At 54.9% G+C, this 46,798-nt stretch carries 47 protein-coding genes, 3 tRNA genes and 1 pseudogene (1 of these 51 running past the window's edge); 20 read left to right on the forward strand and 31 right to left on the reverse strand.

Annotation, left to right across the window (positions count from 1 at the left end):
* A protein-coding gene (locus tag E8E68_RS22515; RefSeq protein ID WP_280344919.1) for a hypothetical protein crosses the window boundary here: on the forward strand, positions 1-60 show its 3' end. 150 nt of this gene lie to the left of the window's left edge; the window shows 60 of its 210 coding nt (coding positions 151-210); the start codon falls outside the window, past its left edge; the stop codon is at positions 58-60.
* A gap of 48 nt (positions 61-108) precedes the next feature.
* Here the strand turns inward: E8E68_RS22515 and E8E68_RS22520 are convergent, their stop codons facing one another.
* Together E8E68_RS22520 and E8E68_RS22525 are read right to left on the reverse strand one after the other, a co-directional pair.
* Positions 109-2,706, reverse strand: a complete 2,598-nt coding sequence (locus E8E68_RS22520) for a hypothetical protein (RefSeq protein WP_280344922.1) — start codon at positions 2,704-2,706, stop codon at positions 109-111.
* Positions 2,707-2,847: 141 nt separating this feature from the next.
* On the reverse strand, positions 2,848-3,288 hold the full coding sequence (locus E8E68_RS22525; RefSeq protein WP_280344925.1) for a 3'-5' exoribonuclease: 441 nt from the start codon (positions 3,286-3,288) through the stop codon (positions 2,848-2,850).
* Positions 3,289-3,794: 506 nt separating this feature from the next.
* Between E8E68_RS22525 and E8E68_RS22530 the strand changes: the two genes are divergently transcribed.
* Complete coding sequence (locus tag E8E68_RS22530) at positions 3,795-4,100, forward strand: hypothetical protein (RefSeq protein WP_280344928.1); 306 nt, start codon at positions 3,795-3,797, stop codon at positions 4,098-4,100.
* A complete protein-coding gene (locus E8E68_RS22535) occupies positions 4,097-4,306 on the forward strand; it encodes a hypothetical protein (protein ID WP_280344931.1) in 210 nt (69 codons plus the stop codon). The genes E8E68_RS22530 and E8E68_RS22535 overlap by 4 nt, the downstream gene beginning before the upstream one ends.
* 266 nt (positions 4,307-4,572) lie before the next feature.
* Here E8E68_RS22535 and E8E68_RS22540 read toward each other — a convergent pair whose 3' ends face one another.
* The 6 genes from E8E68_RS22540 to E8E68_RS22565 form a co-directional block, all read right to left on the reverse strand.
* Entirely contained in the window at positions 4,573-4,707 is a 135-nt protein-coding gene (locus E8E68_RS22540; RefSeq protein ID WP_280344934.1) for a type II toxin-antitoxin system Phd/YefM family antitoxin, read from the reverse strand.
* A 678-nt stretch (positions 4,708-5,385) separates the two neighbouring features.
* Positions 5,386-5,958 carry a hypothetical protein gene (locus E8E68_RS22545; RefSeq protein WP_280344937.1) on the reverse strand — a complete coding sequence of 191 codons (573 nt, stop codon included), beginning with the start codon at positions 5,956-5,958 and terminating at the stop codon, positions 5,386-5,388.
* 85 nt (positions 5,959-6,043) lie between these two features.
* Positions 6,044-7,108: a hypothetical protein gene (locus tag E8E68_RS22550; RefSeq protein WP_280344940.1), complete on the reverse strand. Its 1,065-nt coding sequence runs from the start codon at positions 7,106-7,108 to the stop codon at positions 6,044-6,046.
* A gap of 84 nt (positions 7,109-7,192) precedes the next feature.
* Positions 7,193-9,175, reverse strand: a complete 1,983-nt coding sequence (locus E8E68_RS22555) for a DUF3732 domain-containing protein (protein ID WP_280344942.1) — start codon at positions 9,173-9,175, stop codon at positions 7,193-7,195.
* Positions 9,159-9,665, reverse strand: coding sequence for a three component ABC system middle component (locus tag E8E68_RS22560; protein ID WP_280344945.1), 507 nt, complete (start codon positions 9,663-9,665; stop codon positions 9,159-9,161). The genes E8E68_RS22555 and E8E68_RS22560 overlap by 17 nt, the downstream gene beginning before the upstream one ends.
* On the reverse strand, positions 9,662-10,855 hold the full coding sequence (locus E8E68_RS22565) for an ABC-three component system protein (RefSeq protein ID WP_280344948.1): 1,194 nt from the start codon (positions 10,853-10,855) through the stop codon (positions 9,662-9,664). The genes E8E68_RS22560 and E8E68_RS22565 overlap by 4 nt, the downstream gene beginning before the upstream one ends.
* Positions 10,856-11,252: 397 nt before the next feature.
* Between E8E68_RS22565 and E8E68_RS22570 the strand changes: the two genes are divergently transcribed.
* The gene (locus tag E8E68_RS22570; protein ID WP_348530108.1) at positions 11,253-11,993 is read left to right on the forward strand and encodes an MFS transporter; all 741 of its coding nucleotides are present in this window, start codon (positions 11,253-11,255) and stop codon (positions 11,991-11,993) included.
* 892 nt (positions 11,994-12,885) lie between these two features.
* Complete coding sequence (locus tag E8E68_RS22575; protein WP_280344952.1) at positions 12,886-14,178, forward strand: hypothetical protein; 1,293 nt, start codon at positions 12,886-12,888, stop codon at positions 14,176-14,178.
* Between the two features lie 80 nt (positions 14,179-14,258).
* On the opposite strand, the gene E8E68_RS22580 is transcribed toward E8E68_RS22575, so the two are convergent.
* Together E8E68_RS22580 and drt4 are read right to left on the reverse strand one after the other, a co-directional pair.
* Positions 14,259-14,633, reverse strand: a complete 375-nt coding sequence (locus E8E68_RS22580) for a substrate-binding domain-containing protein (RefSeq protein ID WP_280344956.1) — start codon at positions 14,631-14,633, stop codon at positions 14,259-14,261.
* Positions 14,634-14,837: 204 nt separating this feature from the next.
* Entirely contained in the window at positions 14,838-16,484 is a 1,647-nt protein-coding gene (drt4, locus tag E8E68_RS22585) for an antiviral reverse transcriptase Drt4 (protein WP_280344959.1), read from the reverse strand.
* Positions 16,485-16,842: 358 nt separating this feature from the next.
* Here drt4 and E8E68_RS22590 point away from each other — a divergent pair, with 358 nt between their 5' ends.
* The 3 genes from E8E68_RS22590 to E8E68_RS22600 all read left to right on the forward strand — a co-directional run bounded on the left by E8E68_RS22590 (position 16,843) and on the right by E8E68_RS22600 (position 19,361).
* Positions 16,843-17,724, forward strand: coding sequence for a restriction endonuclease (locus E8E68_RS22590; protein WP_280344962.1), 882 nt, complete (start codon positions 16,843-16,845; stop codon positions 17,722-17,724).
* A gap of 76 nt (positions 17,725-17,800) precedes the next feature.
* Positions 17,801-18,169, forward strand: a complete 369-nt coding sequence (locus E8E68_RS22595) for a histone-like nucleoid-structuring protein, MvaT/MvaU family (RefSeq protein ID WP_280344965.1) — start codon at positions 17,801-17,803, stop codon at positions 18,167-18,169.
* Positions 18,170-18,245: 76 nt separating this feature from the next.
* Positions 18,246-19,361 (forward strand): hypothetical protein, encoded by a 1,116-nt coding sequence (locus E8E68_RS22600; RefSeq protein ID WP_280344968.1) that lies wholly within the window; start codon positions 18,246-18,248, stop codon positions 19,359-19,361.
* Positions 19,362-19,390: 29 nt separating this feature from the next.
* On the opposite strand, the gene E8E68_RS22605 is transcribed toward E8E68_RS22600, so the two are convergent.
* The gene (locus E8E68_RS22605) at positions 19,391-19,828 is read right to left on the reverse strand and encodes a hypothetical protein (protein ID WP_280344971.1); all 438 of its coding nucleotides are present in this window, start codon (positions 19,826-19,828) and stop codon (positions 19,391-19,393) included.
* 18 nt (positions 19,829-19,846) lie between these two features.
* On the opposite strand from E8E68_RS22605, the gene E8E68_RS22610 reads away from it, so the two are divergent.
* Positions 19,847-20,212, forward strand: a complete 366-nt coding sequence (locus tag E8E68_RS22610) for a hypothetical protein (protein ID WP_280344974.1) — start codon at positions 19,847-19,849, stop codon at positions 20,210-20,212.
* Positions 20,213-20,384: 172 nt separating this feature from the next.
* On the opposite strand, the gene E8E68_RS22615 is transcribed toward E8E68_RS22610, so the two are convergent.
* The 3 genes from E8E68_RS22615 to E8E68_RS22625 all read right to left on the reverse strand — a co-directional run bounded on the left by E8E68_RS22615 (position 20,385) and on the right by E8E68_RS22625 (position 22,361).
* Entirely contained in the window at positions 20,385-20,885 is a 501-nt protein-coding gene (locus E8E68_RS22615) for a restriction endonuclease (protein ID WP_280344977.1), read from the reverse strand.
* Between the two features lie 78 nt (positions 20,886-20,963).
* Positions 20,964-21,347 (reverse strand): hypothetical protein, encoded by a 384-nt coding sequence (locus tag E8E68_RS22620; RefSeq protein ID WP_280344980.1) that lies wholly within the window; start codon positions 21,345-21,347, stop codon positions 20,964-20,966.
* Positions 21,348-21,374: 27 nt separating this feature from the next.
* Positions 21,375-22,361, reverse strand: coding sequence for a tyrosine-type recombinase/integrase (locus E8E68_RS22625; RefSeq protein WP_280344983.1), 987 nt, complete (start codon positions 22,359-22,361; stop codon positions 21,375-21,377).
* Between the two features lie 400 nt (positions 22,362-22,761).
* On the opposite strand from E8E68_RS22625, the gene E8E68_RS22630 reads away from it, so the two are divergent.
* Positions 22,762-24,114: a HEPN domain-containing protein gene (locus tag E8E68_RS22630; protein ID WP_280344986.1), complete on the forward strand. Its 1,353-nt coding sequence runs from the start codon at positions 22,762-22,764 to the stop codon at positions 24,112-24,114.
* 364 nt (positions 24,115-24,478) lie between these two features.
* Here E8E68_RS22630 and E8E68_RS22635 read toward each other — a convergent pair whose 3' ends face one another.
* A complete protein-coding gene (locus E8E68_RS22635) occupies positions 24,479-24,715 on the reverse strand; it encodes a hypothetical protein (RefSeq protein ID WP_280344989.1) in 237 nt (78 codons plus the stop codon).
* 44 nt (positions 24,716-24,759) lie between these two features.
* Here E8E68_RS22635 and E8E68_RS22640 point away from each other — a divergent pair, with 44 nt between their 5' ends.
* Together E8E68_RS22640 and E8E68_RS22645 are read left to right on the forward strand one after the other, a co-directional pair.
* Positions 24,760-25,002, forward strand: a complete 243-nt coding sequence (locus E8E68_RS22640; RefSeq protein ID WP_280344992.1) for a hypothetical protein — start codon at positions 24,760-24,762, stop codon at positions 25,000-25,002.
* 2 nt (positions 25,003-25,004) lie between these two features.
* Positions 25,005-25,244, forward strand: a complete 240-nt coding sequence (locus E8E68_RS22645) for a hypothetical protein (protein WP_280344995.1) — start codon at positions 25,005-25,007, stop codon at positions 25,242-25,244.
* Positions 25,245-25,427: 183 nt separating this feature from the next.
* Here E8E68_RS22645 and E8E68_RS22650 read toward each other — a convergent pair whose 3' ends face one another.
* The 3 genes from E8E68_RS22650 to E8E68_RS22660 form a co-directional block, all read right to left on the reverse strand.
* Positions 25,428-25,967, reverse strand: a complete 540-nt coding sequence (locus E8E68_RS22650) for a histidine phosphatase family protein (protein ID WP_280344999.1) — start codon at positions 25,965-25,967, stop codon at positions 25,428-25,430.
* Between the two features lie 1,443 nt (positions 25,968-27,410).
* Complete coding sequence (locus tag E8E68_RS22655) at positions 27,411-28,421, reverse strand: metallophosphoesterase (RefSeq protein ID WP_280345002.1); 1,011 nt, start codon at positions 28,419-28,421, stop codon at positions 27,411-27,413.
* Positions 28,422-28,676: 255 nt separating this feature from the next.
* Positions 28,677-28,913: a hypothetical protein gene (locus E8E68_RS22660; RefSeq protein WP_280345156.1), complete on the reverse strand. Its 237-nt coding sequence runs from the start codon at positions 28,911-28,913 to the stop codon at positions 28,677-28,679.
* Between the two features lie 542 nt (positions 28,914-29,455).
* Here E8E68_RS22660 and E8E68_RS22665 point away from each other — a divergent pair.
* Positions 29,456-29,782, forward strand: a complete 327-nt coding sequence (locus tag E8E68_RS22665) for a hypothetical protein (RefSeq protein WP_280345005.1) — start codon at positions 29,456-29,458, stop codon at positions 29,780-29,782.
* A gap of 119 nt (positions 29,783-29,901) precedes the next feature.
* On the opposite strand, the pseudogene E8E68_RS22670 reads toward E8E68_RS22665, so the two are convergent.
* Positions 29,902-30,661, reverse strand: a pseudogene (locus E8E68_RS22670) (NAD-dependent deacylase).
* A gap of 274 nt (positions 30,662-30,935) precedes the next feature.
* Positions 30,936-31,406, reverse strand: a complete 471-nt coding sequence (locus E8E68_RS22675; protein WP_280345008.1) for an XRE family transcriptional regulator — start codon at positions 31,404-31,406, stop codon at positions 30,936-30,938.
* A gap of 158 nt (positions 31,407-31,564) precedes the next feature.
* Here E8E68_RS22675 and E8E68_RS22680 point away from each other — a divergent pair, with 158 nt between their 5' ends.
* Both E8E68_RS22680 and E8E68_RS22685 read left to right on the forward strand, forming a co-directional pair.
* Complete coding sequence (locus E8E68_RS22680) at positions 31,565-32,119, forward strand: hypothetical protein (protein WP_054881395.1); 555 nt, start codon at positions 31,565-31,567, stop codon at positions 32,117-32,119.
* A gap of 195 nt (positions 32,120-32,314) precedes the next feature.
* Positions 32,315-32,533: a hypothetical protein gene (locus tag E8E68_RS22685; RefSeq protein WP_280345015.1), complete on the forward strand. Its 219-nt coding sequence runs from the start codon at positions 32,315-32,317 to the stop codon at positions 32,531-32,533.
* Positions 32,534-33,034: 501 nt separating this feature from the next.
* Here the strand turns inward: E8E68_RS22685 and E8E68_RS22690 are convergent.
* The 4 genes from E8E68_RS22690 to E8E68_RS22705 form a co-directional block, all read right to left on the reverse strand.
* On the reverse strand, positions 33,035-33,268 hold the full coding sequence (locus E8E68_RS22690; RefSeq protein ID WP_280345018.1) for a hypothetical protein: 234 nt from the start codon (positions 33,266-33,268) through the stop codon (positions 33,035-33,037).
* A gap of 201 nt (positions 33,269-33,469) precedes the next feature.
* Positions 33,470-34,033, reverse strand: coding sequence for a hypothetical protein (locus tag E8E68_RS22695; protein ID WP_280345020.1), 564 nt, complete (start codon positions 34,031-34,033; stop codon positions 33,470-33,472).
* 518 nt (positions 34,034-34,551) lie between these two features.
* Positions 34,552-35,217, reverse strand: a complete 666-nt coding sequence (locus E8E68_RS22700; RefSeq protein ID WP_280345023.1) for a hypothetical protein — start codon at positions 35,215-35,217, stop codon at positions 34,552-34,554.
* A 526-nt stretch (positions 35,218-35,743) separates the two neighbouring features.
* Positions 35,744-36,568, reverse strand: coding sequence for an inositol monophosphatase family protein (locus E8E68_RS22705; RefSeq protein ID WP_280345159.1), 825 nt, complete (start codon positions 36,566-36,568; stop codon positions 35,744-35,746).
* A gap of 19 nt (positions 36,569-36,587) precedes the next feature.
* Here E8E68_RS22705 and E8E68_RS22710 point away from each other — a divergent pair, with 19 nt between their 5' ends.
* Complete coding sequence (locus E8E68_RS22710) at positions 36,588-36,806, forward strand: hypothetical protein (RefSeq protein ID WP_280345026.1); 219 nt, start codon at positions 36,588-36,590, stop codon at positions 36,804-36,806.
* 638 nt (positions 36,807-37,444) lie between these two features.
* Here E8E68_RS22710 and mcpA read toward each other — a convergent pair.
* Positions 37,445-39,331, reverse strand: a complete 1,887-nt coding sequence (gene mcpA, locus E8E68_RS22715; RefSeq protein ID WP_110744975.1) for a methyl-accepting chemotaxis protein McpA — start codon at positions 39,329-39,331, stop codon at positions 37,445-37,447.
* A gap of 142 nt (positions 39,332-39,473) precedes the next feature.
* Positions 39,474-40,352 (reverse strand): LysR family transcriptional regulator, encoded by an 879-nt coding sequence (locus E8E68_RS22720; protein ID WP_266030383.1) that lies wholly within the window; start codon positions 40,350-40,352, stop codon positions 39,474-39,476.
* Positions 40,353-40,453: 101 nt separating this feature from the next.
* On the opposite strand from E8E68_RS22720, the gene E8E68_RS22725 reads away from it, so the two are divergent.
* Complete coding sequence (locus tag E8E68_RS22725; protein ID WP_266030382.1) at positions 40,454-40,882, forward strand: PACE efflux transporter; 429 nt, start codon at positions 40,454-40,456, stop codon at positions 40,880-40,882.
* A gap of 49 nt (positions 40,883-40,931) precedes the next feature.
* Here E8E68_RS22725 and E8E68_RS22730 read toward each other — a convergent pair whose 3' ends face one another.
* The 5 genes from E8E68_RS22730 to folD all read right to left on the reverse strand — a co-directional run bounded on the left by E8E68_RS22730 (position 40,932) and on the right by folD (position 46,098).
* Positions 40,932-41,993, reverse strand: coding sequence for a hypothetical protein (locus tag E8E68_RS22730; RefSeq protein ID WP_266030380.1), 1,062 nt, complete (start codon positions 41,991-41,993; stop codon positions 40,932-40,934).
* A 75-nt stretch (positions 41,994-42,068) separates the two neighbouring features.
* Entirely contained in the window at positions 42,069-42,737 is a 669-nt protein-coding gene (locus E8E68_RS22735) for a GntR family transcriptional regulator (protein WP_266030379.1), read from the reverse strand.
* Positions 42,738-42,753: 16 nt separating this feature from the next.
* A complete protein-coding gene (locus E8E68_RS22740) occupies positions 42,754-43,455 on the reverse strand; it encodes a FadR/GntR family transcriptional regulator (protein ID WP_280345034.1) in 702 nt (233 codons plus the stop codon).
* Positions 43,456-43,499: 44 nt separating this feature from the next.
* Positions 43,500-44,810, reverse strand: coding sequence for a C4-dicarboxylate transporter DctA (locus E8E68_RS22745; RefSeq protein ID WP_280345037.1), 1,311 nt, complete (start codon positions 44,808-44,810; stop codon positions 43,500-43,502).
* Between the two features lie 433 nt (positions 44,811-45,243).
* Complete coding sequence (gene folD / locus E8E68_RS22750; protein ID WP_266030376.1) at positions 45,244-46,098, reverse strand: bifunctional methylenetetrahydrofolate dehydrogenase/methenyltetrahydrofolate cyclohydrolase FolD; 855 nt, start codon at positions 46,096-46,098, stop codon at positions 45,244-45,246.
* A 270-nt stretch (positions 46,099-46,368) separates the two neighbouring features.
* Here folD and E8E68_RS22755 point away from each other — a divergent pair.
* The 3 genes from E8E68_RS22755 to E8E68_RS22765 all read left to right on the forward strand — a co-directional run bounded on the left by E8E68_RS22755 (position 46,369) and on the right by E8E68_RS22765 (position 46,699).
* Positions 46,369-46,445: transfer RNA gene (locus E8E68_RS22755), tRNA-Arg, on the forward strand.
* Positions 46,446-46,486: 41 nt separating this feature from the next.
* Positions 46,487-46,562: transfer RNA gene (locus E8E68_RS22760), tRNA-His, on the forward strand.
* 52 nt (positions 46,563-46,614) lie between these two features.
* A tRNA-Leu gene (locus E8E68_RS22765) sits at positions 46,615-46,699 on the forward strand.
* Positions 46,700-46,798: the final 99 nt, after the last annotated feature.

The following is a 46,798-nucleotide window of genomic DNA, read 5'->3' on the forward strand; positions in this document are numbered from 1 at the left end:
CAGGCGGTCACCGACTACCAGTTGCATGCCCTTGGCGGGCCGGTTGAGAAAGGTCATTAGCAGGAGAAAGCCCGGTGACGCGGGCACCTGAGCTTTCTCCTGATATCCTCAAGCAGCCCTAGCTAAAAATTCCTTTAGCCAGTCATTCAAAGCATTCACATCGGCCTCGAACTCATCGAGCTCCAATGCGTTGCTAGGCAGCTCATCCGATTGCGAGTGCTCAAAGACCGAGTACCTGGTCATCAGGTCATCGATGAATACACAATCCGCATTGGTGACCTTGGCAACCTTATGAAGCTTGTTCTGGGTATTGATCGCACGCCGGAACCGACCAATGACATCTGCAAGCAAGATGAACTCGACGGTACGCTCGACGATGATCCTAAAGTCGCTACAAGCGCTTTTGGCATGGATTTCATAGGCGTCCACGTCGGCTTCCGCCTGAAGTTTTTTCAACCGTATGATCGTATGGTCGATGAGCCCACGAACTGCTTTCTCTGGTTTCAAGTCTCTAGCACTCTGAGCCGCCACGATACCCGCGAACTTGTCCATTCGCCTAAGCGAGGTGATCGTCGGCTTTACGCTGGGCATTTCAGGCATCTTGCTCCATTTATCAGTCACCGCTTCTACCAAGGCCACGAGAGATAGCCGGTGCGTGAAGATAATGACCTGCCTGGAAGCGGCAAGCGTGACTAAGCGCTCGACAACCTTTTCCTCGAAGTCTTGATCGAGGGAGGAAATCGGGTCATCAAAGATAAATGGAGCTAGTTGGTTCGAGCCTGTGGTATCTGCCAGGAACGCGGCGAGCGATGCGATCCGGATTTCACCCTCGCTCAAGATGAATTCTGGCCCATGAGTGCCATGAGCGCCCACCAGGTTCAGGCCGAAGGTGATTTTACCTTTACCGCCTGATTTGCTTTGTGGCGCGACGGGGATGCGCTTGCCACCCAGTAGCCTCAGCTCGTCGATGAACCGAGCTTGGTAACCTGCATCTAGTTCGGTTTTACCGAGCTCGGTCTTTTTGATCGTGAGCTGAGACGTTGAAGCCGAACGACTGGATTTTTCCAGCTCAGCAACTGATGTCAGCCTTGCTTTCTCTGCGAGGATTGATGCTTTGTTTTGCGCGAGCCATTGCTTCATTTGAAGCTGCAGAACACGGTGCTGCATTTTTTGTCGGTGTTCATCCTTCTGGAGGGCTGACAGATTCTGTTCTTCCTCATTCAGCGCCTCGGATTTCGTCTTGATGGCAGCATTGATTTGAGTCCAGTCAAATTCTTGAACGTCAGCTATCTGCTGACCCAGGCCGATGTGCTCCGAGCGAGCTTTAAGTTGGCCATATGAGGCAATAGCTTCATCTTCCTCGAAGCCGAGCGTCGACAGCTGCACGACCCAACCCGCTTGGGCAGGCAAGACAGGAAGCCGGGCTTTCCGTTCGTTGAAGCCAGTCTCCGCTGTTTTGGCTGCTGTCTCGAGTCCATGCGTAACGAACCCTTCAAATTCGGTCATTCGCGTCTTCGCAGCTGCGTCGAGCTGCTGATGGCAGAGCACACAACGTGAGTCAGCCGATGTATTCGGAAACGCCTCATGTGGATAGGCCATGGTGGTGGAGTAGGCACGTGCCTGCTCCCACATCTGCTGCCATGTCGTGCTACCGACCCCATCCAGCTCAGCCTTTCCAAATACTGCAGTGGCAGCTTCCTCACTGGTTTTTCGCGCCTGGACAGCGTTTGTTTTCAACTGTGACAGCTCAAGGGCTGCCTCTTCGGAAAGGCCATCCAGTAGAGAATTCATCGTTTTTTCGATGCTTGAGAGCGCCGTTTTTTCTTTTCCAATGGCTAGCAGGCGACCAGCAATATCCTTCTCAGCGAGCAAGCCTTCGCTCTCGATTCGCTCGCGGTCGAGTGCCTCTGGGTAGAGGCATTCTTTATCAATGCTTGCAGCTGATGTCGTGCTCTTTAGGCCGGTGAGCCACTTGGCTTCGGCTGTTCCCTTCAGCGTTTCAGGGATCGCGGGAAGAGCTTTTTTAAGCGATTCCTTTTCTGCATCCAATTTCATACGAACGGCATCTGCCGTGGCGATCAGCGCCGAGACGAATTTCATTCGGCTGGGTTCGTAGCATGCCTCTGTCTGGCCCATGTATAGCTGGGCTGACTTGGTATCGAATACTTGGGCGTGGCGCAGGGCTACATGGGGCCCGCTCGGAACGTCCCAGTGGACAAGATCTTCTTTGCCATCGACCGAAATTTTGAACTGGGCACGACATTCGGTGGGAGTAGGGTCGAAAACGTTGCTGCGGATTTCGTCCTTGGAGCGTGATCCACAGATCTGTTTTAACAGCCGGGCATAGCCGCTTTTGCCCGTTCCGTTCTGCCCGTAAATCACAGTGAGATTGCTGCTGCCCATAGGAAGCTTTGCGCCGGCCTTGATGGCGTTCAGTCCGTGCACTTCCAGAATTTCATCGATTCGCAACATAGGCTTGTTGGCTGCTTCAGAGAGAGTGCCAGGAACAACCGTGAGGAAGCCTGGATCAGTTACTCCCTTCGCCTCGAGCTTGCAGAGCCGTACCAGTTCGTCGGTCTCTGCGTCGTTCGGACGCCGTTTGGAGTCGATCATTAAGCGGGCTGCTGTTTGCAGCCACTTAGGCCGAGCGCTCAGCCAGATTTCAAAATCGTCAGCCGCAACCGGCCCAGCTTCAATCGTAGACATAGCTCCTCCCCAATAGCCTAAAATCACTAAGCGTAGGCGGGGTGTGGCATATTGCTATTGATTGGCCAGCAAGCTGATTGCAAAAGATTTCCAAACTGTCCCAAACTGAGGCCGACCTTCTCACCAGTCAGGGGACGTTCTTTAACTGAACATACTGGTGATGATTCTGGCGTCCAGCAGGGCGTGGTGAGGCAGTTCCTCCCCATCATTCTTCGCGGTCAGGGTCGTGGCATCAGTAGGGAAGTTTCTGACGTTATTGGGCCATTTCCCATCTTTATAAGCGAGCTCGCAGAACAGCTCCCAGTCGTATGCAGGTGCGTCAGTGACAACCTCGAGCTCTTCGTCGTAGGTTGCCAGGAACCGCAGGAGCGCCGCTCTGGCCTCGAGAATCGGCATGGCGTACTCACCACCCCACAACTGCGGCAGTACGATCTCCTTCACGAACTCACTGCAGTCTTCTTCTCGCCACGCGTCGATCACTTCCACGTAGAATTCCCGGCGATCCTGGCCAACCAGAGCCAGGGAGATCAGCTTTGCCTGCGCGGTGAGCTGAGTGAACTCACAATCGAGAAAGAGCCTCATCTGTTGGAACCTCTGCAATGACTAGGGCCCGCCTGAGATTGTCCCAGGAAGGCTGCCTGTGGGAAATCGCCTTGGCGTATTTCGGCCCCGAAAAGCTGTTGGAAACGATTGTAGATCTGTGGGGCGGTGCGAGCGCTCCCACAAGGCCGACCGTCGAGCACCTCTCGACCGACACGCTACCCGCAGATATCGTGAATATACTGAAAATTGCCCAGGCACGAGTCGGGGCCCTCGTTCCTGATCGCCAGCCTGTACCTGGTGTTGTCACCTTGTACGCCCGGCACGCCAATGACCTCGCCGATGGGATCCTAGCAAGACTGCCGAGAGGCGAGCTCACCCGAACCTTGCGGGGATCGCAGTTAGAAGTCGAACTTGGCCTGTGACGCCTACCTGTGGCGGGGAGAAGTGATGTGACGTTTGATCATCGACTGCGGAGCCTGGAGATCGCGAGGCGCAGAGCGTTGTGGGCACTTGCCGACTTCCAGCCTGGAGACGCTCGCGCTGTAATGGCGCTGGCTGAGCTCGACGAGGTTGACCAAGCCCTGCAACACGTCGCGGCTGGTGATCAGCTCTCGGCCCAGGAGCTCGTTGATGTCGTCATCACCAAGCTCCACAACGGCGTCCAGCTGATCGCTGAGGACAGCATCCCTGAGCCGTGGCTGCAGCGCTTCCAAGCGGCAAGTGTTGGCTCTACCCGCCTGGCAGAGGGGCCCTATCTGCGCGATTTTGAGAAGTTCGTGGCCGTGTGGCAGCAGGAGCTTGAGCACCTGAAAGTCCATCGGGCCCACAGATCCAGCACGAGGTCGCAGTGAAAAGAACGATCGTGGGTATGACAGAAGCCGGCGAGCCGCTCTTACAGCAGGCTCTCCAAGCCATCCGGGCCCATCAGCAGGCGGTGGATGAAGGGAGGCCTGCCGAGGAGATCGAAAGGCTCCGTCACGAGGCTGATCATCTGTATCAAACCGTCATCGACTACCAGTTGTACAAGGCTGGCACGCTTGGGCAGTCAGTCCATTAGTGGATCGCAGTGGTCTTTGCGTTTGTTGGCAAATTTGCAAGCGGAGCGCGCCGGCCCGAAGGGCCAGAGGCGAGAGGATGGAAGCCCGTAGGGCCAAAACCGGGCGCAGCCAGCGTTTGGTGCACGACAGCTGTCCCCGGAGGGGCGAGCCAGCAAATTTGCGGATTCAAGAGATCCCTGGAGCCCTCCTCACGCCTGACTTACAGCGAAGAAGTCTCCCAGTTTTTCAGATTTCTTTGCGGATTTTTCCGCGCACCGTGCGCATGTCACGGCGCTTCAGGCGGCACAAGCCTGCAGGCCGGCTTAACGTTCTTAGTGATCACGAACGAGTGCCCCTGCTGCAGGAGCTTCATGATCCTTCGGAAACGCCGCCTCGCCTGCGTTACGCTGATCACCGACATCTCGACCTCCTCTTGGATGATGTGCTAACTCCAGACTCCAGAATGCCTACAAAGGTAACTGATGAACTCAAGAAGAGCGAGTATTACGAGCTTTAGGTAATAGTAAGTTTAAGGAATAAGGTTAAAAAGAGCTTTGTATATTCTGTTCAGCCTGCTACCGGTGCCGTCATAAAAGCGTCGAGCCTGCGATACCCTCACAACCTAACATCTGGGCCAACGCGGCGGTAACTTCCGCAGTGGCTTTTATTGTAGCTTGGGTTGCGTTCTTCTTTGGCCTGGGCTCGATTGTCGATGGTTATCATTAGAGCTCTGTGAATGGGTTTGCAGAATATGCTGGTGATGTAACGCGATGTGCATTTTCTCTTGCGTGCTTAATTCCGGCATTTTTTGTAGGGATGGGAATTAATCTTTTCTATAAAACTACCGTGCTTGAAACGTGGCAGTCGATTGCTCCAGCAAAGTTAGTAGAGCGCTTCAGCAAGCTGCACCGCGCAATTGGGGGGGCTCTGGGACGGCTGCCGTGAACCAAGCCCCATTGATCGGGGCTTGGCCCTGCGGGCTTCCATCCTCACCTCTACGGCCATCGTAGCCTGCGCGCTCGGCAATGTGAGGTTTCTGCCTAATGCACGTTTACGACGTTCTTGGGCTGCGTGTTGTGCTTGTTACTTTCCTGTAGGCTTAGTGTCTGACTAAATACAATGTTAATACGAGCCAGGCAGTTACTGCTATTGTAATGGCAGATGCGATTGCTAATACCTTTCTCTCAATGTCTCGTTCGGCTAAGCCTGTGCCTACTCTTGTATTCGACTCCTCATCAACTTTTTTGAAAAAACTGCGGCTGCCTTTGTTTTCGTTGAAGATGCTATGGTAAATATGGTTTCCAGTAAGCGTGTATAGAAATACTCCAGATACCAACAAGGTTACAGCGAGATACTGCTCATTGTATATGCCGTTTGCTGCAATGAATCCAGCAGCACCCATTGCTGTGTCCGAAAACAACCTGGATACTGAATAAAGAATTTTTAAAGGCTTTTCTTTGAGACTCGTATATCCAATAAGCATGCAACAAATTAGCATGATTAGGGTGCTGATTACTGCGCCGTATGTAATGTTAAGATAGGTTGAGTTTGCTTTGACAAACTCTATTGTTAGTTCGGAAGGAGATAGGAAAATGAATGTTATGCTTACAATGAGCCAGGCAAAAAATGGATGCGGGCTGACGCGGTCGAAGTGATCTTCTATGAATTTCATGGATGATTTTATAATTTTAAACATGTGGGTGCAGAGTGGCCTGATTTATTTTGGTTGCAGTTGTAATTTTTCGTTGTCTGTGCCGTTACTTGAATTGGCATAGCAATCGGTTCGGGCTCTCGATCCCATCTGAGATGTCTGACTGCTTTTGCCATGTAAGTCGCGCAGACTCTGGCTTGGGTATAAAATCTAGACGGAAGAAAATATTTCTTTTCTCCGCAGTAAATAGGTTTTCTACGACAGGCACATATTTGTCGTGCGTGAGTTTGTTGTCTTTGTAGTCATAGTCAGCAAATGTGCCAGCGAGCAAGTCCGGAATTCTGATGAGTGAGTCGTACCACATTTTGCCTTCGGCCTCTGGTACTCCGAACGTGATTTCGCCATGGTATTCATTTTGGGAGTTAAGAGTGATGGTGTAGTGGAGGTATTCAGTGCAAGTGAACAGGTAGTTGCCTATTTTGTCATGTTTGAAGCTTAGCATTGCGTCTCTATCCGAAAACCATCCAATTAATTTTGTGTTAATGCGGGAGGTTATCTTTGCCATGAAATAGGCGGCAAGTGTTGATACTACTTCGATGTCTCTGAATTGTTTATAGTTTGGCGCGGGGGAGTTAATTATTTTTTGTACGGCTTTGAGTTTTTTGATGGACTGTATGTAGTCGGATTGGCGCTCAGGCGTAGTTCTACACCAAATTTCAAGTTGTGCAATAATCGAATTAATTTTTGCATTGTGGTATGAGCGCTCGTCGCTGTGTAGCTTCCTGTTTTTGTTGAGCTTTATGCATATATTGAAGACGGGCCCGTTGGAGAGAAACTCTAAGAATTCACCACTGACTTCTCTTGTTTTTTTTATGTCGACAGGGGCCATTCTATCGATTGTTGAGAAGATTTTTTCTATATCGACATCGCCAGGGATTATGGAAAAAACCACGGTGTCATTCGGCTTTTTTTTATCGCCTATCACATAGTCGGAAACAATAATCCATTTTTTTACGTCAGAGTAGCTATCCAAGTAGTCAGCTAACAGCTTGTCGCTGCTTTTGGAAAATGTTTCGTCAAGGTGGAATAGCAAGTAATTAATGGGGATGCCCACCTGTTCATTTCGTTCGTCGAGATGATCGTATTGCTTTTTTATTTCGTTCAGGTTCATAAGTGGGTATTAGTTATTTGAAGAAATAATAGCTCATTTTAGAGAAGAAGGCCGGTTGCCTTCTTCAGGATCAATTTGATAGACCTATACCCAGGTGGAAGGGATCAACCCATCACCTTTCTTGCTCCAAGAAGCAGCAGAGTGGGTGTGTGGTATTCCGCTCCAGATGTCCTTGCCAGCGTGCTCCAGCACGATGATCTGGAGGTCGGCATTTGTTCGTTTGATCGCTTCTCCCAGCACTTCAAAGATTCGTCGAGTGGCGATCAGATCCTCAGTTCGGTGTTCTCGAAGCGTAGCGATGTCTGAGTCCAAGGCGTTGGCTCCTTGATCGCTGCTCGGGAAATAGACCTGGCTGGGCTGGTCTATTACTAGGAAGCTGAGAGGTGGCAGATGCTGATTTTCCTCTTCGAGAAGGTACTCGTGGATGCCTAGGAACGCGGCAATGTGGTAGCCCATCCAGTTCGCGCCGCTCCCGACTTCCCAAAGATAGTCGAATTGCCTGAATTCTTTGTCGAATCGAATGGTCAGTTCCTTCCGATCCAGCTTGAGGACAGAGTTCGCCGCTCCTTCAAGGTTGCCGAAGGTATCGGCGTAGTGCTCTATAAGTTCTCCGACTTTCTGATCGACGTAATTTTCTCGGGCTTGACGATTTGTCTTGCTCATGACCCTGTCGAGGTCATTGATCTTGCTGGTTACGACCTTCATGCGGTCAGTGATGGCTTCATCGGCAGAAGTCTGTCCGATCTTTTTCAGGACTTCAGAGATCGTCCCTGCCAGGTAATAGATTTCACCAACGGCATTTCGCAGCTTCTCGTCCTCTGCCAGGATCGCATTCTTATCTGCGCGGATGCCATGGAGCTTCTTTTCCTCTGCAGCAAGGTTTCTCTTAAGAGACGAGAGCTTGTTGTCGAAGGCTGGGTTCTGCTCAAGGATATCGGCTACTCGAGTGATCTGATTTACTTTCGTCTCCAGATTATTGATCACCAAACTCATGCTGTCAGAGGGAGAACCGCAGGCAACACACTGTCCTCCCGGTTCGAAGCTTTTTTTCAACCAATTCAAGCCGACCACGTGATTTTTTTCTAGGTTCACAGCTTTGACGAACTGCTGACCGCTTTGGGCGAGGCTGGTGTAGCCGCTTATTTCTTCACCAAGGTCGTCGACAACGCGCTGCTGTTCAGTTTCCTTCGCTACCGCTGCATTAAAACGCTCGTTGATGTGCAGGCGTTTGGGTTCGACAAGGGTCTGTTCAAGGCGCCTGTCCTTATACGCCTGAACTACCGATCTAAGCTTGGCAATTTTGGAGTCAAGGATGTCTGGAATGTCTGCATCCAACAGGCCGATCTCGATGCACTTGTCCAAGTTGCGATCGACTTCGGTTTTCCAGTGAGCCTTGGATTTTTCAACGACTGTGAGTTCCTTTTTGAGGCTCTCGAGCTCCTTGGCCGCCTCATCACGTCGGCGCTCATTCATCACGTACTGGGCATCTACGATACCCAAAGCATAGGGCATCGCTCGAATCAGTTTCTCGCGGTGAGTCCAAGTGTCTGCCTTGAAGAAGAGGGTGTTGGGGTTGGCGACAATGTGTTGTGGTAGGAAATTGAAGGCAGCCAAGTCCCTGAACGATGTACGAGCATCGAGTCGGCTGGTTTTTTCAGCGTCTGAGTGAGGTAGGTCACTCACCCGAGTCAGGTTGTTGAACTTGTCTTTGAAAATCGCCCTGGTGGTCTTGGTAGGTACGATTTCCGGGAGTATCCCGGTAAACGGCTCGAAGTAGTAGTCGTTGGAAGGGGTACCATCTTTTGGCCCCTTCCGAGCAATCAGCCAGGTTTCTCCTCGTAGGGTTACCTTGAGGCCGAACCACATGACCTTGTTCCGGATGACACCAATCGGGATCTGGCACTTTGTCGACCCCAAAGCGTAGTCGATAACGTGCAGGATCGACGATTTGCCGGTGCGGCTAAGGCCGTGAATGATATTGATCTTTGACTTTTCAAATGAGATCTCTTGGATCTCGTTATTCTGGTTTCTGGGCCAAAGAATTACTGAGTCAATGTGAAATTTCATTAGAAATACCGAAGAAAAGCTTAATAAGCGTCGGGGTGTCGACCCCGGCGTACCAATTGGCCAGGCGGTTTACAGTCGACACCATCTCCTTGGGGAGGGCTGACTTTGTGCCTTTTGGCCAGCGGTCGCTGAGGTTGCTGAAGACTGGGAGATCATTTTCACGCTGAGTGACAGCGAGCAGCTTCGTGGACACGGCGAGGTTTAATCCCTGAACAGTCACTGCTGCTCGAGATGCAACCCGCTGCTCCAGGTCAACCTTCAGCTCAGGCGCCTCGCGCAGAACGGCGTCCAGCTTGGATCTGGCGTTACGGCTACATAGCGACCCTCGCGATGCCTCGTCCCAGACAAATGGGAGAACGAGCTTCAGCTTCACGAGGTCGAGAGGGTGCTCTGATGCCTCCAGCTCGTACTGCTGAACGAAGAGCACCAGCAAGAAACATGAGAGGGAGGTGTTGTGGACGATGTATCTGTCCAAGTAGGGCCGGTTCAAGGTTTCTTACCTTCCGTTGGGTGCCAGTGAACTGGGTGATTGGTACCGTCGTCGTTCACCTGGTGGTGGTAGGTGCCTAGATACAGGTAGCGATGGTTCGATTTGAGCCGGCCTAGCTCGATGGTGAATTTCTCCGGAGAGGTGGTCGCCAGATAAATCTTCTTGTGATCAGCCTTGGAAAAGTCCTCGAACGGGATCTCCGTATCGTTCGAATAGACCTCCCGGAGGTTGTCCCAGCGGTCGCGCAGCATTTCTTCAAGGTCGTCAAAGTGCTGAGGGAGAATCTTCCCTTTGAGCAACAGTCTGGAACGCTCTGCGTACCCGCCCCAATAGTGACCCAGCTCTTTTTCGATGGAGCGCTCCATAATCCCTAGCTCTTTAAGCTGAGCAATAAAGGGCAATTGAAGCTCGCGGTTGAAATCCATCAGCTCTCGATAGCCAGTGTCCTCCAGCTTCCTCGCCGTCCATGTTTCGCTGAGGAATTTGTCAAAAAGAATCTGCTTGCGATTGAAATAAGGCTGTGCCGTCGTCCAGAACGGTTCTTTACGGCGCCACGATTCAAGGGCCGCGTTGAACAGATGGCCTGAAAGGCTATCCAAGATGATTTTCTTATGATCATCCAGCCCGTCTGGGAGCTGTAGGGCTGTGTACATCGCCTCAGTGATAGAGTCAGACCCTAGCCTGTGAATCAACTCGAAACGAGTGATGACGTAGGCCAGCGACTTGTCATCATAAGCCGTCACCTTGGCAGCGATCTCCGCGACAGTGCCTTTCATAATCAAGGCCTGTGCACGAAGGTGAGAGATTGCTGCGGCTACACTTTCAGTGCTCGAGGCGGCTGAAAGTCTGTGAGCTAGGCTGCCCTCGCTAACTGAACCATTGGTGACAAGCATGAAAAGGAGCTCTTGGTGGCTCCACTGCGATTGCTCGAGCTTGTCCAGCCAGTTCTTGAGGGTGTTCCACAAGTTCCGGCTACTGTCCTGCAGAGGATTCTTGGCTGCAAGGGTCAGCTTATCCTGCTCCTGAATGGAAATTGTTCCAGTCGCAGTAGGGATGACCTCTTCAACATCATCAGCTGTTTCGATTCCGAACAGAGCGTCCCGATGACTGCTATGAAAAATTCTGTAAAGCGCACGCTCGAACTGATAGCCGAATCCGGCAATGCTTGCGCTGGCTTCTGTGTTGTCCATGGTTCCTTCTCTTGGAAAATCGCACTGGGCGTCCTGTAGCGCGGTGGCGAAGCCTTAACCAGCGCCAGGGAAGGAATCTACAATTATTAGTGGCATTGAGCCACCTTTCGGGCTGGATTGAGATGCCTGAGACTCAATATTTAACGCAATAGATAATTTTACTGTGTTTATATACAGTTTTCGGCGACTGCAAATTTTGATTACTACTTTCCAGTTGACCGAGTTCATTTCCTGCTTCAGTGGGTAGGGGCTGCCGGCGTAGGAGGAGGTAAGACGATGTTCAGTTTGCATTGCAATGCCATGGGGTATGCAGTGGCCAAATGCGTGGCTAGCGAGCCGCCCATCTCAGCGTGTTGCGACAGCACCGTCCGGTGGTCGGTATCTTTTGGCTTTGGCTGTGGGTACACCGTTGCTGGTTCTGGCGCTTGTGAGATTTCCTCGCAAGCCCGTTCTACTCGGCTTGATCGGTGTCTTCCTGGCCGGCAATTTGCTGTCTGCACTTTCCGCAGACTACTCATCTCTGCTGTTGGGTAGGGTTATCACCGCAGTGGCGCACGGTAGCCTCTTCGCCATTGGGGCGACCGTTGCAGCGCGCCTTGCCCCTAAAGGACAGGCCAGCAACGCGATTGCAGCGATGTTCGCCGGCTTAACCCTGGCCATGGTCGTCGGTGTGCCGCTGGGGAGTTTCCTGGGCAACGGTTTCGGCTGGCGTCTGCCTTTCTTCGCTGTCGTTGGCCTGGCGCTGCTAAGTTTTATTGCGGCCACGATCTGGCTGTCAAGCATGTCGGTGCCTGAGTCTGTGAAGCCACTGACGCAGCTCTCGGCAGCAGTCCACCCAGCGATCATCCCCATGATGTTGGTCACCGTGTTGGGCTTCGGTGCCTCACTTCCCGCCTTCACCTTCATCACGCCGATCCTTACCGATATCACCAGGTTCTCTGGGCCAACCGCGAGTTTGCTGTTGATCGTATTCGGTGGTGCGACCGTGGTAGGCAATCTGCTGGGCGGGCGAATCGCCTCCAAATTCGGATGGAGAACCGCATTGCGCTGGCTCCTGGTCTCGTTGGCGGTGGTGCTTGCGATTCTGGGCCTGGTGATGCATCTCCAGATCCCGACCATCCTGGTGTTGTTCGTCTGAGGGGGACTGGCATTTGGCATTTCGCCGGCTGTGCAAAGCGGAATGCTGGCTACTGCAGAGTGGCTCACACCAAAGGCCGTCGACTTCGCGTCAGCGCTGAATATCTCGGCGTTCAACCTGGGCATTTCGTTGCGTGAGGTTTCGGCAGTGCGCTTGTCGCCTATGGGGAGATGGTGCTTACGCCTTGGGCTGGAGTCGTGGCAGCGCTTCTTGCTCTGTTACCCTTGAGGTCGTTACGCTACTCCTATCAGCGCCTTGGCGTAGCGAGTAAGCAAGCCTGATGTTTCAACACATGACTCTGCAGTGGGATGGCCGAAAAATACTGATCTAGTGTAGGAAAAAGTGCGATTTTTTTGCCAATAGTCCGCGTTCAACCACGTCGACAAAATAGTGCCCATGTCATTCAGGTACATCATCTGAACAGAGCTTGGAGCTATCTATGTCGTTCTTCGATTCAGTTTTTAACGTTGTTGGTGGTGCCGTCAGTGCCGTAGGCGACATGGCTGTGACCGCAGTCGATACCGTCGGGTACCTGGCCAGTTCAGCAGTCGAAACGGTAGTGGAACACCCTGGAAAGGTGGCGCTCGTTTGCGTAGCTACTCTAGCAACGGGGGGAATTGCGGGAGCGTGCGCAGGCCCAATCGCCGCCACTATTGGATCAACCGGACTATTGGGCGCCACGGCTTCCGGCACTGCAATCAGCTCGCTGACAGGGGCTGCATTAACTAACGCATCGCTTGCAGCGCTTGGCGGTGGGGCGATTGCAGCCGGCGGGGGTGGAATGGCTGCAGGGGCAGTGACAATCGCTACGGCAGGAGCGGCAGTCGGGGCTGCGGCGAGTGTTGGAGCGGCGGTAGGTGTCGCTGAAATGGAAAAGGCGGGGAAAGCTTAAATGGCTCGGATCACGAAGGCCCAAAAGGCTGGGTTAGATTTTCTGGATCAGATGACGTTTCATGACCTTGTAGTTTCGCAAGGCATGACCTTCGAGGAGCGTGGACAACTGGACACGGTTATCGAGCGTGTCAGGGGCATGGCTGAAAGAAAATTCTCAGGAAGAGAGGCTGAAGTCATCACGCACTTGGCTTACTGCTTCCTCGAGATAAGCTTGGCAAATAAGGCTGATGAATGGTTCAAAGTATGCCCTGTTGATGTTCAGCCTTGCGATCTTCCAGCAGAAACTATAGAGGCTATAGAGAGTTATACAAAAGTATTTCAGATGGCAGTGATGCTTGTTCTTGTAAGTAAGTCAACAGGCATTGAAGCTGACTACGCCGAGGTGATATCTGAAACATTGAAAGAAGAGTTTCTAAAATACTCTCCGTTAGTGAGGCGCGATCTGAGTAGGCGCTGCTTCGTTCGAGAGTTTCAAAATTCCTCTGTCGATATCTATTGCTGGCTTGCAGGGGCCGGGGTTTTGGCGGTAACTAAAAATGGCCAAGATAGATTAAAGGCTGATTTTAGTGAGGGGTTTATACAGCGGCTGATATTGGTTGCTGACCATGAAATGGTTTCTAACTATTTCAAGGTCTCTATAAGTAAGGATAATTCGATTGCCGTGTTTCTTGATCATCCGCACTTTGAATTAAGTGAGGCTGCGGTTGATCAGGTGCTTGATGTTCAAAGGGTTTTTAATGAATCTAGAACAAAGGCGAGCTTGCGGGGAATTCCATCATTGGCTGTTCGTGATATAACTAACCAAGATGAGGTAAGGCGTTTTTTCGAGGATTTTGGAAAGCGCAAATCTAGGCTTCGTATGCACCCCGGAACCTTAGCCAGTTGGCCAGGGGTTCTCGGCGGCGTGATGGTAGATAAACAGATCGGCTACGAATATTACGCTGCAGCTCAGGAGCGGTGCGACCCTGATATCACGGGTGTCCAAGAGTTCCTGATATCAGAGTTGAAAATCCCTGCAATTTTTAACGCTTGTGATAATAGCTATACTATTAGTGAGGCGGTTCGAAAGCAGATTCTTGGCTTTGGATTGAGCATTAACGCAGATACGCTTTATCGAAGTCACTCAACTTTGAGAAAAACGATTTTCCGAATGGTTGGTCTCTATTGTCAAATGACAAGAGATGCGGGTGTTGTTATGTCTCCATCGCATGAGGATGTGTTTTACGCGTCCGTGTTTGTTCATGCGGATAAGTTGTCTGGCTCTAATGGGCGTAAACTTCGTCTGAGTTAATGGTCGACGTAAAATACGTTCTTATGCCTGTTTTGCGCCGCAGTTGTCCCGCACGATCAGCCTCGGCTTGAGCAAAAACTTCATCGCTGGGCGTCTGGATTCTTGAGCCGCTTCATGAGCATTTCGCTGGCAACCTCTCCAAGCCGCTCCGGCTCGAGTGCCACAGTGGTGAGGGGAGGGTTGCAGTATGCTGAGCTGGCGACCCCATCGCTGCCGATCAAGGCAATGTCCTCACCGGCCTTGAGCCCACGGTTCCCCAGTTCGCTAATTGCTCCAGTTGCGTTCAGGTCGTTGTAGCAGACAACCCCGGTCGGACGGCGCTCCATGTCGAGTAGCCGACTCATCCCATCCTTGCCACCTGCCAGGCTGATCGCCGTTTCGATCATCCAGTCAGGGTCTGGCGTAATCCCACTCTTCTCCAGGCATTCGATGTAGCCGGACGCTGTTCCAGGCAAAAGAAAGCCCGCTACCAGGCGGGCAAGGCCTATCACATGTAGAGATAGCTGGAGTGTCCGTTAATGGATGTGTGAAGGCTGTGAACAGTGGGTCGCTGAAATATTGAACTGCCCATCGTACCACTCTGCGAGTACATAGTAGAATGGAACTGCGTCATGGTACCCCAACTGTAATGCGTAATGTTAAAGACTGCTTGCCTAGAATCAGAGCTTTCCTTTCAGGTAATCCTGAAAGCTAACCGGGAGTTCACCTTCATCTCTGAATGGATTGGAGTAGTAGAAGCAATAATCTTCAGCTTTAGAGCTTTTTTCGGGAGGATTTAAAAATTGAACGTCATGATGCTTTAGGATGTTAAAAGTTAGATCGTCATCGTAAGGGTTGCTGATTTTTTCGCTGAAATATAGTTGATATAGTAGGATCCAGTTTTGATCAAGCTCGTAGAGAGTGCTATTCGCGATGATCGCATTTGCATATGCGACTGTTGATTTTATTCCAGATTCGAAGGTGCTGAGTAATGTGATTGCAGCTGCATCTGAAGTTTGGATCACTAGGTTTACATTTTCTGGTGTTGGCTGGGACTTTAAGTTGTTTAGGTAGTACATCGCCCAGCACATCCCGTCAGTGCGCCGGTGTATCGCGTTGATTTCAAGAATTTTATTAAGCTTTTTAACCACGAGATCCTTGTCATAGTAATCAGAAGTGGCATCAATTTTCTCCAGCATTGGCAGGAGAGTTGGATAATGCCAAGCCAGGTTAAGGACGTATTGGAATACTGTCCCAGCAGTATCGCCTTGTGCTCTATGGCAAATCAGTCCGACAGCGAGCTTTAAAACGCTGCCATCAGGTTCGGCCTTGTTTAGTTGTACGGCGTAGTCTAAAAAGTTTATCGCTTCATGTGTGTATAACGTTGCGGCACCATTGGAATCGGTTCTCCAGGGAGTCGCATTGTTGAGCTTCGTGACCCAAGAGTCGATTGATGGCTCTGGTAGTTCGGTAACTTTGGTTTTGTTTAAATTAAGGGAAAGACGATATTTGGCTAGCTCAATATTAAGAGCTCTGATGAATTCCTGTGCCTCTAGGTGTGTATCGCAAAATGCCGTGTAGTCATCGATGTATCGCACGAAGCGGAAATTTTTAGCAAGCTCTTTATCGACTGCGGCAAGTATTATTTCTACTGCGATACTAGAGGTGCAGGGGCCAATAGGTAGGCCAGACGTCTCATTGCGTTTTGCATTTCGCAGCACTGTATCAAGCTCGGAACTCCAATGCCCATTTCTGCGATCACGCAGCCGCTCCTTGGCCTTGTCATATCCTTGAATGGCCCATTCCAGTGAATGGGTATAAATCGATCCGAAGCAATTTGCTACGTCGGCATGTGCTCTGAAGCCAGCGGCAAAACTAATTTCTAAGTTGTTTTTAGTTTTGGTCTCGTGGTCTTCATAGTTCATGATGAATAGACGCCCATCATTGTGCTGCTGTGCTGCAATGGCGCTGTTTTCATCTTGCATCAATTCGCAGATTTCTTGTCTGTGCTCTTTTATCTTGGCGTAAATTCTTGAGTATGCCAGGGGGTGAATCAGTCCTAGCACTCTGGGTACATTGTTGAATCGCGTTGCTCGGTATTCCACCATGTCAAACCAGTAGGTTCTGCGATCCCTAGATAGTGCTGATTGCGCCAGTTCTTCCGCAATTTCTGGTGTGAAGCGTCTTGTTGAAAAGCAGGGTGGTAATTCGGTAGATGAGTCTTTTTGGTTGGGGAAGTAGTTCCAGCGGGTCAGGGCCTCTAGGAAATGCCTTTCCTCATCATGAAAAACAGCGATGTTTGATGATGGGGCAGTAAACTCTTTCACGACTAAATGCCTCCTGCAGTGTTAAATCGATAGCGTGGGACTGGTGGCCCGAGTTATCGCATAAACTCTATTGAAAATCACTACTACCATTTGCTCTGCTCCTCAAGAGCGCAGTCTGGCGAAGATGGGCGCCCGCTAAATTTAGTTATGTGGTGAATTTTCAAATGACGGTCACCTGTCGAGCGGTGTAGGGCGAAGGGTAGGGAAAAAACTGGCTCCTCATCTGGCTCACTTTGCCATAGATTCGAGTCCTGCCCTCTGAACCGTCCCTACCTTGGATGGGGTTCTACACTTGAGGCTGACTGAGCGATTTTACGCTGCTCTGTGACTATGCTGCGGGGGTAAGGAAAGGCAAGGTATGGCAAATTTTAAGTCCACTGAGATGCGGTTCATCGATTCGGTTTTTGACATGGGGGGAGGGTACGTTCTTGACTTCTCCGACCGAACCATGAGCCTGTTTTTCCTTGAGGAGCTCAACATTGACATTGATCACGAGATGTTCACGAAGGATGGAACCTCCAAGGCCAAGCGCTTGCGTTATCTCCTACAAAATGTAGACAAGACCACTGCTTGCCGGGTGCTGGAGGCCCTGTGGACTTACCGCCAAACATTGCGTCAGGAGACCAATGCTGAGGAGACCATCGTGAACGCCGAAGGGCGTTTTCTTTCGCTTCTGGAGTCGGCTCGCTCGCCCGGTCAGGTGGGCGCTGCTATAGAAAATCCGCTTGCCGCTGCAGCTATTGCAGATCAGGGGCCAGTGTACGACGGTTTGAAGAAGCGGCTGTACGATATCCGGGAGTTGCCTCCTCATGCCCGTGGCTATGCGTTCGAAGGTTTTTTGAAGGACTTGTTCGACAGCTCAAGGCTACAGGCGCGTGCACCGTTCCGGCTGGTTGGTGAGCAAATAGACGGTAGCTTTCAGCTCGGGGACGAGACCTACCTGGTCGAGGCGAAATGGGTTAGGGATCCCATTGGCGCCAATGAACTCAACGGTTTTCACGGGAAGGTCGACCAGAAGGCTGCGTGGGCACGTGGCTTGTTCATCAGCTATGGAGGCTTCACCTCGGTGGGTTTACAAGCATTTGGCCGTGGCCGAAAAGTGATCTGCATGTCCGGCGAGGATATCTACAAGGCGCTTGGGAGGCGAATTCCAATTGCGGACGTGATCGAGCGCAAAGTGCGGGCCGCAGCTGAAACTGGAGCTGCCTTCGTTACGTTGGACGAGCTTTTTGAGGCTTGAGCGTAACTCGGGAACAAAGTAGCCCTCGATGGTTTAGGATGTCAGCCTGTTTCCTCAAAACATTCAAGGACTACCTATGTCTCGTCTCGCAGAGTTCCGTCAACTCGAACAGCAATTGGCTGCCCAGCTGGCAGAGCTTGAAGCGTTGAAGGGCAGCTCCGAGCTGCAAGAAGAAATTCAATTTGAGACCAAACTCCGTGGCTTGCTGACAGAATACGGCTACAGCCTTCGTGACGTTATCAACATCCTGGATCCTCAAGCCAACCGTCGTGCCGCCGCCCCAGCAGTAGCTGAAAAGGCCCCGCGTCGTGCACGCCAGGTTAAGCAGTATAAGAATCCTCACAATGGCGAGATCATCGAGACCAAGGGCGGCAACCACAAGCTGCTGAAGGAATGGAAAGCCCAATACGGTAGCGACACTGTCGAGAGCTGGTTGGCTCACTAATCCGTAGCAGGCGGCAGAGAGAAATTACTGCCGCCATATTCAAGCGCCGATCCAGGCATCGTGGGTGGAGTCTTCGATGGTTAAGCTGAACCGCGTTTGGTGGCAACATCTGGCACCCAAAACGATGCATCGGCGCTTGGGTGAAGTGGAAAAGCTGATATCGAACTGGTGCACCACGGCTTATGGCCAACACTGGTTGAAGGTCGCCCGTGACCCTGCTCAGGTTATGAGGCTGCTACCAGGTGATTCGATTCCAGTGGTACATCTCATTGCACTAGGAGATCGACCGATAGTCATTAGCCCTCAGCGTCGTGTCAGACTTGGACATAGGTTTTTCGGGGCCAATGAGTTTGCGTCGCGCCGTCCTCTCGCTGAAAACGAGGTGGCAGTGGGGCCTTTGATTCAACTCGACGTGGTCACTGATCAGGCTTTGATCCAGCCTGCCTTGAAGATGCAGCGGACTGGGCATGTACAGGGCGTCGAGTCCCCCAGCATTGTTTTTTCCATACCTGCTCACTATCTCCTTTCACCACTCCAGTGGCCTGACAGAGCCTATGTGCTTTACCAGCATATTTTTGGGATGGAAAACTCCTACCCTGATGATGGTTTTTTCTATGTGGGGATCACTAAGAGAAGGTGGCAGACTCGTTGGGCAGAACACATGCGAGCGGTGGAAAAAGGCAGCCGTCTGGCCTTCCACCGGAAATTCCGAGAGGAGAGAGCGCTAGGCCAGATCACCTATGTCCATCACAAGGTGATGGCGATTACTGATGATCTGGAAAAGCTGTACAACACTGAGAAGTTTCTAATTGAGGGCCACTGGCTGGATCTGCGTCGGCTTAACATGATTCCAGGTGGAAAGGCGGGCCTCAGGTATCTCCGGGAGCACTCGATAGTCCGAAAAGGAGAAATCGTATCTCCCGATGAGCGAGAAGGAGTCTTGGGCGAATGGTTGAGCAACTACCAGGGAAAGAACCTCCCTCTGATGAGCCTGGGCGAACGGTGGCAGGACGAGGCATGGGCTGCTGCTCAGATCTGCAGTCGTTCAGATCGATTGTCTGTGGCTCAGATTGCTGCGATTCGCGAGCTCGCAGGTCACTTCCAGCCAAGTGAAATTGCCGAGCGGACAGGGGCGAGTCATCAGCAGATCGCCAGCGTCATTTCCGGTAAGACTTATGCTCGTGTGAGGTGAGAGCCAGATGTGAACTCGAGGCCCAACTCTCAGAACATGCTAGCGATGATCCGCGCATCCAGCAGCGCATGATGGGGGAGGGGAGCACCATCGTTGAGCGCGTCCAGCGTGGTCGCATCCGTAGGCCAATTCCGCACATTGCCAGGCCAGTGCCCGTCTGAATAGACCAGCTCACAGAACAACTCCCAATCGTATTCTGGAGCGTCTGTGACAATCTCCACCATTTCCGTGAACCCTTTAAGGAATGCCAGGAGGGTGTCTCGTGCGGCCAGCACAGGCATGGCGTAGGCCCCGCCCCAGAGCTGCGGTAGCACAATCTCAATTACGAAGTCGCTGCAGTCTTCAATGCTCCAACTGTCCAGCAATTCCACGTAGACTTCGCGCCCATCCTCAGCAACAAGGGCAAGCGAGATCAGCTTTGCTGTCGGCGATAGCTGAGAGAACTCACAATCTAGGTAGAGCTTCATGTTGGTGATTCCTGTCTCATGAGTGGTAACCGTATCGATATTTCCGAGGAGGCCATGCTCTGGAAGGCCGCCCTGGATCATTTTGGGCAAGCCGATCTCCATCAGCTCATCGTCGAACTGTGGCAAAAAGCAGGGCCTCCTGCCAGGCCTACAGTCGAGTACATCGACGAAGACGAGGCAGGCCCTGTGCTGATTAATTTATTGAAAATTGCCCAGGTCGAAGTAGGCGCAGTCGTGCCGTTTCGAGAGGAGTTTCCGAAGCGGGTGACTCTGTACAGCCGACACGCTCAACACCTTGTGGCTGGATTGCTTGAGAGAATGCCCGCCGACCAGCTAACGCGGCCCATGCGCATAGCTCGCTTGGAGAACCAGGTCGGGTTGTAGGCCCGTGCCCTTTAACAAGCTAATTCAAATCGTTCCAGTAGCAGTCCTACAAGTAAGCTCTGGCTGATGGCGGCGGATGGCCCAAGTCTGTCATCCGCAGCAGGAGAGCCTCCACCTCCCGTATGGAGGCCGTGCCCTGAGTTTATCGGGGCAACGGCTCGCCAATTAGCGGTTAAGCCGAATTTCCCAGCATTTCAGCCAGCTCGTTGTTTCCTCTGCCGAGCGAGCTCATCGAAATATTCCCTGCGTCATTTTCGCAGACGTGGTAGAGCGCGAATTGCGGAAGATTTGGCCGCCCTGCCGATTTCGGTACAGAGAAAGCAGAGCGAGTTTGGTACATGGCTTCGCCGTCGATAATCGAAACCAACGCAATGCCGTGTGCTTTGGCGTACTTGATCGCTCCGGATTGAAAACCCGATGTCGCGAAAAGCATCCCTTTCTGAGCACCAATAGATCTAACCTTGTCGTGCAGTACCTGAACTAGCTCGCGTTCGATGGCTCCCCGGTACTTTTTGCATTCAATAAGCACTGTGAATTCTGCGCCGGCGAGTGCTCTAAATTTTGCTAAGACGTCAATTTGATATGTCGAGTCGTAAGTCTCGACTTTGGCATTATGAGTGACTTCAAGCGAGCTTAGCTCACCACCCTGGTTGAGGAGCCAGCGCTTGACCAAGTGTTAAAATTCGGTCGGAGTGACTTCAAGGTTACCGTTCGCCATGGGTGGAAACATGTGTTGTCCTTAAACTGAAAATTACCCGTCCAGCTGGCTGCTGGTGGGGTGTCCCTGACCGGATGCTCCGGTAGTTTGGCAGATAGCGTCTGGCTTATTGGAGAATGGATAGCAATGCATAAGCGTCCATGCTTGGGAAATTACATTGGGATATGCCTCGATGGAGTTGAGCTCGACCTGCAGAGCGGACTCGATCTCGACCCGCCGAGGTTCTGAAAACCGGATGCCGAGGTGCTCGGCGAGCTCATGCAGCTCCAGGTTCAGCGTCATGATGACGTGTGCATGACCAGAGTGAGGGCGCCGGCCTTGCTTGATGCCTTCCCGCAGCAATTGGCGGTATGGGTTCGTTCTTCGGCCTATCCGCACAACCGTTGCGAACGCATCAAAAATTGCTGTCTTAGTCACCGTCGCTCGCACCCTGATCGTCACACCTTACTCGCTTCGCTTGGTCTCCAAGGTGCCGGTCAGGTAACGCGTTGTCATCGATACAGAAAGATGGCCCATTCGTTTTGCCACGATTGGAAGCGGATTACCCACGCTGGCCATCTCCATAGCCGCACTCCACCTTACGGACATACGAATCGTGAGTGGACTGACTTTCGCAGGATCAATTCCAGCTTCGTGCGCCCAAGCTTCGCACAGTTGTTTAAGTGCCAGAGGCGACATAGAAATGTCTGGGATTCTTTTGGATTGGAACAGAAGAGCGTTCTCTGCCAGATTCGCGCTGATGATGTACTGGCGCACCGGTGCCCAGTATTGTTCGGGGAAAATGGCTCGGGCCTTTTTGACACCCCGCGAAACATACAGAGCTCGTTCATCATCCTCCGAAAAGTCGCAGGGCCTCGCACTTCGATACTCCGCCATTCGAAGGCCGGCCATCATGCAGCTCATCAGTGCCTGGTCACGCAGGCTCTCCGTGGCCGTGATGGCCCTACTGAGAGCTTCGAGTTCTTCATCAGTTAGCAACTGAGAGGAGAGCTGTTGTGCTGACTTCGCCATTCGATCCCTCAAGACCGGCATATCCGACCCAATGGACGGTTCACCATGACGTGGCGGCTGGAAAACGCTACGCGGTACCTTGAAGGCTGAGAGGGCGCGAAAGCGTAGCGACTCTACTATCTGCGTCATTGCAGCCTGGTCTGAGGCAAACCAGTCGCTGGGTGTCATAGCTGCTTTAATGGCGAGCATCAGTGCCTGCTGCACTGCAGACTGACTTGGGAAGGTATCTGCTGGCATCTGCTCAGTCGCGGAAGCTGCGAGATCCTGGTAGTCCTTGTAACCAAGTCCTTTGGCAAGAAGCTCCAGGGCTGATGTGTAGGCGAGGGGGCTTGAGCCGCACCACTGCTTTTGCAAATCTTTGGCGATCTTTTTCAAGCCAGTGTTACGGAGGAGGTCGTTCGGATGTACTGGTACGCGCATTGGCAGTTCTCCAATAACGTCGAGGCGTCGGCTGCCCGCTGACTATTGTCGAAATGCGTGCGTTGAGAAGGGTGTAGCAACCTGTGGCACTGAGGCCTTCGCGAGCCGACCGCCCGATCCAGATACATCGGTTGGTACAAGCTATCACGTAGATCTTTTAGCTGTCCAGTGAAGGGCACCTGTAGTAACCCTGGCGTTAAGGACTGGAAAAAAGCGCTCCCATGCGTATACCTTGGAAGGGTCGCCAGCGGCCTCCACTAGGTCGTTGCTCGAGGAGCCCGATGATCCTGTTGTAGAAAAGCATCAAGTCGTCGTCCTCGACACCGGTGTGCCTATCCCAACGTGAGTGAAATTCCCTTAAGTCGAAAGGATCTCAGGAAATCTTACACAAGGAGTAATTATGAAGCTGGAAATATTAATTTACGACGCGTTGGTTTCACTTAGCAAGGCGCATACTCGCGAAGAAGCATTTTCGCCGAATTTTGATACGGCGAAAAGTGGGAGGCAAATAAGCGTTAGTGGCGCTACCGAGAATAAAATCAGGCTTGTATCATCAGCTCTTCTAAAACTGGGCTTGCCGGGCTCTATTAAACTTGATTTGAAGGAGCATCATAATTTAGTTAAGAAGGCAATCATTGAGACTTATGACGGTTTCTTGAGTTCTGGCACATCTCCCTGTGCAATCAGATACCTGTTGCCTGCTTACTTGAAGGGCGAGATAAAAAAGTTTGTAGTGGAGTTTGCACCTACTCTGCCCAAAGATTTTACATGTCATTTGCCCGCTGCGCTTACTGGTCTGGAGGGTAATGGGCCTTTTGTTATTGGCCCTGTTAAGATTTCCAAAAGTTTAGACTGGATTGATTCTGTTCATTTTTCGCCATCTGCATTTGATTACATGGAGGTGGATAATTCTGATTGGCGTGAAAATCTAAAAGCGGCTCTAGTGGATAAGGACTTACCGCTAAAACCTTTGAGTGCTTCGCTTTATGAAGTGGTGACTAAGTCAAAATCCATGGTTAGTGTGACTACTACAGGTTATGGAAAAGCGCTGTCTCGTAAGCTCTCTACGATTCTGGCGCGAACTGCGCTTGATTCGATATCGCTAATTAGTGGTAGTCCCAAGTATTTTAGGAGCTTTACTCTTTATACCGAAAGAAGACCTCCTATCTTGACGCATAGCATAGTAGAGACAAATGGATTTCTCTGGAATCCGGGTCTCGAATTATCGGATGAAGTAAATCCGTTCCTGCTCCGGCCCGAAGATTTGAATCAGAGTCACATTAAATTTTTCCAGGCTGTATCCAAAATTCTGACAGACCTTATCGGTAATGGTGATGGTTGCCCGGGCCTTTGCCAGAGGTGGTCAACCGCGCTTGATTGGCATGGTGAGGCATGTCGAGAGGTAAGTGACCAGATAGCGATTGCAAAGTTTGGAACATGCCTGGATGTGTTGAGCAGTGGAGGTGGTAAGACGCGCGCTATATCAAAAATGGTTTCAAATCTCACGAAAATTCCTGAAGATAAGATCGTTGCGAACTATGATCGGGATCTGACTCTCTATGAGACTATAACCAAGATATATGAGTATGGGCGGTCTGAGATTTTACATGGAAATAAGATCGATAGAATGACTTCTTTTGAGGCGCTAAGGGGGATTTCGGAGTTTTTTTCAAAAATTGCATTGATTAAAGCGGCTGAGGCGTTGTTTACCTATTCAGGATCTGACTCGGCGAAGGCGTTTAGCGAAATGTGATTCTTCTCTAGGTTACTTCTATTGCTTGCATTTGGATTGACATTTGGGCTTTCCACGGTGGTTGCCCGGGCCGTTAACCGGGCATGGTATATAAGCTATGTGCTCTTCTTCGTTAGACAACCAGAGCCAGCCATCTTGTAATGTCATTCCAGTTGTTAAATCATTCAATAGCTGTTCAAAATAGCCGAACGAGTAGCTCACCAGTAGGTGTGCCCGCGTACCGACCGTGTAGCTCTTCCAGTTTGGTCGAGCGGCGCTCCCCAGTGAGAAGACTCAATCCATGAAGAGCATTCACTAACTTCTGCATCTCAGCGATCTCGTCAGTCATGTTTAGCCAGGCGGAGGCGATCTGCTTCGCTCGGACTTATGCCTTATAGCTAGCGATATGGAACTCGATGAGCTTGTTTGCATGCACCAGGGTCTTCTGTGAGGTCAGCGATCCCTTAAGCCCAACCAGCTGTTCAACAAGTCGATCAACATGATCAAGGCCTGCAGGCACGCCGTTGACGTAGATGGTGTCCTCCTGCACGGAGTAGATCGCCATCTGCCTACCACGACTGGCAAAAGAGCACTCCCATGCGTATACCTTGAAGTACGTCACTATCGGCATCCATCAGGCCGCTACTCGAGGACAAGAATGTGAACGTGGGCGAGCTAATTGAAGAGCTGCGCAAGTACGACCCTGACCTACCTGTTCTCCTGCCGAGATCTGACTGCTCAGCATTGGAAGACGCCGTTGCGTGCTACCCAGACGTTGTGCGGGAAGGCCAGATCATGGGCTACGAGTCGCTCAGCTGGTTCCCCTGGGAGCCCGATGACCCTGCCACTGAAAAGCTCCAAGTCGTTGTCATCGACTTCAGCCAGCAATTGCCGATGGCAGCGAAATGACTATGAAGCGTAAGAATCTCAAAAATGTCTTAATGCCGGATGACCCGATGTACGTCGAGGCCGTGAATGCCTTGAGGCGGTATCACGAAGCTGAAGCAGCTGGGATCACAGGTGTGGAGTTGGATCGCTTACGGATGATTGCCGAGCACCAGTTCCAAGCGGTTACGGACTATCAGCTCGGCGCCCTCGGCGGCTCCCCCCTAGAAGTCATTAGCGGGAACGGCCAGTCGCCCCCAGCATAGCTTCTTCAACATCTGATGGTCTCGCGTCGATGTCTGTGCAGTCGAATCTGTCCGCCCTCGTGGAGGGTAGTCCCAGCGTTACCCGTCCAAGCTCGACGTCAATCTAGCCCCTCAGCAATTACGTCTGCCGAGCGTCCATAGTACATCCCCTGCACCACGTGATAGGGCGAAGCCGCCGCCATTTTAAATGTGGTTTTCGATCTCGGCCATCGCCTGGCCATCCAGAACCTGAGGCCGCCTCTCCAGCAGCCACGCGACTGCGTTCAAATATTGCCCATGAGAAAACACGGCGATGTCACCGGCTGGATGCTGCTCAAGCCGATCCAAAAAGGCCTGGGCTCGAGCAACAAAATCAAGGAATGACTCCGCGCCGGCGCCGTCGCGATAGCCGGGGTCGGACTGCAGCCAGTATGCATCGACCCAGCTCTTCCTCTGGGCCACAGTCGTATCGGCACAGCGCTCGGGTGTAAGGTACGTAAACTCTTCGATAGCCCATGTCTCAAACGGTGTCCCGGGGAAGGTCGCTGCAGTTGCTTGGGCGGTGGCCTGAGCTCGTGCAAAGGGTGATGCAGTAATAGGGTCGGGGGCCTTGGTAAATGACCCAGCGATCACTCGTGCTTGTTCCAAGCCAAGCGGGGTGAGAGGGATGCTTGAATGATCTCGACTGGCTTGGCCTGCGTTTGCAGCACTCTGGCCGTGCCGAATCAGCCGTACTCGTTTCATCAGCTATCGTCCTTGTCATGGGGTTCTATCATCAGCCTGCATCCTTGCATCTGGGCAACCAGAGCACCGTATCGATCATTGAGCTTGAGGTGGGGCAGTGGACAGAGATTTGAGCAAATTGCTTACTCCGGATCATCCCATGTACTCGGATGCGGTTGAAGCTTTGAGGCGTTATCACCAGGCGCAGGCTGAAGGAGCTGTAGGAGCAGACCTTGAGCGATTGCGGCTAATAGCAGAGCAACAATTCCAAGCAGTCACTGACTATCAAATGAAGGCGCTAGGTGGACTCTCTCCGACGAACCACTAGCTGCGCTTGAGTTGGCCCCTAGAGCACGGGAGGAATATCCCCCGTGCCGGCGAATAGGTCTATCAGAAGACCAGCAAAATCACCGTGTGAACCAAGCGAATGAGCTCGATTGCAAGGGTCAACCACAAGTCAGTTGTACTCATCGACGCTGCCTTATGAGATTCACTCAGGCGTTCGGTGGGTACCTCTGGGCAGGTCTACTCACGCCTCAATCTGGTTATATGCTACGGTGCGCATGTCGTTATCGGAGCTAACCAGCGAGGCATGTGATCGTGCTGAGCGGTGACGATCCGGTAGACCGGCTGAGGGAGGTTCCAGCCTCCCTCAGCACTCTCCCTTAAATTCTTAAGGCATGTGCATTTTCCTTTCTCGAGGCCGCAAGGCTCCTTCACCGACATCTCAGAAGATGGTAGCGGTTGGGCAGGTGTGTAACGATTGCTATGCATATTATAGGACTCACGCCCGGCGTCAATATGGGTGGGACGTTGCAAGTCCTCTGTGATCGCTCGCGGTGTGCATTGATTTTTATACTAATTAGTTGGTCGTGAAAGTGTCTGTAGGCCACGGAATTCAAGGGCTGCAAGGGTTTTTAAATACCGTTTTTGGTGTTTAATATATGTGTAAACTGCTTAGTTGTTAACTTTTTTGTTTGCGTGGCATGATTGCATTTTCGTATCACTGCTTGCTGGGAAAAACTATTACACTTGATGCGGAAAGGTTTCTCGTGCACTCTTTTTTATCTAAATACCAAATTGGTAAGTTAGGCGCTTTGGTTTTAATTGCTTTTGTTGCAGGAGCCAGCCTGCAGCCCTTGTCGCGCTTGGGCTGGAGCTAAATCCGCTGTTTTTTTCGTTCGCTTGGGCCGGGTTCGTGCCTGGTTGACCCCGCAGGTGAATCGGAGCGAAAATCGGCCCCAGACCAGAAAAGTCTGGTTACGCTCCCCTGGCATTAGTCCGTCTGCAGTTTACGAAAACTCGCACACTTCCCCCCCAAAACCCCCCTCCCCAAAAAAATGTTGCCGAAGTGAAAAAAAATCCATTTCAGCGCCCGGCCAGGGGAAAAAGCGCCGGCTGAGCTGGTCGGTCAGCAGAAATTTGGGGGAGGCGAGCGCCTGCCAGGCCGTCATTGGCACTCGATCAGTCAGCGTAGGGGGCCAGCAGGCGGGTGAGCAAATCACCTGTTGGGGTGCCTACATACCGCGCCTGTAGTTCAGCCAGCTTGGATGCACGTCGTTCCCCAGACAGCAGACTCAACCCGTGCAGGGCATTCATCAACTGCTGCATGCCAGCAATATCGTCAGCCAGGTTGAGCCAGGCCGAGGTGATCTGCTGAGCACGCACCTCTGCCTCACGGCTCGCGATCTGAGTCTCAATGAACTTGTTCGCGTGCGCCAGGGTTTTCAGTGAGGTGAGCGATTGCTCAAGGCCTTTGAGTTGCTCACTGAGGCGCTCTGCCTGGTCGAGCTCGGAGCCTTTACCATCCACGTAAACGACGTCGTCCTGCAGCGAGTAGATAGCCAGAGAGCCATCTCCACCGCCAGTGACATCTAAGGCAAGGACATTCCCAAGGCGCAGAGAATGCGGAATCCAGGTGTGCCCGACACAGACACGCCAGGCACCTGGAACACCGCCGCGATGATGCTTCTTGATCCTCTCGCGCCCCCACAACGCGACATCCTGAATCTGTGGGTTATCGAGGCTCTGGGTGAAGTCATTCCAGGCCAGCCCCACGGGCACATCAGCGTGAACCACTCCGACCACGCCCCGAGATGTCTCTACCTCGATAGCCATGGGCAGGCTATCCAGCTTGTCGATAATCATGGGCTTGGACTCGTCATCAATCGTGAGCCACCACCGCGCTCCATGAGCGGAGTAGGGGAGGTGTGGGTTAGCTCGATAGGCGTCGATTAGCATCTGTTCATGGTTGCCCTTCACCGTGAAGAACCAGGGTTCGCCCAGCAGCTTCAGCCCATCCAGCATCCCTGGGCCACGGTCGATGAGATCTCCCACAGCAATCAACCTGTCGACGGACTTATCAAAACCAAGAGCTTGCAGGCCCTTATGAAGCTCTCGGGTTTTGAAGTGGATGTCACCCACGACAAAGTCGCGGCCAGCGTGATTATGCGGGAGCTTAAGCAGATGGGGCATGAGCTACGAACGCTCCAAAAATCAGCTTGGAAGACCGCAATATTTTACCTGATGGTGATACCCCTATGGGCTGTTGATGTGCTCGCCGATGGTGAGGAAACGACCTCAAAAAAGCTGATGCCCATGACCCGCGAGCGGCAAGCGGAGCGCGCAGACCAGGAGGGTCGGAGACGCGAGCATGGAAGCCCGGAGGGCCGAGCCACGCAGTGGCTTGGTTTACGACAGCCGTCCCCCACGGGGCGCGCCAGAGAGCTTCTAGAGCGCTTTTAGCATTCGCTCCAAGCTCTGATGCTCCCAGGTCGATAGCAGAGCAATCGGATCTGTACGAGCACCAGGGTCGAAATCCCATTGCTGCCCATCGGGGCTCACCGCTTGCTCGCAGTAGTCCAGCTCATCGCAGTCGTTATAAATCGTGATCCGCCAACCCTCAATATCGACGACGAAGTGGCAAGCGTAGACCTCATCCCAAGTCTGCTCGCCGATCTTGGCCATAGTCCGGCGTCCGAGAATCACCTCGCGGAGCACTTGGGAAACCTCCCGTGCCGTCAATTCGTTTTGGGATCTAACTCGTTTTATGGGGATGGCCGATTGCGCCCCCAGTTCGATGAGATCTTTCGCGTGGCCATGAGCTACACGATCAAGAGTATTTTGGTTCAAAAACTCAGGTCGTTTGCGGCCCTGCTTGCGTTTCAGAGCCTCTATAGCTGCATTCTCATCGTCTTTGTGGGTCATCGCTTGTCTCTGGTTAGGGCGTTTCTTTGCTCTGAAGGGTGGATCTTCGAACAACCGAGGCCGGCCTCGGGCCTCGGGGCCGAGTATTCGGCGATCCATGAGCGATGACATACAGAATGTTCAGAATTCCAGCTGCAGGCAAGCGGAGCGCGCAGGCGTGACGGATGGACGCCCGTAGGGCCGAGACGTCGGCGACGGCTCGGTTTACGACAGCCGGGCCCTCAGGGCACGCGGATCCTTTCATGAGAACCGCTCGGCGCCCATCAAGGTCGTATCTGGAAAGGTCGAACCGCAGAGATCCAATGCCAACATATCCCCATACTCCAGACGGTCGATATTTCGTCGTCAAAGAGACGCTGTGGCGCTGCTCTAACCCAGGTCTCTCTGAAGCTACCAGGCAAGCACTGGTCGGCGATCTGATGCGAGCTCGTCGCGCCGTTAAGCAAGCCAAAGCAGAAGACGGCGCGTCAGCACTGCAACGAGCCAGGGCACGTGTCCATGCCGCCAAAATAGCGCTAGGGGAGCGCGGAGCTGTCTGGTGGACTGATGGCAGCCCGGACTACAACCGCCACAAGGTCACCAACACGCCTTACGCGGAATGGTTCGCCTCTCTGACCTCGAAGGGGTAGAACAATTCTCAGCGAGTCGTGTCGTATTGAAACTGGCGCGAAGCTGGCTACCGTCGGGGGACATATCGAACAGCCTGGGAGCATCTGATGACCATCATTCGTCGCGAAGAAGATTGGATCTAGATCCCCGCATCAGGGAACGCACGGCGGAGGAGGGTTGGCAGCATGTGTGATGCAGGCCCCTCCAAGAAATGCTCCTGGCTGCTGACACCGAAAACCACCGGGTTTACGTGGACGACCGTTGCGCCATTCCCCAGGGCGCGAAGCGGAAGCTCGGCTGCTGGGTAAACGATCCCTGAAGTCCCGACCGATAGAAAGAAATCGCAATCCTCTACTGCCTCCAAGGCGTCGCTCCAAGCTTGCTCAGGCAACAACTCTCCGAACCAGACTACCCCGGGACGAATAAACCCATTGCACGCGCTGCATCGAGGCGGTGCCAGCCGAGCTCCGCCTTCGGGAAGGGTATCGAAGGGGAGAGCAAGCGTAAGGGGTTAGCCCACAGTCTATACACCTGGGGGAGTTCAGGCTGCCGTGCAAATGGATCACCTCAAGGCTTCCAGCGCGCTCATGTAAGTCATCGACGTTTTGGGTGACGACTGTCAGCTTAGGCACACACCTGGCGAGTTCAGCTATCGCATGATGTGCATCATTTGGCTGCGCTAGAGTTACTTTTCGACGGCGCCACTCATACCAACCCCAACAGAGTGGTGGATCTGCACGGTAAGCCCCAGCAGTCGCTAACTGAGCGGGATCGAATCGTTCCCAAAGTCCAGTCAAAGCATCCCTGAAGGTCGGGATCCCGCTCTCAGCTGACGCGCCCGCCCCGGTAAACACCACTACGCGTTGCGCGCTTCGAAGCTGGAGTGCAGCAGCGTCCATTGTCATGACATCCCTCCGGGAACGTAGCGTGAGGCAAGAAAAAAACCGCCAATCGGCGGTTCACGGGTGTCGCACGGGGTCTCTGGCTCTTCCAAGCGGGCTTTGGGCGTGCCGGTGAAGAGGTCATTTCCTCAGCGCTGAGGGTTTGGTGCCAGACACTTACACCCCAAGGCTATACCTCACGCCTCTATGGTTCAACAGCATCAAGATTTCCAGCTAGATGGACATATTGAGGTGTGGTTGCCGTGAGGCGACGGTGCGTGATCATTTGCTGTCACCAAGCTCTGGCAACGGTAGACTTTGATAGCGCTAGTTCAGCAGCCGTTTGTCGTTGGGTGAGGCCCTTGGCTTTGCACGCTTGAATCGCAGCTGTTCGATCCTCTATAGCAGCGTTCCTGGATTGCTCTCCACCCAGTTCGACCTGTCGAGCCAATTCCGCAGGCCCGCCCAGTCGACCAAAATCCACCAGCTCAGACCTTACCCTGTCGATGATGGAATCGGTCGTGGATGATTGGTCGATTGCCTGTAATAGAACCACGAGCGTGGCTGGAGATACATCTAGCGATTGAGCCAGTTGAACGAGCATTTCAAGACTGATATTGGAAAGACCGGCCTCGAGCTTGTAGAGGTGCTTGCGGTCTGCAGGCAACTCCGCCTGGCTCACACCCTTCACCGCTCGGAGAGCGCGGATGACAGCCGCGAGTGCATGGCGGGGCAGCATAAAACGCTCCAGCAAATAGAGCATCAAGTCAGATTGCCATGCCCCATTCGACGGTTTATAGTCCCCTCGATGGGGCGGGCAGGCTTGCGCAAGTTGTCTGGACAGGTGCTTCCGGCCTCGTTGGCTAGGCGAGGACGGCGCTGACCCACATACCTCGATTGGCTGAATTCATAGGATATGTAGTGATTAAATTCGACTGCGCGAAAGTCTCGGGAAAGCTCGATTACGTTAAGGTGACGGATCGGATGAGCAAGGGGCTTAAAGCGACCGTGAGCCTGGACGGCCAGAAAATACCGAACGTTCAAATGGAAACGGAGTTTTACGAAGAGCTTAATGACGGCGACGACGTTACGCTGTACGCCATTGTCAAAAACTCCAAAAATAAAGAGAAAAACTTTGGAGTCCTCTACGGATTTGAAAATAGTAAAGGTGTGAGAAATTTTGCTACCAAGTATCGGTGGCAAGTTCCTACCTATTTTGCTTTCTACGCGATGATAGCCTTTGCCGTCGTGTTTGTTTTGGGTTGGCCCGCCACCATTTATCTAGTGCGCTCCTTGGGTATCACTGGTGTTGAAATCTCGCAGATAACGACGTGTGCAATAGTGGAAGGTGGGCTAGCGGCAGCGTTTTTCCTTCATGCAGCCTGGCGAATGGTAAAATGTACGGCTGACCCACAGAGCTGGATGGTGATGGAGCCTGCTACGTTAGCGACCCGTTTCAGCAAGCTTCACAAGTGAAAGAGAGGGGCGGCTTGATCATCGCCGTCCTCGCTGTACTCGTCCGCCGCGCCAGAGGTTGCCGGCGTCCAAGCAAGCGGAGCGCGCAGGCGCGAGGATGAAAGCCCGGAGGGCCGAGACACTGAAAGGTGGCTCGGTTCACGCCAGCCGACCCTTTAGGGCGCGCACCGCTATGGCATGTTGACTGGAGAACATATGAGTCGAGATGCGAAGGACACTGTGTACTGCAGCATCCAAATGCCCATGGCCCAAGGCCGAGAGCTCCTGGAACTGATAGCGAAGCTCCGCGCCTCCGGTGCTCACCCATCACTCGAATCGGTCTTCAACGAAGCCGAAGGCGAGCTGGAAATGTCCATCGAGTTCGTTGAGGGCATGCTCGCCGGCGAGGGCGGGCTCGGTCGCAAGCCACACTAGGAGCTGACGCCATGGCCAGTGACGATTTGCTTCACTCCCGTGAAACCCGCAGGCGGAGAACATTATGGACGCTCGCCCACCTTGCCCCTGGTGATCCAAGATCACTGTGTGTTTTGAGGGTGCTGGATGAGATTGACCGGCAGGAACAAGCTTGGCTTGGGTCAGGTCGGATCGCCACCGTTGACGAGGTCGCGAATCAGGTAGCCTCTGAGCCCCATCCGATTGGAATATCCATCGTACGGGACGACGCTATACCAGAGCCGTGGCGTGAGCGCTTTATGTGCGCAAGCTACGGCTCAACCCGGGTACCTGAAGGTGCCTACTTGCATGACTGGCTGAAGTTCATTGCGAAGTGGAAACAGGAAATGATGCACCTTGAGCGCCACAGAGCGGCCCGTGATTGAAAGGCCTAGGGCGCCTCGCCCCGGCCAATAAGGAGAAGCGCCCTAGCCAGAAGACGAGTTCTAAGCCGTCATAGCTATTTGAGTGATCCCGAAGGGATCAGCGTGGGTTATAACCATTACGGGCCAGGGCATCCCGTACCTTTCCGACAGCGGCTCGGATTGAGTAGGCTTCGTCATCATCTATTGCGCACCCACGAAACTCGCTCCAGTGAGCCCGCTTAAAGAATTGGGCGAGTGCCATAGTCCATCCGTGGCTCATGAAGGCATCCGCCTGGCGGCCATCAATCTCGAAAGTCACTCTGACGTCACTGTGCTGGGTCATCTTGCTCATGGGGAGGCTCCATTTGCGGTAGTTAGGCGAGTTCAGTAAACGAGGTGCTCTATTGCTGAAATATTGCGTACTTGTGCAGCTAAAGTGTTATGCGTCGGGATTGTTCTGCTTGCTGTAGGACTTCGCCATGAGGCAGTGGGAGAGCGCTGACGGGGGAGCTAGCTCCAAATCCATTGAGCACATCCCACTGGATGGGACTGATTAGAGGGAGGAAGATTGGAGGATATTCACGTGAAATTTGTGAGACTCCGGATCATCACCGTGAAGCACCTCTTCTGCACAGTCGTGGAGCACAGGGATCGGGTATCTCTCAATCCCCAGAGTATTCGACTCAAGCACTTCTTTTACGACAGCCCAAAACGCGTAGTCGGAGCGCCCCGAGTAGGCTTCGGTCTCGCACGAGAAATCGACAGCCAGCCTTCGATTAAGATCAAGATCTTTGATCGGCTCCCACAAGGCCTCAATGGCAGGGAGAGTGTTGCCCGCCACCTCGTCACTCAGGAAGAGACGGAACGCGTTTTTGTGGACAGCTACCAACTTCACCCCGGAGAGAGCGCCGCTGATGTGCGCTTGCTCGAGAGTCTCAAGTGCGAAACCCTCCTCTAACGGTTGATGGTAGAGAACTGCAAAGCGCTGCTTGTTGGCTGTTGCCATCAGGTCAAGGTTGGGGGTTTTCCACTGCAGAACGCTGAGCACAACGTAGTGGAAACCACCAGCGAGAGCTACTGGAGCGCATTCCGGGTAGAAAAGAGGTGCGGATCTCATGGCCATTTCTCTTCTGGGGTAATAAAAAATGAGGCAAGCGGAGCGCGCAGGCGTGCAGGATGGAAGCCCGCTAGGGCCGAGACCCGCCCGGCGGGGCTCGGTTCACGACAGCCATACGCCAGAGGCGGCACGCCACAATGCCGAGAGGGTAGGTCTGCTGCTCCGCGCTGATAGCTAGTACGCGCTCTCTGGCACCAGAGCAGTCACTGTTGACTCCACTCACTCATTGCTGCGATCTGCAGTCGGAACACGCCCAAACCCATCATCATCTCGGATCGCATCCGCACCGCACGTAAACATCGTTAGAGTCCAGCGGTCACGCTTTAAGCCAGCGAGCAGGGCAAAGATACAAGGCACACACAGATGAAGTTCATATGCCTCACCTGGGTGATCTGAGCCTTGTCCCCGGCCCGCATTGAGCGAAGCAAACTGAAGCTCTCCTCTGGCCGAGAGAGTCGACTGATTACAACTGTCACATACAACATCAATTACGTGCTGAGTGGATTGTTCCAAGATTTTCATATCTTCTCCGAGCAATTCGGATGTTCAAAACAAGAAGCGGGGACGGGCTCATGATTGGGCAAGCTTGCGCCAGACTGACTGTGCTCAGCGATCCCTAGCTTCATGTCCAATTCCCCCCATACCCTCAGGTGCGTTCTCTCTAAAGCGCGCAGAGCAGCGCACAAGTTCTCGTCAAAGCCATCCTCATCCAAGCTCGCCAGCACATACGGGCTAAGACCCAGAGCGTTCGACGCCATGACCTCTTTGACCACAGGCCAGAATGGGTAGTCAGAGCGCTCTGAGTAGATCTCGTCTTCGCTCGCGAAAGCCACGGTATAGTGCCGACCCGAATAGAGGTGGGTATCGATTTCCCAAATAGCCTCGATGGCCGGGATGGTGCTGCTTGATACCTTGCTGTCCAGAAAGATATCCAGACCCTGCTCATGGATAGCGATCAGCTTCACCGGAGCCAATGCTCCTCGGAGATAAGCGCGCTCTAAGGCTGTGATGAAACGATGATCGAGGTAGTCGCCGTGCATCACGCAAAAGGTCTGCTTTGCGGCTTGGGCCATCAAGCGGAGATTTGGATCTTGCCACTGCAGGCAGCTGTAGATGACGTAATCGGGCCCACCGACCACCGTCACAGGATCGCTCTCAGGGTGGAACAGAGCTGGAGTCGACATGCGCATTTCTCCTCTGTGGTACGAGGAAATGAAGATGCCTGGATGGGTTTGGTCAATGTGCGGAGGGGCAGATCGTGATTTTTCCGACGAAAAAACAGTATCTTACGAGCATACCCTTTCAGCCCGCCCGACAACCGTTACACGCTGCTGGAGCAGCTCATCAGGCTGAAAAAAGCCGCCAATGGGCGGTTTCAGGGGGCTTGTTCAAGGCTGTGGCTCTCCACAGCGGACTTTGAGCGTGCTGGTAAAAATGGGGAGCATCAGCGCCAGGGGACGCAAGTGACAGGTCGACCCAAGGGGTACGGATGCTCTTCTTGTGTGATGAAGCAACCTGATCGGCTTGCTTCACCAAGCTGGGGTAATTGTAGCTCTTGTACATGACGGGCTCCGTCATCCCCCGCTAGCTACTGAGTTTCAACGCAAGCGGAGCGCGCAGGCGCGAGGATGGAAGCCCGTAGGGCCGAGCCCCAAGGGCTCGGTTCACGAGAGCCGTCCGCCAAGGGCGGCGCGCCCCCAAAAAAGCTAATCAAACCGACGTTTTGTCGAAAACTCTGTCCCACTTGCGTTCTGCTAGCTCAATACACGCTCCAGGCGCACCGCCGAAGCACCGTCCGGAAGCCAGCAGCACCTCTGCCTCAGTCTGATATTTGATCGAAGCTCCTTTCTCGTCAACCAGCACCCCACTGGCTCCAATCAGCAGTGCATGTCCTGCCACAACGTCATGAGCTGAAACAGGGTAAAGTGATACGCCGTACACCCCGTCGCCTGCGGCCACCCGGGCCAACCTATAGGCAATAGAAGGCATCGGGTGAAATTTACCCGGGGTACACAGATCACGATTGGTCTGCGGTTTGTTGCCAGCTGCAGAACTAACCATGACTAGGCTCGATTCGGATAGCTGCTGCTTGGAAAGATCTACGTATACAGGTGATCCGTTCCTCAGCAAATGATCCATGTCTTTTTCCCAGGCAATGCAATCCGAAACACCCCGGGGAGTGACGGGGGCATGTACCACGCCAAGTACCGGTAGGTTAGCTTGGAGCAGTCCGACCGACACTGCCGAACCTTTCAGTCCTCTCAAAAAATCACTCGTGCCGTCATTGGGATCTACGACCCAGCAAAAGGGGTTGCCTGTTAGTAGATGTCCGGTTTCTTCACCCCAGAAATCACATGGAAGGATGTGCAGAAGCTCAGCCCTCAGTGCATCCTCGATCTCAACGTCGATGTCGGCTTTATCACCGGCACCTCTAGGGCCACCCGGACGGGAGTACTCCTGGGCAAGTAGAGTGCCAGCTCGCTCCACTGCAGCGATGGTTAAGGGGAGAATCTGTTTCACGTCCAGATTTGTCACGTAGACTACGGGGGAGAGGATGAGAAAGATCAAGGTAGATACCGGCACGCCTTTTGTTGCCTTTCTTCATCAGTTTCATCGACAGGCAGTGGAAGGGCGAATCTGGATTCAAAATAGCGTCAGCCTGGCCAAAGCTCAAAGCCAAATTGTTGACGACCCGCTTTCGTGGGGTGTCCAAGAACACGGCGTAAGCACTCTGTTTGCGCTGTTGAATCTGTGGGTGGCGGGCCGGCAATGATTGACCGCTCGGGGCGAGGTGCGCCTGTAGGGGACAGGCCCAGGCCAACTTTTGATTCGAGCTTCTGTAGGGTTTCAGTGCAGTCAGGAGAAGCGTGGCGTTCCTCAGAGGCTGAGTGGGTCAGGGTATGGCGCTAGCATCCCGCAACACCAGAACGCTCCCTGATGCGCAAAATCGATTCCATGCATGGTAGTCCGCTTCGAAGAGGCTCCGAGCGGCCCAGGCCGGCACACTTAGGTCTACCAGCGTTGAAATGCCGGCCTTTGAAAGATACAGATAAGGCGCAACTATAAAGGCGCAACGAGTTGCACTTTATGGGTGTTCTGCGCTATCCGGAGCTAACCTCATCCCAGGTCGCGAATCCTGTGGGCTTGACAGCTGCTTGCCTTGTGATCATCATAAGGCATTAGGAAAGAGGTAGTAGGTAAACCTTAGATAAGGGTTCGAATCTCTACGCTTCCGCCATATTTTCAAACAAAAGCCCCGATTATTCGGGGCTTTTGCGTTTCTGGCTTTCTGCGCGCTCAGGCCTTGTTCAGAACCCTTGCGCTGCCACCTGGCGCCGTCGAGCACAGGGGTGGCAGCTGTTTCTCCTGCGAAGCCGAATGGCCGCGCCTGAGCGGTGTGGGCGTGTTCGGTCAGATCCTGAAACTACCCACCAGTTGCTTCAACCGCCCGGCCTGCTGTGCCAGCTGGTCGCAGTGGCGCAGGGTTTCGTTGAGGTTCTCCACACCTTGCTGGTTCAAGGCGTTGATCTGGGTGATGTCCAGGTTCAGGCTTTCGACCACGGCGGTCTGCTCCTCAGTGGCCGTAGCTACCGACTGGTTCATGCCATCGATCTCGCCGATACGCTGGGTCACGCTGGCCAGACGCTCGCCGGCCTGGTTGGCCACCTGCACCGTCTGCTCGCTGGAAACCTGGCTGGTGTTCATGGTGTGCACCGCTTCGCGCGAGCCCACCTGCAGGCTGGTGATCATGCGGTGGATTTCTTCCGCCGATTCCTGGGTACGGTGCGCCAGGTTGCGCACCTCGTCGGCGACCACGGCGAAGCCTCGGCCAGCCTCACCGGCACGTGCCGCCTCGATCGCGGCGTTCAGCGCCAGCAGGTTGGTCTGCTGCGAGATGCCCTTGATCACGTCGAGGATCTTGCCGATTTCGTCGGTGCTGGCGTTGAGCGTTTCAATCTGCGCGCACGACTCGCTGATGCGCTGCGACAGGGCAGTCATGGCGCTGATCGCTTCTTCCACCACTTCACGGCCACCGTGGGCCTGTTCGCTAGCGCCGCTGGCATGCTGCGAGGCATCGGCGGCGTTGCGGGCAATTTCCTGAGTGGCGGCACCCAGTTCGTTGATGGCCGCCGCAACGCTGTTGGTGCGCATGCTCTGTTCTTCGGAGCCGCTGATCGAGGCGTTGGATGCGCTGACCACTTTCTCCGACAGGTCATGCACCAGGCGGGTGGCAGATGACACCTCACTGATCGACGCATGAATCCGCTCGACAAAGCGGTTGAACGAGGTGGCCAGCTCACCGAATTCGTCCTTGTTCTGCACCACCAGGCGGCGGGTCAGGTCACCTTCCCCCTCGGCGATGTCGCGCATGGCGCGGCCCATGGTGGTCAGTGGGCGCATCAGCACCGGGATCAACAGGCCGAGCAGGCCGGCGATGGCGGCCACCGCGATCAGCATGGCAATGATTGCCGAGGTGCGGAACTGGCTGAGTGCAGCGTAGGCCTTGTCCTTGTCGATCGACAGGCCGATGTACCACTGCGCCGAAGGCAGGCCGGCGACCGGGGCGAACGAGATGATCCGGTCCTGGCCGTTGAGGGTGACATCCTGCATCCCGGCGGCAACCCGCAGGTTGCTGCCGGGGTAGATGTCCTTGAGGTTCTTCATCACCTGGTCTTTGTTGGGGCTGACGATCACCTGGCCATTTGCGTCGGCCAGGAAGGCGTGGCCCATGCCGCCGAAATCGACCGAGTTGATGATTTCGACCAGGGTATCGAGGGTCACGTCACCACCGACCACTCCGATCAGCTCGCCATTGCTCTTGCTTTTCACCGGGGTGGCGATGGTCACCATCAGGCCGCCGACCGCGCCCTGGTACGGGGCGGTCAGCACGGTTTGCCCGGCGTTGGCGGCGGCGCCATACCATGGGCGCTGACGTGGGTCGTAACCGGCGGGCATCTGGGTATCCGGGCGCTGGGTGAAGACGCCGTTAGCCTGGCCCAGATAGGTGAACAGGAAATTGCGCGTATAGGACGGCTGCTCGATCAGCCCGGCCAGGCTGTCGCCGGTGCCTTGCTGGCCGATGTCCTGGGACAGGTTTTCCAACACCAGGATCCGCCCGCTCATCCAGTTCTGCACGCTGCTGGCAGTCAGCGCACCGGACTGCTGCACCGACGCTTCGATGTTCTGGCGGATGGTGTTGCGTTGCAGGTAGTCGTTGTAGAGCGTGAACAGGGCAAATGCCAGGACCACGACGCCGCCGGCGCTGAGCAGGATCTTGTGGCGAAATTTCAGGTTCATGTTTCGAGACCTTGAGCCAGGGAGGGGAGGGCGCAGCGCGCTCATGACGTTCTGCGGGGCCTATCGACCGAGATATCGGCTCAATGGGTAAAAGATTGAAGCACTTACAGAAATTTCTTACGGGCCTTTCGACGGACGGCAGTCAAGGATTGGCCAGTTGCTCGATCAGCAGCTTTGCCGCCTGCTGTAGCGGCTGTTCCTTGCGCCACAGGACATGCACCGGCAGCTGCAATTCGTTGCGCGTATTGCGAAAATCCAGGCGTAACAGGCGCCCGTTTTGCAGCAGCGGGGCAACTCGTGACAACGGCAGGTCGCCCCAGCCCAGGCCGGCTTCGACCATCTGCAGGGCCAGGTCGAAGCTGTCGGTTGCCCAGTGTGTGGCGCCGATCAAGGGTCGCGGGTCTGCCAGCGGCAGGTCGCGGCTGCGCACCAGAATCTGGCGCACCTGGGTCAGGTCCTCGAGGTAGTGGATGCGCCCCTCGCGCAACGCCGGGTGGGTCGGTGCCAGAATGGCCACCAGCGCCTCCATGCCGATGTGGTGAAAACCCCGGCGAGCGTCCATCTGCAGGCTGGCGAAGGCCACACAAAGATCGGCACGGCCGCTGTCCAGCAGGTGCAGGGCTTCTTCCTGTGGCGCACTGAGCAGGGTGATGTCGAGTAACGGGTAGCGCTCACCCAGGTTGGCGATGGCCGCCAGCAGGGGACGGTGGTCGATGTCAGGTACCACCGCAAGGGTCAGGCTGCTCTCCAGCCCTTGGGACAGCTCAAGGGCGTGCACCTGAAGCAGCCCCAGTTGCTCGCCAATCAGCCGGGCGTGCGGCTCCAGGGCCAAGGCCTGTGCGGTTGGGCGAACCTCGCGCGGGCCACGCACGAACAGGCTGTAACCCAGTTCTGCTTCCAAATTGCCGATGGCCATGCTCACGGCTGAGGGGACGCGCTTGAGGGCGCGGGCCGCGGCGGAAAACGAACCGCGGTCGAGCACGGCGAGAAACAGCTGGATGTTGTCGCTGGAAAAGTTCATGGCAGCCTCCTGTCAGTAGATCTGACAGCTGCTGACTTTTGCTGTCAAGCATGGTGAAGCATCATCACGCCCCACGCTATTGTCATTGGAGGTAACCCCGGGTGCAGGGACTGAAACGCAAACTGGTCTACGTGACTTGCTATGAACTGATCGGGTTGTGCATGTCGACCCTCGGGCTGGCCTACCTGTCGGACACCCAGGCGTCACATACCGGACCGCTGGCGGTGATGATCACCACCATCGCCATGCTCTGGAACCTGATCTACAACACCTTGTTCGAGCGCTGGGAGAGCCGCCAGGCCAAGCGCGGGCGCAGCGTGGCGCGGCGGGTGGCGCATGCCATCGGCTTCCAGCTGACGCTGGTTGTGTACCTGATCCCGCTGATTGCCTGGTGGCTGGACATGACATGGGTGGAAGCGTTGCTGGTGGACATGGCGTTTATCGTGCTGATCCCTTGCTACACCTTTGTCTACAACTGGGCGTTTGACCGCATCTTCGGGTTGCCCACCTCGGCGTTGGCGACGGTCTGACCAGGCTTGTAGCGGCCGTATCGCCGCTCCGCGACTTTTCTTAAATAGCCTAGGGCGGCAGACGAATGATCAAGGGTTCCTGCGGCTGCCGCACCTGCTGTTCTTCCGCTGGTTCCACGGGCCGCGGCGCACTGGCCAGCAAACTGTCCTCCACCTGCCCCGACAGGTAATACACCCCTGCCATGGCCCCGCTTTGGCGGTTCTCCATCAGCTCCTGCCACTCTTGGTTCAGGGCCACGTTGAGGATTACCCGCAACTGCTCGACCATCTGCGGGTGGTCGCGGTCATGGGTCATCATCCCGTATCCGGCGGCGGCAATCGAAATCATCGCCCCTGCCACCTTGCCCACCGCGGACGCCACGGCACTGGCAATGCCACGCGGGGCCAGGGTGGCGCCAAGTTTTTCGCTGGCCTGGTTGGCGACCGAGCTGAGCCCGACATCCGTCCTGCCAGGGCCTTTGAGGGCCTGTTGGTGCAAGTGCTGGCGCATGGCCTGCCAAGCGGGTTGCTGGTCCAGCGACTTGGCCCGCAGCAGCGTATAGAGGCTGGCATTGCGCGCATCGGGCGGCCCCAGGTTGATGGCAGGGATGCGGTTGAGCCGTTGGCTGAATTGTTCGGGTGGAGCGTTGTAACGGCTGATGATGGCCGGCAGCTGCTGGCCAAGCAGTTGCACATACAGTTCACTGGCGCGGTCGCGGATGCCTTCGGGGTTTATCTGCTCGGCTACCGGCTCGATTACCCGCTCGTGGTACTGCTCCTGCAGGTACAGGGCGAGGCGCTTTTCTGCTGGCTCCCGGCCTTCACCACTATCGAGCTTGTACCAGGCCACTTTGAGGGTCAGCCATTGTTGAGTCCAGTAACCGGTAAACCAGGGGATGAAGTCACTTTCAGTGCGTCGTTGCACCTGTTCCTTCCACACCCGCATCGAGCGACGGGCGTAGTCGTTGGCCGAGCCAGCGGCGCCGACCGAAGCATCGATCAATTCCTGGTCGATACGTTGCCAGGCGGCGGGGGTGAGCACAGCCGGTGGCGGTGGGGCAGGCGGGCGCTTGCCTGCGCAGCCGCCCACGGCCAGCAGAAAGCACAGCGACAAAATGATGCGAGAACTCACGCGACCGCCTCCCTGGTAGAGGCTGGGGTGGTGTTCCGAGTATAGGGGCCGCAAGGCCCCGCAGGGATCGCGTCGTTAATTCAGATCGAGCTTTTCTTCCAGGCGGTCGAGGTGCGTGTGCATCAGCCCCAGTGCCGTCTCGGCATCGCCCAGTTCCACGGCGTCGATGATCGCCGCATGCTCTTCCCAGGCACAATGGTCGCAGCATGGCGATTCGTAGCGGGCAATGATCAGCGAGGTCATTGGCACCAGGCCATTGAGGAACCGCGCCAGTGGCGCATTGGCCGCGACCTGGGCCAGCTTCAGGTGAAACTCACCGCCCAGGCGGATTGCCGCACAACGCTCGCCACTTTCATGGTGCTGGCGCTCGCGTTCCACCAATTGCCGCAGCTGCCGTACCTGAGCCGGGCGGGCGCGCTGGGCGGCCAGGGTGATCAGCGTTGTCTCGGCCAGGCGCCGGGCGCTGAGCACCTGGCGTGCCTGGTCCGGGTCGGGCGCCGCCAGGTGAGCAGTGTGGCTGGGGCGCTGCACCACCACTTGCTGGTCGGACAAGCGCCCGAGCACGCGGCGGATCACCGTGCGGCTGACCCCAAAGGCATGGCCCAGCGCCTGCTCGGGCAGCAGGCTGCCGGGCGGCAGGCGCTGTTCGAGAATGGCGTCGAACAGCCGCGGGTAGATCTGCTCGGCTGACAGGCGGGTTTCGCCGGCCGCGAGCAGGGCAGGCAGGTGGGGGGCGGCGTTCATGGTCGCTCTCCTCGGGTCATGGATGCGGGTGTTCGTCCGGGATGTTCAGTGGGATGCCCATGCGCGAGCCTTCGGCGAGGATGTGCTGGCGCATCTGGGCGCTGGCCTGGGCGCTGTTGCGTTCGCGTATGGCGCGCACCACTGCTTCGTTTTCTTTCAGCCGCGCGGCCAGGTGTTCAGGCGAGTTGCGCAGCATGTCGGCGCTCTGCTTGAGGGCATTGCCGGTTTGCTGCACCACGCTCTGGAAGATCGGGTTGGTGGTCAGGGCGAACAGCGCCTCGTGGAAGGCAATGTAGGCCTTGACCCCGGCTTCGCGGTCATCGGCTTCCAGCGCTTCGCGCATGTCCATCAGGGTCAGGCGTAACTGGCCGATGTCCTGGCTGTTGGCCGACTGTGCCACCAGGCCGACGATGAACGGTTCAAGGGTGTAGCGCAGTTCCAGTACGTCGGCCAGGCTGGCCGCCGCGCTGGTGTCCAGGCCCGGTTCCTGAGCAGCATCGGCATCCAGCACCAATACGCCCTTGCCCGGCAGTGAGCGCACCAGGCCCAGGGTTTCCAGCACGGTCACCGCTTCGCGCAGGCTCGGGCGACTGATGCCCAGTTGCTCGGCCAGCTCGCGCTGGCCTGGCAGCATGTCGCCGCTGCGCCATTGGCCGCGGGCCAGGGCGTGGCGCAGTTTTTCTACCACTGAATTGACGACGGTTGATGAGCTGATCACGTTTTGCTCCTGGATGGGCCAGCTTCAGCGCCGGCCACGTTCACTCAGAATTCCTGTTGATGTGCAGCGGGCTGCTTGCGCGGCGCAGGGGCAAAGCCAGGTTTGCCGGCGAGCACATTCTGCGCGCGCTCCAGGTCGATGTCCTTTTCCCAGCGGGCGATGGCCACGGTCGCCACACAGTTACCAATCAAGTTGGTCAACGCCCGGCCGATCCCCATGAACCAGTCCACTGCCAGTACCAGCACCAGGCCGACCACCGGAATCGCCGGCACGGCGGTCAGGGTGGCGGCAAGGATCACCAGCGCCGAGCCTGGGATGCCGTGAGCACCCTTGGAAGTCACCAGTGACACCAGCAGGATGGTCAGCAGGTCGGTCATCTCCAGCGGCGTGCCCGTGGCATTGGCGATGAACACGATGGCCAGGGTCAGGTAGATGGAGAAACCATCGAGGTTGAACGAGTAACCGGTGGGGATTACCAGGCCGACCGTGGACGTGCCAATGCCCAGGTGTTCCAGTTTGCGCATGATTTGTGGCAGCACGGCGTCGGAAGAGGCGGTGCCCAGGACGATGGTCAGTTCTTCACGCAGGTATTTGATCAGTGGCAGCAGTTTCAAGCCCGACAGGCGCATCACCGTGCCCAGCACGATCAGCACAAAGCCGGCGCAGGTGAGGTAGAACAGTGCGACCAGCCCGCCGAGGTGTTGCAGCGACTCCAGGCCGTATTTGCTGGTGGTGAAGGCGATGGCGCCGAACACGCCGATCGGTGCCAGGCGTACGATCATGCCCATGATGCGGAAGATTACATGGCTCAGTTCGTTGATCAGCCTCGAAATACCCGCAGCCGAGTCACCCACCAGGTTCAACGCGCTACCGAACAGCACCGAGAACAGCAATACCTGAAGAATGTTGTTGTCGGCGAACGCGCCGATCACCGAGGTGGGAATCAGGTCCATGAAGAACGCGGTGGCGCCGTGGATGTGCTGGCCCCGTTCGGCCAGGCTGCTGGCGTCGGCGCTGGACAGCTGGTCCAGATGGATATTGGCGCCGCTGCCAATGCCGCTGCTGAAGGCGAACATCAGGCCGATCACCAGCGCCAGGGTGGTCAGCACCTCGAAGTAGATCACTGATTTCAGGCCGATGCGCCCGACCTTTTTCAGGTCACCGGCGCCCGAGATGCCGCTGACCACCACGCAGAACACGATCAGGCCGATAAGCATCTTGATCAGCTTGATGAAGCCGTCGCCGAGGGGTTTGAGTTGCAGGGAAAGGTCGGGGAAGCTTAGGCCGCAGGCGATGCCGAGGGCAAGGCCGAGCACGACTTGCAGGAATATCGAACGCGAGCACCATTTGAGCATGGGAGAAGTCTCAGATCGGTGTCCTTGCTTCGGTAGCCGCACGGGGCGAAAGAGCGCAGGACTTAATTATTGTGGTCTTACCGGTTTGTTCAGCGCGAAGCCATAAAAGCGCGAAAAAACTGCCATTGCAAGGTTTTTTGGCCTTACCGGTCTGACCAGTTATGGGGCAATCCGGCCTGCTGGGCTCTAGTTCGGTGCGTGCCGCCCGATCAAATGGGCTAAACCGCGACCGCAGAGTCCGGCCCCGCCGTCGAGACGGGGATGAAGTCCAGTGCCAACACCGATGTTGCAATCTGCTTGCCAACCCTTCCCCGGGGTGGCGGTACTGGTCGGCACAGCGCACGCAGCGCCAACGCCGCCGCCTCGCACGGTACCTTTTCGACGGGCAAAAAAAACGGCACCTGCCAGAGGTGCCGTTTTATTACACGCGGTACTACTTGTGCAGCTCTTCCGCTGCATACAGCGTGTTTTCCAGCAGGCAGGCCCGGGTCATCGGCCCGACGCCGCCCGGCACCGGGGTGATCCAGCCAGCGCGCGGCAGGGCAGTCTCGTAAACCACGTCGCCGACCAGCTTGCCGTCTTCCTGGCGGTTGATGCCCACGTCGATGACGATGGCGCCTTCCTTGACCCACTCACCCTTGACCAGGCCTGGTTTGCCGGCAGCCACGACCACCAGGTCGGCGCGGCCAACATGGCCGGCCAGGTCTTTGGTGAAGCGGTGGCAGACGGTCACGGTGCAGCCGGCCAGCAGCAATTCCATGGCCATCGGCCGGCCAACGATGTTGGATGCGCCGACGATCACTGCGTTCATGCCGTACAGGTCCTGACCGGTGCTTTCCAGCAGGGTCATGATGCCTTTTGGCGTGCACGGGCGCAGCAGCGGGATGCGCTGGGCCAGGCGGCCGATGTTGTAGGGGTGGAAGCCGTCCACGTCCTTGTCCGGGCGAATGCGCTCGAGCAGCAGCGAGGCATCCAGGTGGGCCGGCAACGGCAGCTGTAGCAGGATGCCGTCGACGGCCGGGTCGTCATTGAGGCGGTCGATCAGCTCGGTTAGGGTATCTTGCGTGGTTTCGCTAGGCAGGTCGAACGCCTGCGAAATGAAGCCGACCTCTTCGCAGTCCTTGCGCTTGTGCGAGACATAGACTTGGGAAGCAGGGTCGGTGCCGACCAGGATCACCGCCAGGCCCGGAGTACGCAGGCCTTGCTGGCGACGCTCCACGACACGTTGAGCGATCTGCTGGCGCAAGCTGGCGGCGATTGCCTTGCCATCGATTAGGTGTGCAGTCATAGACGCGTGATTAACCATCGAGAAGGAAACAATAAAGAGCGCGCATTCTCGCACGACACGCGCCAAGGGCAAAGGCGGGTGGTCGGGCAAATGCCCTAACCCCTTAAATAATTTAAATTTTTTTGAAAAAGGTGTTGACGACTTTTGGGGTCGCCTATAAGATTCGCCGCACTTGTCGGGCACAGCCTAGCACTGGTTGGCTAAGTCGGGCAGAATAAGTGGTTTGGCAGTTACCTGTTAAATGCTTGTTCGGTTAGGCTTCAAGCTTAAGCGCCCGTAGCTCAGCTGGATAGAGCATCCGCCTTCTAAGCGGATGGTCGCAGGTTCGAGTCCTGCCGGGTGCGCCATTAGGCAGCTTTGGCAAGCAAGTAGGCGGTAATGCAATATGGTGGGCGTAGCTCAGTTGGTAGAGCGCTGGATTGTGATTCCAGTTGTCGTGGGTTCGATTCCCATCGTCCACCCCATATTCTTCAAGGGCGCCTCAGTTGTACATGGCGCCTTTGTTTTAAGCGTTACGCGGACGTGGTGAAATTGGTAGACACACTGGATTTAGGTTCCAGCGGCGCAAGCTGTAAGAGTTCGAGTCTCTTCGTCCGCACCATGCTTCTGTAAGGCTGTACCGCAACAACGCAAGACCGCAATATGGTGGGCGTAGCTCAGTTGGTAGAGCGCTGGATTGTGATTCCAGTTGTCGTGGGTT

The organism is Pseudomonas sp. BN607, from assembly GCF_029871175.1.
Classification (GTDB): Bacteria; Pseudomonadota; Gammaproteobacteria; order Pseudomonadales; family Pseudomonadaceae; genus Aquipseudomonas.

Excerpts from the sequence above, each read along its gene's own strand:
- E8E68_RS22520 (WP_280344922.1), bottom strand. The coding sequence starts at position 2,706 with ATGTCTACGATTGAAGCTGGGCCGGTTGCGGCTGACGATTTTGAAATC.
- E8E68_RS22525 (WP_280344925.1), bottom strand. The coding sequence starts at position 3,288 with ATGAGGCTCTTTCTCGATTGTGAGTTCACTCAGCTCACCGCGCAGGCA.
- E8E68_RS22530 (WP_280344928.1), top strand. The coding sequence starts at position 3,795 with ATGGCGCTGGCTGAGCTCGACGAGGTTGACCAAGCCCTGCAACACGTC.
- E8E68_RS22540 (WP_280344934.1), bottom strand. The coding sequence starts at position 4,707 with ATGTCGGTGATCAGCGTAACGCAGGCGAGGCGGCGTTTCCGAAGGATC.
- E8E68_RS22545 (WP_280344937.1), bottom strand. The coding sequence starts at position 5,958 with ATGAAATTCATAGAAGATCACTTCGACCGCGTCAGCCCGCATCCATTT.
- E8E68_RS22550 (WP_280344940.1), bottom strand. The coding sequence starts at position 7,108 with ATGAACCTGAACGAAATAAAAAAGCAATACGATCATCTCGACGAACGA.
- E8E68_RS22555 (WP_280344942.1), bottom strand. The coding sequence starts at position 9,175 with ATGAAATTTCACATTGACTCAGTAATTCTTTGGCCCAGAAACCAGAAT.
- E8E68_RS22565 (WP_280344948.1), bottom strand. The coding sequence starts at position 10,855 with ATGGACAACACAGAAGCCAGCGCAAGCATTGCCGGATTCGGCTATCAG.
- E8E68_RS22575 (WP_280344952.1), top strand. The coding sequence starts at position 12,886 with ATGGCTCGGATCACGAAGGCCCAAAAGGCTGGGTTAGATTTTCTGGAT.
- E8E68_RS22590 (WP_280344962.1), top strand. The coding sequence starts at position 16,843 with ATGGCAAATTTTAAGTCCACTGAGATGCGGTTCATCGATTCGGTTTTT.
- E8E68_RS22595 (WP_280344965.1), top strand. The coding sequence starts at position 17,801 with ATGTCTCGTCTCGCAGAGTTCCGTCAACTCGAACAGCAATTGGCTGCC.
- E8E68_RS22600 (WP_280344968.1), top strand. The coding sequence starts at position 18,246 with ATGGTTAAGCTGAACCGCGTTTGGTGGCAACATCTGGCACCCAAAACG.
- E8E68_RS22605 (WP_280344971.1), bottom strand. The coding sequence starts at position 19,828 with ATGAAGCTCTACCTAGATTGTGAGTTCTCTCAGCTATCGCCGACAGCA.
- E8E68_RS22610 (WP_280344974.1), top strand. The coding sequence starts at position 19,847 with ATGAGTGGTAACCGTATCGATATTTCCGAGGAGGCCATGCTCTGGAAG.
- E8E68_RS22625 (WP_280344983.1), bottom strand. The coding sequence starts at position 22,361 with ATGCGCGTACCAGTACATCCGAACGACCTCCTCCGTAACACTGGCTTG.
- E8E68_RS22630 (WP_280344986.1), top strand. The coding sequence starts at position 22,762 with ATGAAGCTGGAAATATTAATTTACGACGCGTTGGTTTCACTTAGCAAG.
- E8E68_RS22645 (WP_280344995.1), top strand. The coding sequence starts at position 25,005 with ATGAAGCGTAAGAATCTCAAAAATGTCTTAATGCCGGATGACCCGATG.
- E8E68_RS22650 (WP_280344999.1), bottom strand. The coding sequence starts at position 25,967 with ATGAAACGAGTACGGCTGATTCGGCACGGCCAGAGTGCTGCAAACGCA.
- E8E68_RS22655 (WP_280345002.1), bottom strand. The coding sequence starts at position 28,421 with ATGCCCCATCTGCTTAAGCTCCCGCATAATCACGCTGGCCGCGACTTT.
- E8E68_RS22660 (WP_280345156.1), bottom strand. The coding sequence starts at position 28,913 with ATGGCCAAGATCGGCGAGCAGACTTGGGATGAGGTCTACGCTTGCCAC.
- E8E68_RS22665 (WP_280345005.1), top strand. The coding sequence starts at position 29,456 with ATGCCAACATATCCCCATACTCCAGACGGTCGATATTTCGTCGTCAAA.
- E8E68_RS22675 (WP_280345008.1), bottom strand. The coding sequence starts at position 31,406 with ATGCTCTATTTGCTGGAGCGTTTTATGCTGCCCCGCCATGCACTCGCG.
- E8E68_RS22685 (WP_280345015.1), top strand. The coding sequence starts at position 32,315 with ATGAGTCGAGATGCGAAGGACACTGTGTACTGCAGCATCCAAATGCCC.
- E8E68_RS22690 (WP_280345018.1), bottom strand. The coding sequence starts at position 33,268 with ATGAGCAAGATGACCCAGCACAGTGACGTCAGAGTGACTTTCGAGATT.
- E8E68_RS22695 (WP_280345020.1), bottom strand. The coding sequence starts at position 34,033 with ATGAGATCCGCACCTCTTTTCTACCCGGAATGCGCTCCAGTAGCTCTC.
- E8E68_RS22700 (WP_280345023.1), bottom strand. The coding sequence starts at position 35,217 with ATGTCGACTCCAGCTCTGTTCCACCCTGAGAGCGATCCTGTGACGGTG.
- E8E68_RS22710 (WP_280345026.1), top strand. The coding sequence starts at position 36,588 with ATGAGAAAGATCAAGGTAGATACCGGCACGCCTTTTGTTGCCTTTCTT.
- mcpA (WP_110744975.1), bottom strand. The coding sequence starts at position 39,331 with ATGAACCTGAAATTTCGCCACAAGATCCTGCTCAGCGCCGGCGGCGTC.
- E8E68_RS22720 (WP_266030383.1), bottom strand. The coding sequence starts at position 40,352 with ATGAACTTTTCCAGCGACAACATCCAGCTGTTTCTCGCCGTGCTCGAC.
- E8E68_RS22735 (WP_266030379.1), bottom strand. The coding sequence starts at position 42,737 with ATGAACGCCGCCCCCCACCTGCCTGCCCTGCTCGCGGCCGGCGAAACC.
- E8E68_RS22745 (WP_280345037.1), bottom strand. The coding sequence starts at position 44,810 with ATGCTCAAATGGTGCTCGCGTTCGATATTCCTGCAAGTCGTGCTCGGC.
- folD (WP_266030376.1), bottom strand. The coding sequence starts at position 46,098 with ATGACTGCACACCTAATCGATGGCAAGGCAATCGCCGCCAGCTTGCGC.